39 protein-coding genes and 2 pseudogenes are annotated in these 43,755 nt (G+C 60.5%); 27 read left to right on the forward strand and 14 right to left on the reverse strand.

Annotated features, from left to right (window positions below; all coding sequences use genetic code 11):
• Nucleotides 1-214: 214 nt before the first annotated feature.
• Nucleotides 215-478: pseudogene (locus tag AC5E6N_RS05440) on the reverse strand (transposase); the annotation flags it as partial.
• 300 nt (nt 479-778) lie between these two features.
• Here AC5E6N_RS05440 and AC5E6N_RS05445 point away from each other — a divergent pair.
• From AC5E6N_RS05445 to AC5E6N_RS05540, 20 genes are all read left to right on the forward strand, one after another.
• A complete protein-coding gene (locus AC5E6N_RS05445) occupies nt 779-1,144 on the forward strand; it encodes an NADH-quinone oxidoreductase subunit A (RefSeq protein WP_491746868.1) in 366 nt (121 codons plus the stop codon).
• Complete coding sequence (locus AC5E6N_RS05450) at nt 1,135-1,716, forward strand: NuoB/complex I 20 kDa subunit family protein (protein WP_491746869.1); 582 nt, start codon at nt 1,135-1,137, stop codon at nt 1,714-1,716. The genes AC5E6N_RS05445 and AC5E6N_RS05450 overlap by 10 nt, the downstream gene beginning before the upstream one ends.
• A 13-nt stretch (nt 1,717-1,729) precedes the next feature.
• The gene (locus AC5E6N_RS05455; protein WP_491746870.1) at nt 1,730-2,332 is read left to right on the forward strand and encodes an NADH-quinone oxidoreductase subunit C; all 603 of its coding nucleotides are present in this window, start codon (nt 1,730-1,732) and stop codon (nt 2,330-2,332) included.
• A gap of 23 nt (nt 2,333-2,355) precedes the next feature.
• Nucleotides 2,356-2,814 carry a GFA family protein gene (locus AC5E6N_RS05460; RefSeq protein ID WP_491746871.1) on the forward strand — a complete coding sequence of 153 codons (459 nt, stop codon included), beginning with the start codon at nt 2,356-2,358 and terminating at the stop codon, nt 2,812-2,814.
• Entirely contained in the window at nt 2,807-3,997 is a 1,191-nt protein-coding gene (locus tag AC5E6N_RS05465; protein WP_491746872.1) for an NADH-quinone oxidoreductase subunit D, read from the forward strand. Before AC5E6N_RS05460 ends, AC5E6N_RS05465 begins: the two co-directional genes overlap by 8 nt.
• Entirely contained in the window at nt 3,994-4,254 is a 261-nt protein-coding gene (locus AC5E6N_RS05470; protein ID WP_491746873.1) for a hypothetical protein, read from the forward strand. Before AC5E6N_RS05465 ends, AC5E6N_RS05470 begins: the two co-directional genes overlap by 4 nt.
• A 2-nt stretch (nt 4,255-4,256) precedes the next feature.
• Nucleotides 4,257-5,222 (forward strand): NADH-quinone oxidoreductase subunit NuoE, encoded by a 966-nt coding sequence (gene nuoE, locus AC5E6N_RS05475; RefSeq protein ID WP_491746874.1) that lies wholly within the window; start codon nt 4,257-4,259, stop codon nt 5,220-5,222.
• A gap of 11 nt (nt 5,223-5,233) precedes the next feature.
• Complete coding sequence (nuoF, locus tag AC5E6N_RS05480) at nt 5,234-6,535, forward strand: NADH-quinone oxidoreductase subunit NuoF (protein WP_491746875.1); 1,302 nt, start codon at nt 5,234-5,236, stop codon at nt 6,533-6,535.
• 53 nt (nt 6,536-6,588) lie between these two features.
• A complete protein-coding gene (gene nuoG, locus AC5E6N_RS05485) occupies nt 6,589-8,670 on the forward strand; it encodes an NADH-quinone oxidoreductase subunit NuoG (RefSeq protein WP_491746876.1) in 2,082 nt (693 codons plus the stop codon).
• A gap of 13 nt (nt 8,671-8,683) precedes the next feature.
• Nucleotides 8,684-9,736 carry an NADH-quinone oxidoreductase subunit NuoH gene (nuoH, locus tag AC5E6N_RS05490; RefSeq protein ID WP_491690234.1) on the forward strand — a complete coding sequence of 351 codons (1,053 nt, stop codon included), beginning with the start codon at nt 8,684-8,686 and terminating at the stop codon, nt 9,734-9,736.
• A 17-nt stretch (nt 9,737-9,753) separates the two neighbouring features.
• Nucleotides 9,754-10,242, forward strand: coding sequence for an NADH-quinone oxidoreductase subunit NuoI (nuoI, locus tag AC5E6N_RS05495; protein WP_491746877.1), 489 nt, complete (start codon nt 9,754-9,756; stop codon nt 10,240-10,242).
• Nucleotides 10,243-10,362: 120 nt separating this feature from the next.
• Nucleotides 10,363-10,977, forward strand: a complete 615-nt coding sequence (locus AC5E6N_RS05500) for an NADH-quinone oxidoreductase subunit J (RefSeq protein WP_491690236.1) — start codon at nt 10,363-10,365, stop codon at nt 10,975-10,977.
• Between the two features lie 16 nt (nt 10,978-10,993).
• Complete coding sequence (nuoK, locus tag AC5E6N_RS05505) at nt 10,994-11,302, forward strand: NADH-quinone oxidoreductase subunit NuoK (RefSeq protein ID WP_491690237.1); 309 nt, start codon at nt 10,994-10,996, stop codon at nt 11,300-11,302.
• 7 nt (nt 11,303-11,309) lie between these two features.
• Entirely contained in the window at nt 11,310-13,295 is a 1,986-nt protein-coding gene (gene nuoL, locus AC5E6N_RS05510; RefSeq protein ID WP_491746878.1) for an NADH-quinone oxidoreductase subunit L, read from the forward strand.
• A complete protein-coding gene (locus AC5E6N_RS05515) occupies nt 13,295-14,803 on the forward strand; it encodes an NADH-quinone oxidoreductase subunit M (protein WP_491746879.1) in 1,509 nt (502 codons plus the stop codon). The genes nuoL and AC5E6N_RS05515 overlap by 1 nt, the downstream gene beginning before the upstream one ends.
• 17 nt (nt 14,804-14,820) lie before the next feature.
• A complete protein-coding gene (gene nuoN / locus AC5E6N_RS05520) occupies nt 14,821-16,272 on the forward strand; it encodes an NADH-quinone oxidoreductase subunit NuoN (protein ID WP_491746880.1) in 1,452 nt (483 codons plus the stop codon).
• 4 nt (nt 16,273-16,276) lie between these two features.
• On the forward strand, nt 16,277-17,044 hold the full coding sequence (locus AC5E6N_RS05525) for a biotin--[acetyl-CoA-carboxylase] ligase (protein ID WP_491746881.1): 768 nt from the start codon (nt 16,277-16,279) through the stop codon (nt 17,042-17,044).
• A 5-nt stretch (nt 17,045-17,049) separates the two neighbouring features.
• A complete protein-coding gene (locus AC5E6N_RS05530; RefSeq protein ID WP_491746882.1) occupies nt 17,050-18,717 on the forward strand; it encodes a ribonuclease J in 1,668 nt (555 codons plus the stop codon).
• Between the two features lie 24 nt (nt 18,718-18,741).
• Nucleotides 18,742-19,146: a methylmalonyl-CoA epimerase gene (gene mce / locus AC5E6N_RS05535; protein WP_491746883.1), complete on the forward strand. Its 405-nt coding sequence runs from the start codon at nt 18,742-18,744 to the stop codon at nt 19,144-19,146.
• Nucleotides 19,147-19,151: 5 nt separating this feature from the next.
• Nucleotides 19,152-19,427, forward strand: coding sequence for a DUF1467 family protein (locus AC5E6N_RS05540; protein ID WP_491690244.1), 276 nt, complete (start codon nt 19,152-19,154; stop codon nt 19,425-19,427).
• Here the strand turns inward: AC5E6N_RS05540 and AC5E6N_RS05545 are convergent.
• Nucleotides 19,424-19,876, reverse strand: coding sequence for a GNAT family N-acetyltransferase (locus AC5E6N_RS05545; RefSeq protein WP_491746884.1), 453 nt, complete (start codon nt 19,874-19,876; stop codon nt 19,424-19,426). The genes AC5E6N_RS05540 and AC5E6N_RS05545 overlap by 4 nt on opposite strands.
• Before the next feature lie 507 nt (nt 19,877-20,383).
• On the opposite strand from AC5E6N_RS05545, the gene proS reads away from it, so the two are divergent.
• From proS to dnaE, 4 genes are all read left to right on the forward strand, one after another.
• Complete coding sequence (gene proS / locus AC5E6N_RS05550) at nt 20,384-21,712, forward strand: proline--tRNA ligase (protein WP_491746885.1); 1,329 nt, start codon at nt 20,384-20,386, stop codon at nt 21,710-21,712.
• 5 nt (nt 21,713-21,717) lie between these two features.
• Complete coding sequence (locus tag AC5E6N_RS05555; protein ID WP_491746886.1) at nt 21,718-23,031, forward strand: lipoprotein-releasing ABC transporter permease subunit; 1,314 nt, start codon at nt 21,718-21,720, stop codon at nt 23,029-23,031.
• Between the two features lie 9 nt (nt 23,032-23,040).
• Nucleotides 23,041-23,724 (forward strand): ABC transporter ATP-binding protein, encoded by a 684-nt coding sequence (locus tag AC5E6N_RS05560; protein WP_491690248.1) that lies wholly within the window; start codon nt 23,041-23,043, stop codon nt 23,722-23,724.
• Nucleotides 23,725-24,297: 573 nt separating this feature from the next.
• On the forward strand, nt 24,298-27,789 hold the full coding sequence (gene dnaE, locus AC5E6N_RS05565; RefSeq protein WP_491746887.1) for a DNA polymerase III subunit alpha: 3,492 nt from the start codon (nt 24,298-24,300) through the stop codon (nt 27,787-27,789).
• Nucleotides 27,790-27,802: 13 nt separating this feature from the next.
• On the opposite strand, the gene AC5E6N_RS05570 is transcribed toward dnaE, so the two are convergent.
• The 3 genes from AC5E6N_RS05570 to AC5E6N_RS05580 form a co-directional block, all read right to left on the reverse strand.
• On the reverse strand, nt 27,803-29,152 hold the full coding sequence (locus tag AC5E6N_RS05570) for a DNA polymerase IV (protein WP_491746888.1): 1,350 nt from the start codon (nt 29,150-29,152) through the stop codon (nt 27,803-27,805).
• 61 nt (nt 29,153-29,213) lie between these two features.
• Nucleotides 29,214-29,864, reverse strand: a complete 651-nt coding sequence (locus tag AC5E6N_RS05575; protein WP_491746889.1) for a hypothetical protein — start codon at nt 29,862-29,864, stop codon at nt 29,214-29,216.
• On the reverse strand, nt 29,861-30,121 hold the full coding sequence (locus AC5E6N_RS05580; protein WP_491746890.1) for a DUF3572 domain-containing protein: 261 nt from the start codon (nt 30,119-30,121) through the stop codon (nt 29,861-29,863). Before AC5E6N_RS05580 ends, AC5E6N_RS05575 begins: the two co-directional genes overlap by 4 nt.
• Nucleotides 30,122-30,289: 168 nt before the next feature.
• Here AC5E6N_RS05580 and AC5E6N_RS05585 point away from each other — a divergent pair, with 168 nt between their 5' ends.
• Nucleotides 30,290-30,661, forward strand: coding sequence for a response regulator (locus AC5E6N_RS05585; RefSeq protein WP_491690253.1), 372 nt, complete (start codon nt 30,290-30,292; stop codon nt 30,659-30,661).
• Nucleotides 30,662-30,681: 20 nt separating this feature from the next.
• Entirely contained in the window at nt 30,682-32,052 is a 1,371-nt protein-coding gene (locus AC5E6N_RS05590) for a PleD family two-component system response regulator (protein WP_491746891.1), read from the forward strand.
• 408 nt (nt 32,053-32,460) lie between these two features.
• Here the strand turns inward: AC5E6N_RS05590 and rpmG are convergent, their stop codons facing one another.
• The 9 genes from rpmG to AC5E6N_RS05635 all read right to left on the reverse strand — a co-directional run bounded on the left by rpmG (nt 32,461) and on the right by AC5E6N_RS05635 (nt 43,193).
• On the reverse strand, nt 32,461-32,628 hold the full coding sequence (gene rpmG, locus AC5E6N_RS05595) for a 50S ribosomal protein L33 (RefSeq protein ID WP_267989714.1): 168 nt from the start codon (nt 32,626-32,628) through the stop codon (nt 32,461-32,463).
• 133 nt (nt 32,629-32,761) lie between these two features.
• Nucleotides 32,762-33,532, reverse strand: coding sequence for an NUDIX hydrolase (locus tag AC5E6N_RS05600; RefSeq protein ID WP_491746892.1), 771 nt, complete (start codon nt 33,530-33,532; stop codon nt 32,762-32,764).
• A complete protein-coding gene (locus AC5E6N_RS05605) occupies nt 33,504-33,944 on the reverse strand; it encodes a DUF983 domain-containing protein (protein ID WP_491746893.1) in 441 nt (146 codons plus the stop codon). Before AC5E6N_RS05605 ends, AC5E6N_RS05600 begins: the two co-directional genes overlap by 29 nt.
• A 1-nt stretch (nt 33,945) precedes the next feature.
• Nucleotides 33,946-36,237, reverse strand: coding sequence for a ribonuclease R (gene rnr, locus AC5E6N_RS05610; protein ID WP_491746894.1), 2,292 nt, complete (start codon nt 36,235-36,237; stop codon nt 33,946-33,948).
• Nucleotides 36,234-38,840, reverse strand: a complete 2,607-nt coding sequence (gene topA, locus AC5E6N_RS05615) for a type I DNA topoisomerase (RefSeq protein WP_491746895.1) — start codon at nt 38,838-38,840, stop codon at nt 36,234-36,236. The genes rnr and topA overlap by 4 nt, the downstream gene beginning before the upstream one ends.
• A gap of 256 nt (nt 38,841-39,096) precedes the next feature.
• A complete protein-coding gene (dprA, locus tag AC5E6N_RS05620; RefSeq protein ID WP_491746896.1) occupies nt 39,097-40,251 on the reverse strand; it encodes a DNA-processing protein DprA in 1,155 nt (384 codons plus the stop codon).
• Entirely contained in the window at nt 40,251-40,865 is a 615-nt protein-coding gene (gene plsY, locus AC5E6N_RS05625; protein WP_491746897.1) for a glycerol-3-phosphate 1-O-acyltransferase PlsY, read from the reverse strand. The genes dprA and plsY overlap by 1 nt, the downstream gene beginning before the upstream one ends.
• Nucleotides 40,866-40,980: 115 nt before the next feature.
• On the reverse strand, nt 40,981-42,258 hold the full coding sequence (locus AC5E6N_RS05630) for a dihydroorotase (RefSeq protein WP_491746898.1): 1,278 nt from the start codon (nt 42,256-42,258) through the stop codon (nt 40,981-40,983).
• Nucleotides 42,255-43,193, reverse strand: a complete 939-nt coding sequence (locus AC5E6N_RS05635; protein WP_491746899.1) for an aspartate carbamoyltransferase catalytic subunit — start codon at nt 43,191-43,193, stop codon at nt 42,255-42,257. Before AC5E6N_RS05635 ends, AC5E6N_RS05630 begins: the two co-directional genes overlap by 4 nt.
• Nucleotides 43,194-43,342: 149 nt before the next feature.
• Here AC5E6N_RS05635 and AC5E6N_RS05640 point away from each other — a divergent pair.
• Nucleotides 43,343-43,755: pseudogene (locus tag AC5E6N_RS05640) on the forward strand (acyl-CoA dehydrogenase family protein); the annotation flags it as partial.

Consider the following 43,755-nt stretch of genomic DNA (forward strand, 5'->3'; position numbering starts at 1 on the left):
ACAAGCCATGATCGCCCACTACAAGAAAAGAGAACACATACAACTGTAGTACTAACCCTTCTGCAAAAGCAGGGGTGAAAAAGGACATGCAGCCCGCTATCAGGGTGGCGGATTTAGAAATTCTATCCAGAGTTTATATTTCTAGAAATACACTAATAGATTGCAGTCAGAAAATCAGGAATGTCAAGTGGTTTTCCACATGCAATGCCATCGGTCATTTGGTTTGACCGACATGTGCCCACTTTCTCATCCCGATTGATGTGATCGTTTGCGGCTCTGCCATGAGCCGGGTCCAGGCGTTGCACGCTGCATCGATGATGGCGTCGTAGTCGTCGAAGAGACTGTTGGAGGGCCAGTTGGAGTGCAGGTACTGCCGGACGTTCTCAACCGGATTGAGTTCCGGCGAGCGGGACGGCAGGAAGATCAGTGTGAGGTTTTTCGGCACCTTGAGCTTATCGGCCGTGTGCCATCCGGCACGGGCAGGGGCATTCCCGGTCGTGCAATTGCGCGCAGCCTCTCATAGATGAAAACGATCAGGCAGTTCAGGTCAGTTTGGCGGCGCGCGCGCTATCTGGATTCAGGTATATGGCTGGATTGCGGTTCGCCAGGAGATGGCGGCCCGGACAACATGCTTTCCGGTGCTGTGCGGCAATGGTCAATTCGTCGCATTTATATGGTCCCGAACCGCCAATTACGTTGACTGCACCTGCTTAATGTGTAAATCCGCACATTGGAATTATTCGCAAACACGCGGCTGCGAAAACGCAAGGAAACCAAGATGACTGAACTGCTCAGTTCATATCTTCCCATTGTGGTTTTTCTCGGAATTTCGCTGGTTATCGGTCTGGCGCTGCTGATCGCGCCCTTCGCAGTCGCCTACAAGGCGCCCGATGCGGAAAAGCTCTCGGCCTATGAGTGCGGCTTCAATGCGTTCGACGACGCCAGAATGAAGTTCGATGTCCGTTTCTATCTCGTCGCGATCCTGTTCATCATATTCGATCTGGAGGTCGCGTTTCTGTTCCCGTGGGCCGTCTCCTTCCACGATGTGGGCTGGTTCGGTTTCTGGTCCATGATGGTGTTCCTGGCGATCCTGACGGTCGGTTTCATCTATGAGTGGAAGAAAGGAGCGCTGGAATGGCAGTAGGCGACAGGCAGACAACGCTGGTGACCCCGCAGCCCCGCGGCGTCATCGACCCCGCCACGGGCAAGCCCGCCGGATCGGGCGATCCGTTTTACGGCGAGATCAACAATGAACTGGCCGACAAGGGTTTCCTCGTCACGTCCACCGACGAATTGATCAACTGGGCGCGCACCGGCTCGCTCATGTGGATGACCTTCGGCCTTGCCTGCTGCGCGGTGGAAATGATGCAGATGTCGATGCCGCGCTATGACGCGGAGCGTTTCGGCTTTGCGCCGCGGGCATCGCCGCGCCAGTCTGACGTCATGATCGTCGCGGGCACGCTGACGAACAAGATGGCGCCTGCGCTTCGCAAGGTTTACGACCAGATGCCGGAGCCGCGCTATGTCATCTCCATGGGGTCGTGCGCAAACGGCGGCGGTTATTATCACTATTCCTATTCGGTCGTGAGGGGTTGCGACCGGGTTGTGCCGGTTGACATCTATGTGCCCGGCTGTCCGCCGACCGCCGAAGCCCTTTTATACGGCGTTTTGCTCTTGCAAAAGAAGATCCGCCGTACGGGAACCATCGAAAGATAGGAAAGGACAGGTCATGAGCGAAGCGCTGCAGGAACTGGTTTCCTATCTGGAAGAGCGCAAGGGCGAGTGCATCACCGGCTCCAATCTGGCTTTCGGCGAACTGACGGTCGGCACAACCCCGCAGAGTGTCGTTTCACTGCTGACTTTCCTGCGTGACGATGCGCAGTGCCAGTTTGTCAATATCACCGATTTGTGCGGCGTCGACTGGCCATCGCGGGTCAGGCGTTTCGATGTCGTTTATCATCTGCTTTCGCCGCGTCAGAACCTGCGCATCCGCGTCAAGCTGGAAGTCGGCGAGGAGGAAACCGTTCCCTCCGTCACGCCGGTTTTTCCGGGCGCGGACTGGTTCGAGCGTGAAGCCTACGATCTGTACGGCATTCTTTTTACCGGTCATCCCGACCTGCGGCGCATCCTGACCGATTACGGTTTTGAGGGACATCCGCTGCGCAAGGATTTTCCGACGACCGGTTTTGTCGAGGTCCGCTATGATGATGAGGTCAAACGAGTCGTTTACGAACCGGTTCAGTTGAAACAGGAGTTCCGTGATTTTGATTTTCTGTCGCCGTGGGAGAGCGCTGAATATGTGCTTCCTGGTGATGAAAAGGCAAGTGAATAGAACGGATTGAGCGGAACCAGGTGATGAACAGCACACAGTCTTCCACCGACGGTCAACGCATCGGCGCGCAATGTCTTTGCGGCAGCGTGCGCTTCTCCGCCGTGCCGGTGAAGGCGCAGACCGATGTGTGCCACTGCGGCATGTGCCGGCGCTGGGCGGCCGGACCGTTCTTTGCCGTCGATTGCGGCGACAGCGTCGTCATCGATTCGGGCGACGGTCTCGAGCGCTACGGATCTTCCGATTGGGGAGAGCGCGGGTTTTGCAGGAAATGCGGAACCTCGCTGTTCTGGAACCTGAAAGGCCAGCAGGCCTGTCATGTGTCGCTTTCGGCTTTCGAGGCGCTGCCGCAGGTCCGGTTTGCGACCGAGATCCTTATCGACGAGAAGCCGGATTGCCACGCGTTTGCCAACGATACGAAGAAGCTGGCCGGAGAGCAGGTGCTCGCGATCTTCGCCGCGGGGCAGGACGAATCCCATGACTGAGCACAGCGTTCGCAATTTCAACATCAATTTCGGGCCGCAGCACCCGGCGGCGCATGGCGTTTTGCGGCTGGTCCTGGAACTGGACGGGGAGATCGTCGAGCGCGTTGACCCGCATGTGGGTCTGCTTCACCGCGGTACGGAAAAACTGATCGAGACGAAAACCTATCTTCAGGCGATTCCTTATTTCGACCGGCTCGACTATGTGGCGCCGATGAACCAGGAGCACGCCTTTGCGCTCGCGGTGGAAAAACTTGCCGGTGTCGAAGTGCCGCAGCGCGGCCAGCTCGTGCGTGTCCTCTATTCCGAGATCGGACGAATCCTTTCCCATCTCCTGAATGTCACCACGCAAGCGCTTGATGTCGGCGCGCTGACGCCGCCGCTGTGGGGATTCGAGGAACGCGAGAAGCTGATGGTGTTTTACGAAAGGGCCTGTGGCGCGCGCATGCACTCGGCCTATATCCGTCCAGGCGGCGTGCATCAGGACCTTCCGGACGAGCTGGTTGAGGATATCGGCAAATGGTGCGATCCGTTCCTCAAGGTCGTTGACGATATTGAAGACCTGTTGACCGGCAATCGCATTTTCAAACAGCGCAATGTCGATATCGGCGTCGTCAAACTCGATGACTGCTGGGCCTGGGGTTTTTCCGGTGTCATGGTCAGGGGGTCGGGGGCTGCCTGGGATCTGCGCCGTTCGCAGCCCTATGAGTGCTACAGCGAACTGGCGTTCGATATTCCGATCGGCAAGAACGGCGACTGCTACGATCGCTACCTGATCCGCATGCAGGAGATGCGCCAGTCGGTCAGGATCATGAAGCAGTGTGTCGAGCGGCTTCTGGGGCACGAGAAAACGGGGCCCGTCTCGTCCATGGATGGAAAGATCGTGCCGCCCAAAAGAAGTGAGATGAAGCGGTCCATGGAAGCCCTGATCCACCACTTCAAACTCTACACCGAGGGCTACCATGTGCCGGAGGGCGAGGTCTATGCGGCGGTCGAGGCGCCGAAAGGCGAGTTCGGCGTTTATCTCGTTTCCGACGGCAGCAACAAGCCCTATCGATGCAAGATCAAGGCGCCGGGTTATGCGCATCTGCAAGCCATGGATTTCATTTGCCGCAACCACATGCTGGCCGATGTCTCCGCAATTCTGGGCTCGCTCGACATCGTATTTGGAGAGGTGGACCGATGATGACCAGATCGTTTTTTGTGGCAGCTTTGAGCACGGTTTCCCTGTTCGGTGTGGCGCAGATCGCCGCGGCGCAGTCGTCCAGCGGTTCCGGTCAATCGATGAAATCACTGCTGCAGCGCGGATTTGAGATCCGGGCGGCTGTTCCCAATGGCAGCCAGTATGTGGTCTTCCTGCAAAAGGGCAAAGCGGCGTATGCTTGTGAATTCAAGACATTGACGTCTTCGCGTTGTGGTGCGATCAATAGCGAGAGCGATTAGGAATGTCCGTACGCCGTCTTGCCGAGGACTCAGTCCAACCCGGGCAATTCCGCTTCAGCCGGGAAAATGCCGCCTGGGTCAAGGCAACGATCAAGAAATACCCGAAGGGCCGCCAGCAATCGGCGGTCATTCCCTTGCTGATGCGTGCGCAGGAGCAGGATGGCTGGGTGACAAAGGCCGCCATCGAATCCGTCGCCGATATGCTGCAGATGCCCTATATTCGTGCCCTGGAAGTGGCGACGTTCTATACGCAGTTCCAGTTGAAGCCCGTCGGCACGCGCGCCCATGTTCAGGTCTGCGGAACGACCCCGTGCATGCTTCGCGGTTCAGAAGATCTCATAAGGGTCTGCAAGCAGAAAATCAGCGAGCGCCCCTTCCATACCAACGAGACCGGGACGCTGTCATGGGAGGAGGTGGAATGTCAGGGCGCATGTGTGAACGCGCCGATGGTGATGATTTTCAAGGACGCCTATGAAGACCTGACACCGGAACAACTGGCTGATATTATTGACAGGTTCGAGGCAGGAGAGGGGCACAACGTCACGCCCGGGCCGCAAAACGGCCGGCACCTGTCGGCACCCGTTGGCGGTCTGACGACCTTGACCGACGAGGCGACGGCGCCGGGCTCCAAAGCCAACGGCAAAGGTGCCGCGAAAGCGCGGAAAAAGCAGGCGGACGCCGCTGTATCGGATGCAGACCGGCCGGCGGCGATGGATGAGCCGGACGAGAAGGACGATCTGAAGATGCTTTCAGGCGTCGGGCCGAAGATCGAGGGGCTGTTGAACTCGATCGGTATCTTCAAATTCGAGCAGGTTGCCGCCTGGCGCCAAGCGGAATGTGCGTGGGTCGACGGTTTCCTGAAGTTCAAGGGCCGCATCGAACGCGAGCAATGGGTCAAGCAGGCCGAGGCGCTCGCTCGGGGCGGTGTCGAGGAATATGTCCGCGTGTTCGGCAGGAAGCCGGGGTAAAAGGGATCGTCATGCTGCAGGACAAGGATCGGATCTTTACCAATATATACGGTCTCAAGGACAAGAGCCTCAAGGGTGCCATGTCGCGCGGACACTGGGACGGCACGAAGGCGCTGATCGAAAAGGGCCGCGACTGGATCATCGACGAGATGAAGACGTCGGGGCTTCGCGGACGCGGCGGGGCGGGTTTCCCGACCGGCCTGAAATGGTCCTTCATGCCGAAGGAATCCGACGGGCGGCCTCACTATCTCGTGATCAATGCGGATGAATCGGAGCCCGGGACCTGCAAGGACCGGGATATCATGCGCAACGATCCGCATACGCTGATCGAGGGGTGTGTGCTTGCCGGTTTCGCCATGGGCGCGCATACGGCCTACATCTATATTCGCGGCGAGTATATGCGCGAGCGCGAAGCGCTTCAGGCGGCCATCGACGCGTGTTACGATGCCGGCCTTCTGGGCAGGAACAATAAATGCGGCTGGGACTTTGACGTCCATGTCCACCACGGAGCGGGCGCCTATATCTGCGGTGAGGAAACGGCTCTGCTTGAAAGCCTCGAGGGCAAGAAGGGCCAGCCGCGCCTGAAGCCGCCGTTTCCGGCCAATGTCGGCCTCTACGGCTGCCCGACCACGGTGAACAATGTCGAATCCATTGCCGTTGCGCCGACGATCCTGCGACGCGGCGGAGCATGGTTCGCGGGCTTCGGCCGGCAGAACAATCACGGCACCAAGCTCTTCTGCGTATCAGGACACGTCAACCAGCCGGCGACCTTCGAAGAGGAAATGTCGATCCCGTTCCGCGAGATGATCGATCGCCATTGCGGCGGCATCCGCGGCGGTTGGGACAACCTGCTTGCCGTCATTCCGGGGGGGTCTTCGGTTGCGTGCGTGCCGGCGGACCAGATCATAGACTGTCCGATGGATTTCGACAGCCTGCGGGATCTGAAATCAGGTCTCGGAACCGCGGCGGTCATCGTCATGGACCGGTCGACGGACATCATCAAGGCCATCGCGCGGCTTGCCTATTTCTACAAGCATGAAAGCTGCGGCCAGTGCACGCCTTGCCGGGAGGGCACGGGCTGGATGTGGCGGGTCATGGAGCGCATGGCCACCGGCAATGCCCGGAAAAAGGAAATCGACATGCTGCTTGATGTCACCAAACAGGTGGAGGGACACACGATCTGTGCGCTTGGGGACGCCGCGGCATGGCCGATCCAGGGCTTGATCCGGCATTTCCGGCCGGAGATCGAGAAACGCATCGACGACTATACGCACAATGCCGGTAAGGCACCGGCGCTTGAGGCGGCCGAATAGGCGGTTGCCGACGGAGCAAGGGGCAGGCGGGAAAACGCGGAACTGGACGAGAAATGGCGAAAATCAAGGTCGACGGAAACGAGATTGAGGTGCCGGACCATTACACGCTTCTGCAGGCGTGTGAGGAAGCCGGTTCGCAGGTGCCGCGTTTCTGTTTTCACGAGCGGCTGTCGATTGCCGGCAATTGCCGCATGTGCCTTGTCGAGGTCAAGGGCGGACCGCCGAAACCGGCCGCGTCCTGCGCGATGGGCGTGCGCGACCTGCGTCCGGGCCCCGATGGCGAGCCGCCGGAGGTCTTCACCAACACGCCGATGGTGAAAAAGGCGCGCGAAGGCGTGATGGAGTTCCTGCTGATCAACCACCCGCTCGACTGCCCGATCTGCGATCAGGGCGGCGAGTGCGATCTGCAGGACCAGGCGATGGCCTTCGGTGTCGATTCCTCGCGCTTCCAGGAGAACAAGCGCGCCGTCGAGGACAAATATATCGGGCCGCTGGTCAAGACCATCATGACGCGCTGCATCCACTGCACGCGCTGCGTCCGCTTCGCCACGGAAGTGGCCGGCATATCCGAGCTTGGTCTTATCGGCCGGGGCGAGGATGCCGAAATCACCACCTATCTGGAACAGGCCATGACGTCCGAGCTGCAGGGCAATGTCATTGACCTTTGCCCGGTCGGGGCGTTGACATCGAAGCCATATGCGTTCCAGGCGCGGCCCTGGGAGCTCAACAAGACCGAGACCATCGACGTGATGGACGCCTGCGGCTCGGCGATCCGTGTCGACACCCGGGGCCGCGAGGTCATGCGCATCATGCCGCGTGTCAATGAGGCCATCAATGAGGAGTGGATATCCGACAAGACGCGCTTTGTCTGGGACGGATTGAAGACGCAGCGGCTCGACCGGCCCTTCGTCAAGCGTGACGGACGCCTGCAGCCGGCAAGCTGGCAGGAGGCCTTCGCCGCGGTCAAACAGGCCGTTGACGGGGCATCCGGTGAGAATATCGGGGCGATCGCGGGAGATCTCGCCAGCGTCGAGGAGATGTTTGCGCTGAAAGCACTGTTGTCCGCGCTGGGTTCGCAGAGTTTTGACTGCCGTCAGGACGGCGTGGCCATCGACCCCGCAAACGGCCGCGCAGGCTACATCTTCAATCCGACGATCGAGGGCATTGAGGAGGCCGACGCGCTGCTGATCATCGGGGCGAACCCGCGGTTCGAGGCATCGGTGCTCAATGCCCGGATCCGCAAGCGCTGGCGCATGGGCGATTTCCCGGTCGCGTTGATCGGTGAGCAGGTCGACCTGCGTTATGCCTATGAGTATCTGGGCGCCGGCCCGGAGACACTGTCCGAGACCATCGCGGGCGGCAACAGGTTCGCGGCCAAGCTGAAACGGGCAAAAAAACCGATGATCATCATCGGGCAGGGCGCCCTGGCGCGTGCCGATGGTGCGGCGGTCCTTTCGCATGCCGCCAGGCTTGCAATGGACGTCAAGGCGGTTTCCGGCGATTGGAACGGCTTTGCCGTGCTTCATACGGCCGCCGGCCGCGTCGGCGGGCTCGATGTCGGTTTTGTTCCCGGCGAGGGCGGTAAGGACGCCGCGACCATGCTGAGGGATGCGGACGTGCTTTTCCTGCTCGGCGCGGATGAGCTCGACATGAGGAAGCGAACATCGGGCTTCACGATCTATATCGGCAGTCATGGCGATGTCGGCGCCCATCATGCCGATGTGATCCTGCCCGGTTCGGCCTATCCTGAAAAATCCGGCATCTACGTGAATACCGAAGGGCGCGTTCAATACAGCCTGCGTGCCGCCTTTGCTCCGGGAGAGGCAAAGGAAGAATGGGCCATCCTGAGGGCGCTCTCCGATGTTCTCGGCAAAAAGCTGCCCTTCGATTCCCTGGCGCAACTGCGGGCCGCACTCATCGAGGCCCATCCGCATTTCGCCGATGCGGATCAGGTTGCCCCGGCGCAGGGCGCGGACATAGAGAAACTTGCAGCCGTCGGCGGCAAGATGGGTGCGGCCGGTTTCAAATCGACCGTTTCCGATTTCTATCTGACAAACCCGATTGCCCGTGCTTCGGCGGTGATGGCCGAGTGCTCGTCACTTGCCCGCGATGCCGGCAAGGTCGCGGCCGAATAGGGGCACGGACAGGATGACCTTTGACGCATTTGTCACAAACTATGTCTGGCCCGCGCTGATCATGATCGGCCAGTCGCTGCTCCTGCTGGTGGCGCTGCTGATATTCATCGCCTATGTCCTTTATGCCGACCGCAAGATCTGGGCGGCCGTGCAGATCCGGCGCGGACCCAATGTTGTCGGTCCCTTCGGCCTGTTCCAGTCTTTCGCCGATCTTCTCAAATTCGTTTTCAAGGAGCCGATTATCCCGGCCGGCGCCAATAAGGGCGTATTCCTGCTCGCGCCCTTGGTTTCGGTCACGCTCGCGCTTGCCGCCTGGGCCGTTATTCCGGTGGCGGAGGGATGGGCGGTCGCGTCCATCAATGTCGGGATTCTCTACGTCTTCGCGATCTCCTCGCTTGAGGTCTACGGCGTTATCATGGGCGGCTGGGCATCCAACTCCAAATATGCCTTTCTGGGCGCGCTGCGGTCCGCGGCGCAGATGGTCTCCTATGAGGTGTCCATCGGTTTTGTCATCATCACAGTCCTGTTGTGTGTGGGTTCATTGAACCTGACCGATATCGTGCTCTCGCAGCAGACCGGCCTTGGCACGATGCTCGGGCTGCCGAACAGTTTCCTCGACTGGCACTGGCTGGCGCTGTTCCCGATGTTCATCGTCTTCTTCATTTCCGCGCTCGCGGAAACCAACCGCCCCCCCTTCGACCTGCCGGAGGCGGAGTCCGAACTCGTCGCCGGCTTCATGGTGGAATACGGCTCCACGCCGTACATGATGTTCATGCTCGGCGAGTATGCGGCCATCGTGCTCATGTGCGCGCTGACGACCATCCTTTTCCTCGGCGGCTGGCTGCCGCCGGTTGACTTCTGGCTGCTGAACTGGGTTCCGGGCATTGTCTGGTTTGTCCTCAAAGTCTGCTTCGTCTTCTTCATGTTCTCGATGGTGAAGGCGTTTGTTCCGCGCTACCGCTACGATCAGCTGATGCGGCTTGGCTGGAAGGTCTTCCTTCCAATCTCGCTTGCAATGGTCGTTATCGTGGCATTCGTGATCAAACTGACCGGCTGGTCGGCCTGAACGGAGGGATAGGAACAATGTCACTTGCACAAGCCGCCAAGTCGGTTTTCCTGAAGGAGTTCGCTGAAGCGTTCGTCCTGTCGATGCGTTATTTCTTCGCGCCGAAGGCGACGGTGAACTACCCTTACGAGAAAGGACCGATCAGCCCGCGTTTCAGGGGCGAACACGCCTTGCGGCGCTATCCCAACGGCGAAGAGCGCTGCATCGCCTGCAAGCTGTGCGAAGCGATCTGCCCGGCGCAGGCCATTACGATTGAAGCCGGGCCGCGCCGCAACGACGGAACACGCCGGGCGGTGCGCTACGACATCGACATGGTCAAATGCATCTATTGCGGTTTCTGCCAGGAGGCCTGTCCGGTGGATGCGATTGTCGAGGGGCCGAATTTCGAATTTGCGACTGAAACCCGTGAGGAACTGTATTACGACAAGGACAAGCTCCTTGAGAACGGGGATCGGTGGGAGCGGGAAATCGCTCGCAATATGGAATTGGACGCTCCCTATCGGTGAGCGCCCGGTCGCGCTGCCGGGGGGCGGCGCGGCACGTCAAGTCTGACGCCGGCCATCCGGCGTTCAATTCGGAAGCCGGTGTACCCGAACCGGTTTCGGGGGAAATAAAAGGCACGGATCATGGGTCTCCAGGCTCTGTTTTTCTACCTGTTTTCAGCGATCGCCATCGCGGCGGCGTTCATGGTCATATCGGCGCGCAACCCGGTGCATTCGGTGTTGTTCCTGATATTGACCTTCTTCAATGCCGCGGCGCTGTTCCTGCTGGCCGGCGCGGAGTTCCTGGCGTTGATCCTGGTGGTTGTCTATGTGGGCGCCGTTGCGGTGCTGTTCCTGTTCGTCGTCATGATGCTGGATATCGATTTTGCCGAACTTCGCTCGGGCGTCATGGAATATGCTCCGGTCGGCGCGCTGATCGGCTTCATTCTGGCCGCCGAGCTGGTTCTGGTGCTTGCGAGCAATGCCTTCACCGTGGAGCCGGTGGCCGATGCGACGCAGCCCATTCCCGATCTTAATGAGGTCTCCAACACCCAGGCGCTGGGGAACATTCTCTACACGGATTACGTCCATTTCTTCCAGGCGGCGGGCATGATCCTCCTGGTCGCGATGATCGGCGCCATCGTGCTGACGCTGCGGCACAAGGAAAACGTGAAACGGCAGGATATCACGGCACAGGTGGCGCGCACGCCTGAAACGGCGATTGAGGTTGTCGACGTGAAGCCCGGGCAGGGCATTTAGGCGATTGGGAACAAGTATGGAAATCGGACTTGCCCATTATCTGACGGTCGGTGCCATCCTGTTCACGCTCGGCGTGTTCGGCATTTTCCTGAACCGTAAGAACGTCATTGTCATACTGATGTCGATCGAGCTGATCCTGCTGGCGGTGAACCTTAACTTTGTGGCGTTCGCGCAGCATCTCAACGATCTGGTCGGGCAGGTCTTCGCGCTGTTCGTGCTGACCGTCGCCGCGGCCGAGGCGGCCATAGGGCTGGCGATCCTTGTTGTCTTCTACCGCAATCGCGGCTCGATTGCCGTGGAAGACGTAAACATGATGAAGGGCTGAGCGGACGATGTATCACGTCATTGTATTCTTCCCTCTGCTGGGCGCCATCATTGCCGGGTTCTTCGGCCGCTCCATCGGGGCACGTGCCTCCGAATACCTGACCTGCGGCATCATGGTTATTGTCGCGTTCCTGTCGTGGATCGCCTTCTTCCGGGTGGCGCTCGGCCATGGCGACCTGATCCGGATCGATGTTCTGCCGTGGATCGTCGCAGGAACGCTGGACATCGACTGGGCGTTTCGCATCGACACGCTGACCGCCGTCATGCTGGTGGTGGTCAATACGGTCTCCTGCCTGGTGCATATCTATTCGATCGGATACATGCACCACGATCCGCATCGCCCGCGCTTCTTTTCCTATCTGTCGCTGTTCACCTTCGCCATGCTGATGCTGGTGACGTCGGACAATCTTGTCCAGATGTTCTTCGGCTGGGAGGGCGTCGGTCTGGCCTCATATCTCCTGATCGGTTTCTGGTACAAAAAACCCTCGGCCAATGCGGCGGCGATAAAGGCGTTCATCGTCAACCGCGTCGGCGACTTCGGCTTCTCGCTTGGCATATTCGGCGTCTTTGTCCTGTTCGGCTCGGTGTCCTTGGATGTCATCTTCGCCGGCACGGCGGATTTCTTTCCGACCGCGGAAGCGCGAAATGCGGACGCACTCTTCGAGTTCTTCGGCATTCAAATGAACAAGGGCGATGCCCTGACGACCGTCTGCATTCTGCTCTTCATCGGTGCGATGGGCAAATCCGCGCAGTTCCTGCTGCACACCTGGCTGCCGGATGCGATGGAAGGTCCGACGCCTGTCTCCGCGCTTATCCATGCGGCCACCATGGTGACCGCGGGTGTCTTCATGGTGGCGCGCATGTCGCCGATCTTCGAGCTCTCGACCGATGCGCTGACCGTGGTGGTGATCATCGGTTCCGTTACCGCGTTCTTCGCCGCGACCGTGGGTCTCGTCCAGAACGACATCAAGCGGGTGATTGCCTATTCGACCTGTTCGCAGCTTGGCTACATGTTTGTCGCGCTCGGTATCGGCGCCTATGGCGCCGGCATCTTCCACCTGTTCACGCACGCTTTCTTCAAGGCGCTTTTGTTCCTGGGCGCCGGCTCGGTGATCCATGCGGTGTCCGATGAACAGGACATGCGCCGTATGGGCGGTCTGAGGAAGCATATTCCGACGACCTACTGGATGATGATCATCGGAACGCTGGCGCTGACCGGGGTCGGTATCCCGTTTACGGCGCTTGGAACGGCCGGGTTTTTCTCCAAGGACGCGATTATCGAATCGGCCTTTGTCGCGCACAATCCGGCGGCCGGCTTTGCCTTTGTGATGCTTGTCGTCGCAGCGGCCTTTACCAGCTTCTATTCCTGGCGGCTGATCTTCATGACCTTCCACGGCAAGCCGAGAGCTTCGTCGGATGTCATGCATCATGTGCACGAGTCGCCGATGGTCATGCTCGCGCCGCTCTTCATCCTGGCGGCCGGCGCGCTGTTTGCCGGCGTGATTTTCATCGGCGATTTCTTCGGCTACCATTACGAGACCTTCTGGAACGGGGCACTGTTCACGCTGCCCGACAACCATATCGTCCATGAATTCCACAATGTCCCGGCGTGGGTGAAGATGAGCCCGGTCGCGGCGATGCTGGTCGGCCTCGCGGTTGCCTGGCTCTTTTATATCCGTTCGCCGCAGATACCGAAGGAACTGGCGGTCCAGCACCGCGGCCTCTACCAGTTCCTGCTCAACAAATGGTACTTCGATGAGCTTTACGACATCCTGTTCGTGCGCTCCTCCAAGTGGCTTGGCCACTTCCTGTGGACAAAAGGCGACGGTTGGCTCATTGACGGCTTTGGGCCCGACGGAATCGCAAGGCGCGTTCAACAGATTACCGGCCGCGTCGTGCGATTGCAGACCGGATATCTTTATCACTATGCCTTCGCGATGCTGATCGGTCTTGCCGCGCTGATCACGTGGATGATGCTCGGGAGTGCCGTGTAATGATTGACTGGCCGATCCTTTCAACGGTCACATTTATTCCGCTTGTCGGCGTACTCCTGATCCTGCTGATCCGCGACGACAACGAAACGGGACGCCGCAACATTCGCAATGTGGCGCTGATCGTTACCTCGTTCAACTTCCTGCTCTCGCTGGTCGTCTGGGCGGCCTTCGACGATTCGGACGTCGGCTTCCAGATGGTCGAGAAGGCGCAATGGCTGGATTCGGGCATTGCCTATCACATGGGTGTCGACGGCATCTCGGTGCTGTTCGTGGTGCTGACCGCCTTCCTCATGCCGCTGTGCGTGCTGGCAAGCTGGGAAACGATTGAGCAGCGGCTGAAGGCGTACATGATCGCCTTCCTTATCCTGGAAACGCTGGTGATCGGCGCCTTCTGCGCGCTCGATATCGTGCTGTTCTACGTCTTCTTCGAAGGCGGCCTTATTCCGATGTTCATCATCATCGGCGTATGGGGCGGGCAGCGCCGCATCTATGCGGCCTTCAAGTTCTTCCTCTACACGCTTGTCGGCTCCGTGCTGATGCTGCTGGCCATCATGGCCATGTACTGGAATGCCGGCACCACCTCGATACCGGAGATGCTGGCGCACAATTTCCCGGTCGGCATGCAGCACTGGCTGTGGCTGGCGTTCTTTGCGTCCTTCGCGGTCAAGCTTCCGCTCTGGCCGGTTCATACCTGGCTGCCGGATGCCCACGTGGAGGCGCCGACGGCGGGATCGGTCGTGCTTGCCGGGATTCTGTTGAAACTCGGCGGATACGGCTTCATCCGCTTCTCGCTGCCGATGTTTCCCGTCGCCTCCGTCGATCTGTGGCCGCTCATCTTCACCCTGTCGGTTGTCGCCATCATCTGGGCTTCGCTGGTTGCGATGATGCAGCAGGATGTGAAGAAGCTGATCGCCTACTCCTCCGTCGCCCACATGGGCTATGTGAAGATGGGTATCTTTTCCGCGAACGCGCAGGGCGTTACGGGAGCGATATACACAATGCTCTCGCACGGTCTGGTCTCCGCCGCGCTCTTCCTTTGTGTCGGCGTTATCTATGACCGCGCCCATACGCGCGAAATCGCCGCCTATGGCGGGCTCGTCAACAATATGCCGAAATATGCCGTGGTGTTCATGGTCTTTTCCATGGCGAATGTCGGATTGCCGGGAACCTCCGGCTTCGTCGGCGAGTTCCTTGTTCTGATCGGTGCGTTCCAGGTCAGCAGCTGGATCGCCATCTTCGCGACCCTCGGCGTCATCCTGTCGGCAGCCTATATGCTGTGGCTGTACCGGCGGGTGATCTTCGGCGCGCTGGAAAAGGAGAACCTCAAGTCTTTGCTCGACTTGTCGACCCGCGAGAAGGTGATCCTCTATCCGCTTGCGGTCCTTATCATTTTCTTCGGCGTCTATCCGCTGCCGGTCTTCGATGTGACGGGCGTGACGGTCGATGCGCTGATCAACAATTACAACGCCGCGCTTGAGGCCGCCGACGGCCTGGCGCTCGCGGACTGACGAAGGATACCCGCGACATGACGCCTGAACTCCTCGTAGCAAGCCTGCAGCTGACCATTCCGGAACTGATGCTTGCCGTCGGTTCGATGGCGCTGCTGATGATCGGGGTCTTTTCCGGCAACCGTTCCTCGACCATGGTGACCGGGCTTGCGGTGGCCCTGCTGATCATTTCGGGACTGTGGCTGGTGCTCGTTTCGGACGAAGGCCTGGCCTTTGGCGGTTCGTTCATCCAGGATCCGTTTGCCCGTTTCATGAAAGTGCTGACCCTGATCGGGTCCATCACCGCGATGGTGATGGCCGTCGGCCATGCGCAGGAGGAGCAGATCGACCGGTTCGAGTTCCCGGTCCTTATCGTGCTTGCGACACTCGGCATGATGATGATGATCTCGGCCAACGACCTGATTGCGCTCTATCTCGGCATCGAACTGCAGTCGCTGGCGCTTTACGTGATTGCCGCGATCAACCGCGACAGCGCCCGTTCGACGGAGGCGGGGCTGAAATATTTTGTTCTCGGTGCGCTGTCATCGGGCATGCTGCTTTACGGCGCGTCGCTGATTTACGGCTTCACCGGACATATCGGATTTGAAGAGATCGCCGAAACCCTGGCGAGCGGCGATCGCTCGCTCGGCGTCATCTTCGGCCTCGTCTTCCTGCTTGCCGGTATTGCCTTCAAGATATCGGCGGTGCCCTTCCACATGTGGACGCCGGACGTCTATGAGGGCGCACCGACGCCGGTCACGGCTTTCTTTGCCGCCGCGCCCAAGATCGCCGCCATGGCCATGCTCGTGCGCATTGTGATCGAAGCCTTCGAACCGGTTGCGCCGGACTGGCAGCAGATCATCGTCTTTGTCGCGATTGCCTCCATGGTGCTTGGGGCCTTCGCCGCGATCGGTCAGCGCAATATCAAGCGGCTGATGGCCTATTCGTCCATCGGACATATGGGATACGCGCTTGTCGGGCTGGCGGCCGGATCCCAGGTCGGCGTGCGCGGCGTCGCGATCTACATGCTGATCTACATGGTGACGACCCTTGGAACCTTCGCCTGCATCCTCGCCATGCGGCGAAAGGAAGAGGGCAATGTCGAGCAGATCGACGACCTGTCGGGGCTGGCTTCGACGAATCCCCTGATGGCAACGCTGCTCACCGTTTTCATGTTCTCCCTTGCCGGAATTCCGCCGCTGGCCGGGTTCTTCGCCAAGTATTTCGTTTTCCTCGCGGCGATCGAATCCGGGCTCTACGCGCTGGCGGTTATCGGTGTCCTGGCCTCGGTCGTGGGCGCCTATTACTACCTGCGGGTCGTCAAGATCATGTGGTTCGACGAAGCAGGCGGCAGTTTTGTTCCCGTTTCCGGCGAATTGCGGCTGGTCATGAGCGTGTCGGGTCTGTTCGTGCTCGGCTATGTCCTGGTCGGCGGGCCGATCGGACAGGCCGCCGGCGTTGCGGCCAAGACGCTGTTTATCGCCGGGTGACCGATTGAACGGCCCGGCTTTGGAATTCAGGCATATCGCGCTCGGGGACGTCGACTCGACAAATCTGGAATGTCTGCGCCGCGCGCGTGAGGGCGATCAGGGCGGCTTGTGGGTCACGGCCAACCGGCAAATCAAGGGCCGCGCGCGACGCGGCCGCGGATGGGTTTCCGAGCCCGGCAACCTCTATTCCTCTCTTCTGCTGATCGACCCCGCCGAACCCGCCGCGCTTGCCAGCCTTCCGCTCGCCGTCGCGGTCGCCGTGCACGGGGCTGTCCGGAGGGTTTTGCCGCAAGGCGCGGCAAAACCGACGATCAAGTGGCCGAACGATGTTCTGATAGGCGGCGCGAAGGTATCCGGCATCCTCCTGGAAGGCGAGAGTCTCGCCAATGGACACAGGGCGGTGGTGATTGGCTGCGGCATCAATGTGCAACACGCGCCGCAGGGCGTTATATACCCGACAACGACCCTTCAGGCGCAAGGCGCCGCCGCTTCGGCCGAAGAGCTTTTTGCAAGGCTTTACCAGTCGATGGGTGAAACGCTTGCGGCCTGGAACCGCGGGCGCGGCATCTCGTCCATAAGACAGGCTTGGCTTGAGAATGCCGAAGGGTTAGGAAAGACGATCACGGTCAACCTGCCTGCGGAGTCCATTACGGGCACATTCAGGGACATTGATCAGTCCGGTTGCCTGGTGCTTGTCGACAAGGACAAACGGATCAAAACGATTGCGGCCGGAGATGTGTTCTTCGGTCAGTCGAACTCAAACGCGCTGTAGATAACATGTCATCCAAGGACGAACTCGTATTCCTGCCGCTCGGCGGCGTCGGCGAAATCGGCATGAACCTGGCGCTCTACGGCTTCGGGCCGAAGGGGCGGCGCGAATGGCTGATGGTGGATTGCGGCGTCACATTTCCCGGGCCGGAACTGCCGGGTGTCGATCTTGTACTGCCCGATATCCGCTATATCGAAGACGAGAAAATCGACCTCAAGGCCATCGTCATCACCCATGCGCATGAGGATCATTACGGCGCGCTCGCCGAGCTCTGGCCCTATCTTGGCGCGCCGGTCCATGTGACGCCGTTCACGGCCGGAATGCTGGAAGCCAAGCGGGCCTATGAGGGTGACGTGGAGGCCGTTCCCGTCACGATATTCAACGCCGGCGACACGTTTCACGTCGGGCCGTTTTCCATTGAAGCGATTGCGGTCAGCCATTCCATCCCGGAACCGGTTTCGCTCGTCATCTCGACACCGGCGGGCCGTGTTATCCATACGGGAGACTGGAAGGTCGATGAAGCGCCGTCCCTCGGGCCGCTTGCCGACGAGGAGCGGTTCCGGGCCGTGGGCGACGAGGGCGTTCTGGCGCTTGTCTGCGATTCAACCAATTCTCTGCGTGACGGCGTATCGCCGTCGGAAGAGGATGTCGGGCGCAGCCTTCAAAGCATCATCAGCGCCGCGCGGGGCCGGGTCGCCATAACCACCTTTTCATCGAATGTCGGCCGCATCCGCTCCGTCGCCGAGGCCGCGCGGGATGCGGGCCGGAGGGTCATGCTGCTGGGCAGTTCGATCAAACGCGTGGTCGATGTCGCGACGGATCTCGGCTATATGGACGGGCTTCCACCCTTTGCCGACGAAGACGAGTTCGGCCTGATCGAGCGTGACAAGATCGTTATCATACTGACCGGCAGTCAGGGCGAGGCGCGTGCGGCGCTGGCCAAGATCGCCCGCGATGAAATGCGGCGGGTCATGCTCAATGCCGGCGACACCGTCGTCTTTTCATCACGCACAATTCCGGGCAACGAAAAGCCCATTCTCGATATCAAGAACGCCTTGATCGATCAGGGTATCGATATCGTCACCGATGACGACGCCCTGGTGCATGTCTCCGGTCACCCGAGACGCAACGAACTGCGGCAGATGTATGAATGGACGCGTCCGCAGATCGTCGTTCCGGTCCACGGGGAGGCGGCGCATCTCGTCGGGCAGGCGCAGTTTGCCGGTGAGTGCGGCATCGGGACCGTTCCGCCCGTGCGCAATGGCGATGTGCTTCGTCTCGCGCCTGGACCTGCCGAAATCATCGATGAAGTGCCGCACGGGCGGATTTTCAAGGACGGCGATCTGATCGGCGACTTCGATGAGATGGGGATTGGTGAGCGGCGCAAGCTGTCCTATGTCGGACATATCGCCGTGAATGTGATCCTCAGCGGCAAATATGAGATTATCGGCAATCCTTCCGTGAAACCCAACGGTTTGCCCGAGGCCGATGAAAACGGCGACCTGCTCTCTGACCGGCTTGAGGAGGCGGCGGTCAGTGCGGTTGAGAGTATCCCGCGGGTTCGCAGGCGCGATCTCGATGTGGTGCGTGAATCCGTGCGTCGCGCCGTTCGGGCGGCGGCGCGGGACATCTGGGGCAAGAAGCCGGTCATGACCGTCTTTGTCACAAAGGTATAGGACGATGGATGGGAGGCAGTCAGAATGATCGGCAGGTTGAACCATGTGGCGATTGCCGTTCCGGACCTTGAAAAGGCGGCAACCGTTTATCGCTCTGCGTTGGGAGCGGCGGTCTCCGAGGCACAGGCGCTGCCCGAGCACGGCGTCACCGTCGTGTTCGTCGAGCTCGACAACACCAAGGTCGAACTGCTTGAACCGCTCGGCGACAATTCGCCGATTGCGTCCTACCTGGAAAAAAACCCGGCCGGCGGCATGCATCATATCTGCTATGAGGTGCCCGACATCATTGCCGCGCGTGACCGTCTGACGACCGGCGGCGCGCGAATTCTCGGCGACGGCGAACCGAAGATCGGTGCGCACGGAAAGCCTGTCCTGTTCCTGCATCCCAAGGATTTTTGCGGAACGCTCGTCGAACTGGAGCAGATCTGAAAAAGATGGCCATTCTGAACGCGATCGCAATCTATTTCATAATCTGGTGGATCACGCTTTTCGCGGTGCTGCCGATCGGTGTGCGCACCCAGGCCGACGAGCGCGATGTGACACTGGGGACAACCGAAAGCGCGCCGTTGCGATTGCGGATGCGCAGGAAGCTCCTCATGACGAGCATTGTCGCGGCGATCATATTCGCCGTCTATTTCATAGTGACCGAAGCGATCGGCTTCTCGGTCGATTCCATTCCGCGCATCGTGCCCGATTTCTCTGAGCGCTAGCGCTTCATGACGGGTTTTTCAAAGTAGACACGATCGAAACCCGCCTCGGTTTTCCTGCCGGTTTCCCGGTATCCCAATGCCGGATAAAGCGCCATGTTCGCCGTCATCTTCTCATGGGTGAAAAGGCGGACGGCCCTGACGCCCGCGTCCGCGGCCCGCGCCTCGACGAAATCGATCAATTGCCGGCCGTAGCCATGACCATGATGCGCCGGGTCGACGGCGACACTCCAAAGAAGCATGCAGTCGTCCTGCGGGTAGAAGACAACATGCCCCCGCGGATCCGGATCGCAGATGAGATACACGTTTTCCCTGGCTACGAGCTCGGCATAATCGGCGATCATGGGTTTTGGCTCGCGGCCAATCACCTCGATGTAGGGCTGGTAGGCCGCACGCGCGCACTCCACAACAGATGCCACGTCGGATGGGAGGGCGCAGCGGAATTCAGCCATATTGCAATACCTCTTTTGAAATCAAACCGTTGGATGTGTGCAATGAGCCAATTGCTTGGCGGTTGAGTGTCACAATACTGATCCGGCAGTATTTTCCGCAGATCATCTTCTTCTTCTGACAGCAAAAAAAAACAAGGCACGGAGCCTTGTATTTTAAGTATCGCGTCGATCATTCGCCGACTACTCGGCGGCTGCAGGTCAACCCGCGCCCTAGATCCATCCTCCCAAGACTTTGACCGCGAAACGGACCGGGATCATTTGTCCCTGCCTCATTGGAGGTGAAAACTAGCCCATTGTTTCCTTGCTGTCACCTGAAAAGTGACATTTTTATCGCGGTCGAGATTTTTTTTTGATCTACATTCAAAATAGACCTCGCCGCCGGCGGAAGCACTCATTCGCAAACGCGGCGGGTTTCCTTCTATTCGCCGAGCCGCTAATACAACTATCGTCTTACCGCTATTTCGCCTGATTCCCCGGTCAGGCGGATTTCCTGACCCGGATTTAGAGATGCGCCTGTCCCGCTTTTTCCTGCCCATTCTCAAAGAGAACCCCAAAGAGGCCGAGATCGTTTCGCACCGGCTGATGCTGCGCGCCGGAATGATCCGTCAGCAATCGGCCGGGATTTATTCGTGGCTGCCGCTTGGCAAGAGGGTGCTTGAAAAGGTCAACGACATTGTGCGTGACGAGCAGAACCGGGCCGGCGCCATTGAAATCCTCATGCCGACGATCCAGTCCGCGGAGCTGTGGCAGGAAAGCGGGCGGTATGACGACTACGGACGCGAGATGCTGCGCATTTCGGACCGTCAGGACCGGCCGATGCTTTACGGCCCCACCAATGAAGAGATGGTGACGGATATCTTCCGCGGCTATGTGCGCTCCTACAAGGACCTGCCGCTCAATCTCTATCATATCCAGCTCAAGTTCCGCGACGAGATCCGGCCGCGCTTCGGCACCATGCGTTCGCGCGAATTCCTCATGAAGGATGCCTATTCCTTCGACATCGATCAGGATGCGGCGCGTCATGCCTATAACCGGATGTTCGTCGCCTATCTGCGGACTTTCGCGCGCATGGGCCTTTCCGCGGTCCCGATGCGCGCGGACACCGGGCCGATCGGCGGAGATCTCAGTCATGAGTTCATTATCCTCGCCGATACCGGAGAATCGGAGGTTTTCTGTCACCGGGACTATCTCGGCTTCGAGGTGCCTGGCGAAGACACCGATTTTGACGATGTCTCCGGGCTGCAGGAGATTGTCGACAAGTGGACGTCGCTTTACGCTGCGACATCCGAAATGCATGATGAAGCGGAGTTCGCAAAGGTCGAGGACGGTGCGCGATTGTCGGCCCGGGGCATCGAGGTCGGTCATATCTTCTATTTCGGGACAAAATACTCCGAACCGATGGGCGCCAGGGTCATGGGCCCGGACGGAAAGGAACATCCGGTCCACATGGGGTCCTACGGTATCGGTCCGACGCGTCTGGTGCCCGCGATCATCGAGGCGTCGCATGACGAGGCGGGCATCATCTGGCCCGAGAACGTCGCGCCGTTCGATCTCTCGATCATCAACATGAAGGCCGGAGACGAGGCCTGCGAGGCGGCAGGCAACCGGCTCTACGGCGAACTGGCGCGGGCAGGCCGCGATGTGCTCTACGATGACCGCGATGAACGGGCAGGCGCGAAATTCGCGACAGCCGATCTGATCGGCGTTCCGTGGCAAATCGTCGTCGGTCCGCGGTCAATCGCAAACGGCGAGGTCGAGGTCAAAGACAGGCGGACCGGAGACCGGGAAAACCTTTCTGTGGAAGCGGCGATCAACCGCTTCTCTTCCGGCGGCTGACAAGGATGAGCGGCGACATAGCACAGACGGCACAAGCAACGGCAAAAAGCGCCGGCAAACCGGCGTCGGGGCCGTTTTGCGCCTACGAACGCATGATCGCCTGGCGTTATCTCCGATCGCGCCGCCGCGAGGCCTTTATCTCGGTCATCGCCGGTTTCTCGTTCCTGGGTATCATGCTGGGCGTGGCAACGCTGATCATCGTCATGGCGGTGATGAACGGTTTCCGCGGCGAACTGATCGACCGCATTCTCGGCGTCAACGGCCATATCACGGTTCAGCCCATTGACGAGCCTTTCAACGACTACAATACGCTGGCGCAGAAGCTTGCCGCCGTCGATGGCGTGCGTGCCGCCATTCCGATGATTGACGGTCAGGCGCTGGTGACGGGTTACCGCGATGCGGGAACCGGCGCGCTGGTCAGGGGCATCCGCGCCGATGACCTGACAAAGCTGGGCGGCGTGGCGGACAATATCCTGTCCGGAGACCTCGTCGGTTTCGCGGCGGGCGAGGGGTTGCTTGTCGGCTCGCGTCTGGCATCGAACCTTGGCCTTGGCGTCGGCGATACGATCAAGCTCATATCCCCGGAAGGCGACGTGACGCTCTTGGGCGTGACGCCGCGCATCAAGTCCTATCCCGTCACCGGCATCTTCGAGATCGGCATGTCGGAATACGATGCATCGATGATCTTCATGCCGCTCGAGGAGTCGCAGCTTTATTTCAATTCGGACGGGCTGGTGCAGTCGATCGAATTGTTCATCGATGATCCGGACAGGGTGGACGAGGTCCGGCCGCTTCTGGAGGCCGCCGCCGGACGGCAGGTCTATATCAGCGACTGGCGGCAGCAGAACCGAACGTTCTTTTCCGCGCTCGAGGTCGAGCGCAATGTGATGTTCATGATTTTGACCCTGATCGTGCTGGTTGCCGCGCTCAACATCATCTCCGGCCTGATCATGCTGGTGAAGGACAAGGGGCACGATATCGCCATCCTTCGCACGATGGGTGCCACGTCGGGCGCGATCCTGCGGATATTCTTCATGACCGGAGCCGCCATCGGCGTGACGGGGACCGTGGCGGGTTTTGTTCTCGGCGTTATTGTCTGCTGGAACATTGAATCGATCCGGCAGTTCTTCTCGTGGCTTTCCGGTACGACCATCTTCGATCCCGAGCTTTATTTTCTCAGCCAGTTGCCGGCGGATATGAATGCGGGCGAGACCGTGGCGGTGCTGATCATGGCGCTCGTGCTTTCATTCCTGGCAACCTTGTTTCCTGCCTGGCGCGCCTCGCGGCTCGATCCGGTCGAGGCACTGCGGTACGAGTAGGATGTACGAATGAGCGGCGATGCGGTCCTTCGGATTGAGGGCGTTGAGAAAAACTACGAGCAGGGCGGCAATATCCTGTCGATCCTGCAGGGGGCGGATTTCAGCCTGAACCGGGGCGAGACGGTCGCTCTCGTCGCGCCGTCGGGCGCCGGCAAATCGACCCTTCTGCATGTCGCCGGGCTGCTGGAACATCCGACCGCGGGCGAAGTCTACGTGGCGGGAAGGGCTTCAAGCGGGCTGGGGGACGACGCGCGAACGGCCATGCGCCGTTCCGACATCGGCTTTGTCTATCAGTTCCACCATCTGTTGCCGGAATTTACAGCGCTTGAAAATGTCATGATGCCCCAGATGATCGCGGGGCTTTCCCACAAGGATGCATCCGACCGGGCACGTCAGCTGCTCGACTATATGCGGATCGGCCACCGCGCGGATCACCGGCCGGCGGAACTGTCCGGCGGCGAGCAGCAAAGGGTCGCGATCGCGCGGTCCGTGTCCAATGCGCCGCTGATCCTCCTGGCAGACGAGCCGACGGGCAATCTCGACCCGGTGACGGCGGGCTATGTGTTCGAAGCCCTCAATGCGCTGGTGCGCCAGTCGGGTCTTGCCGCGCTCATCGCGACCCACAATCACGATATCGCTGCGATGATGGACCGGCGTGTGACGCTGCAGGAAGGCAGGGTCGTTGAATCCTGAGCGTGCGGCTGGGCGGTACGGTGTGACATTCTCCTTAAAAACCGGAATGCGCTTTGCTCTAACGTCACGGCGGTTGTCCGGGCGCGTGTTTACCTGTCCTTAATCACGATGCACTATTCGCTTGACTACGGAACAAGAAAAGAACAAAATACAAACATAGGCGGAATAAGGAGGAACATATGTTCGATTTTGCCAAAGACTGTGCTGCTTTTGCCTCCATGCTGATGTTTGTGACCAGCCTGACAATCGTATTCATGTCGCTCTGACGGGAGCGACTTTGACGCGGCCGAAAATCTGCTGCGCCATCCGCCGGTACACCCGGTCCACACCATGAATGAGAAGGCCTGCCGCCGGTCCCCAGAAGGCCGAACCTATGCCGAAGGCCGAAAGGCCCGAGGCGGTGACGGCGAATGTGGCACAGCGCCAGCGCCCGTCCGGGCGGTCGTTTTACACGGTTCGGGATCGGCTTTTGTGTGGATTGAGGCGTTCCTTGCGGTATGCGATTGCGATTGCTGCTAGATTGTCCTTTGGGCAGGAATCGGCTCGATGACAGCGATACTGAGGCGGCAAGCTATGGACGGCAAAGAACAAGAGGCGCATTCGAATGGTGCGAGGGGCCCCGGCTTCGTGCATCTGCGGGTCCATTCGGCCTATTCGCTTCTTGAGGGGGCCCTGCCTCTCAAGACCATCATCTCAAAGGCCGTTCAGGACCGCCAGCCGGCGCTCGGCATAAGCGACAGCAACAACCTCTTTGGCGCATTGGAGTTCTCCGTCAAGGCCGCCGAGCAGGGGCTCCAACCCATATTGGGCTGCAAGCTCGACATCGATATGGAGGACGAGGAGGCCGGGGGGCGCAGTCAGCGTGACCGTCTGGCGGAGCGGCCATCGATCATTCTGATCGCCATGAACGCGGCCGGCTATACCGGGCTCGTCGAACTGGTCAGCCGGGCCTATCTGGAGGGCTCAGGCACCGATACCGCGCATATTGCCCTGTCCTGGCTTTCACAGGCCGGCACGGACGGCCTTGTGTGTTTGACCGGCGGCACGGATGGCCCGGTGGACAGTGCTGTTTCAAACGAGGCGGGCGCGCAGGCGGCGGAACGTCTCGACCGGCTGAAGGCGCTTTTCGGCGACCGGCTTTACATGGAACTCCAGCGGCCGACCGGTTTCGATCGCGCGCATGAAAACCGCATGCTCGCGCTGGCCTATGACGGATCGGTTCCGATTGTCGCAACCAACGAGGCCTTCTTCCCGTCGCCCGGCGATTTTGACGCCCATGACGCGCTGATGGCGGTCGCACACAATGCCGTGGTTTCCGACGACAGCCGCTTCCGGCTGACGCCCGACCACTATTTGAAGACCCGCGGCGAAATGCAGGCCCTCTTTGCGGACCTTCCCGAGGCGCTCGACAACTCGGTCGAGATCGCGCGGCGCTGTTCCCATATTCTCGACACGCGCGCGCCCATCCTGCCGAGGTTTACCGGCGTTTCCGATGACGCGGAGGAAGCCGAGCGCGCCGAGGCGGCCGAGCTGCGCAGTCAGGCCGAGGAAGGGCTGGACCAGCGGCTGGAGGAGCTCGGTTGCGCGCAAGGCTTCGAGGAGAGCGACTATCGCGAGCGGCTGGATGTGGAACTCGGCATCATCGAGCGCATGCGCTTTCCGGGCTACTTCCTGATCGTTGCCGACTTCATCAAATGGGCGAAAGCACATGACATTCCGGTCGGTCCGGGCCGCGGTTCGGGTGCCGGCTCGCTGGTTGCCTATGCGCTGACGGTGACCGATGTCGATCCGCTGCGCTTCTCGCTGCTGTTCGAGCGGTTTCTTAATCCGGAGCGCGTGTCGATGCCGGATTTCGATATCGATTTCTGCCAGGACCGGCGCGACGAGGTGATCCGCTACGTGCAGGAGAAATACGGCCGCGAGCAGGTCGCGCAGATCATCACGTTCGGATCGCTGCAGGCCCGCGCGGCGCTGCGCGATGTCGGGCGCGTGCTTGAAATGCCCTACGGGCAGGTGGACCGGATCTGCAAACTGGTCCCGAACAATCCGGCCAATCCGACGCCGCTGCACAAGGCGATCGAGGAGGAGCCGAAACTGAGGGAGGAGGCCGACAAGGAGCCGGTTGTGGCGCAACTCCTCGATATCGCCCAGAAGATCGAGGGTCTCTACCGCCACGCGTCCACCCATGCGGCGGGGATCGTGATCGGCGACCGGCCGCTGTCAAAGCTCGTCCCGATGTATCGCGATCCGCGTTCCGACATGCCGGTGACCCAGTTCAACATGAAGTGGGTGGAGCAGGCGGGGCTGGTGAAGTTCGACTTCCTCGGCCTGAAGACATTGACCGTCCTGCAAACGGCGGTGGATTTCATTCAGGAGCGCGGCATCGAGATCAATCTCGGTGCCTTGCCGCTGGATGACCAGGAAACCTACAACATGCTCGCACGGGGCGAGACGGTCGGCGTCTTCCAGGTGGAAAGCGCCGGCATGCGCAAGGCGCTGATCGGCATGCGGCCGGACCGTATTGAAGACATCATTGCGCTGGTCGCCCTTTACCGGCCGGGTCCGATGGAAAACATCCCGGTCTACAATGCCCGCAAGCATGGTGAGGAGGAGGTGGCCGGGATCCATCCGAAGATCGATTATCTGCTCGAAGAGACCCAGGGCGTGATCGTCTATCAGGAACAGGTGATGCAGATCGCGCAGGTGCTGTCCGGCTATTCGCTCGGCGAGGCCGACATGCTGCGCCGCGCGATGGGCAAGAAGATCAAGGAGGAGATGGACAAGCAGCGCAGCCGCTTCGTCAGCGGAGCGGTGGAAAACGGCGTCACCAAACCCCAGGCCGACCTGATCTTCGATCTGCTGGCGAAATTCGCCAATTACGGCTTCAACAAGTCGCATGCGGCTGCCTACGGCATCGTTTCCTATCAGACCGCATATCTGAAGGCGCATTATCCGGTTGAGTTCCTGGCCGCGTCGATGACGCTCGACATGTCGAACACCGATAAGATCAACGATTTCAGACAGGATGCCTCGCGGCTTGGCATCGACGTCGTGCCTCCGTCGGTGCAGACCTCGCACAGGATATTCAAGACCGGGGAGAACCGGATTTACTACTCGCTCGCCGCGATCAAGGGTGTCGGCGAGGCGGCTGTGGATCACATTGTCGAGGTGCGCGGCGAGAGACCGTTCGACAGTATCGAGGATTTTTTCCTGCGGGTCGATCCGAAGCTCATCAACCGCCGGGCGCTCGAGCACCTGATCTGCGCCGGCGCCTTTGACTGTTTCGGGCGCGACCGGGCTGAACTGGTGGGCGGCATCGACCGGCTTCTGGGGTTCAGCCAGCGGGCGATGGAGAACCGCATCAGCGGACAGTCCGATATGTTCGGCAGCGGCGCGGCAACGGGGCCGGAAACGATCCGGTTCAACGGCGCTACCCCTTGGGTTCCTTCGGAAAAGCTCCATCGTGAATACCAGTCGCTGGGGTTTTACCTGTCCGCGCATCCGCTCGACACCTACGCGCAGTTGCTTGAGAAGATGCGGGTGCAGACCTTTGCCGAATTTGCCAATGCGGTGCGCCAGGGGGCAACAGCCGGCCGGCTTGCCGGAACCGTCACATCGAAGCAGGAGCGCAAGACGCGGACCGGCAACAAGATGGGCATCATCGTCTTTTCCGATGCGTCCGGCCAATATGAGGCGGTTCTGTTTTCAGAGGGGCTTGCGCAGTATCGTGACCTGCTGGAGCCGGGCAAGTCGCTGGTGATAACCGTCGACGCCGAGGAGCGGCCGGAAGGGATCAGCCTGCGCATCCAGACGGTGCAATCGCTGGAGGAACGCGCGGTTCAGACGCAGAAGGCGCTGCGGATTTTCGTGCGCGACAGCGCATCTGTCCAGCAGATCGCCGGCCATCTGAACACCAAGGGTGACGGGCAGGTCTCATTCGTGGTGATCAAGGATGACGGGCGCAGGGAAGTGGAAGTGGAACTGTCGCAGCGTTACCGCATCTCGCCGCAAATCGCCTCCGCTCTCAAGACAGCCAGGGGCATTGTCGACGTAGAGCTGGTCTGACGGTCTGAGCGGCTCAGGTCGGTTCCGTGTCGGTCCCGTCGGGATCGGCGGCGTCCCTGTCGCGTTGCGGACGGGCGCTCGCGTGCCGTCCGAAAGTATACCCGGTCTCAACGGCGTTGCGTCCGAACCGGTCGCGAACCTGGTCGATCGCGCGTTCGGCGACCGCTCTTTTGGTTGCGCTGGTGTCCACCAGATCGGGCGGGTCGGCGAAATCGGCATTTGTCAGATCCGAGACACCGACGCCGAGCAGCCGGTATTTTGTGCCGTCGAGTTCGCGCTCAAGCAGGCTCAGTGCGGTATGGAAGATACGGTCGGCCAGGCATGTCGGGTCTTCGAGCCGGCGGTTACGCGTGCGGATCTTGAAGTCGGCGCTTTTGAGTTTCAGAACGACCGTATGGCCGGCGATTTCGCTCTTCTTCAGTCTTCGCGCGACCCTTTCCGACAGGGACCGCAAGACTGCCGCCAACGTCTCCCGATCGGCGTGATCGCTGTTGAAGGTGGTCTCGGCCGAGACGCTTTTGGCGCTGTCGCGGGTGTGGACCTCACGGGCGTCCTGACCGCGCGACAGGCGATGGAGCCGTTGACCGATAACGCCGTAGCGGCGCATCAGGTCGCTCTCCTCCATCTGCTGGAGCTGGCCGATCATGGTAATGCCGTCCCGTTCCAGGGTTGCGGCGAAGGCCTTGCCGACGCCCCAGATGGTGGTGACCGGCATGGTCTTTAGAAACCCGATTGCCTCGGCCTCGCCGATAACGGAAAAGCCGCGCGGTTTCTCCAGATCCGACGCGACCTTTGCAAGGAACTTGCAATAGGACAGTCCCACCGACACGGTGATGCCGATTTCGTCCTCCACGCGTTTCGCAAACATTGCCAGCGTGCGGGCAGGCGGGTTGCGGTGAAGCGCTTCGGTCCCGGCAAGTTCGAGAAATGCCTCGTCGATCGAAATCGGCTGCACCAGCGGCGTCAGTTCCTGCATCATCTCGCGGACCTGACGGCCGATGCGGCTGTATTTCTCCATATCGGGCTTGATGACAACGGCCTGGGGGCAGGCTCTCAGGGCCTTGAACATCGGCATCGCCGACCTGACGCCGTGGATGCGGGCGAGATAACAGGCGGTGGACACCACGCCGCGTCTTCCGCCGCCGATAATGACGGGTTTGTCGGCAAGCTCCGGATTGTCGCGCTTTTCGACCGTCGCATAAAACGCGTCGCAATCGATATGGGCGACGGTCAGAGCGTAGAGTTCGGGGTGCTGAAGAACGCGGGGGCTGCCGCATTGGGTGCAGCGGCCTTGCGGAGCGTCCTGATAGGCCAGGCAATCGCGGCAAAAACCGGTATTCGGATCCTGTTTTCTGACCCGCATAACAGCACCATGATGGAACAAAGGTCGAACGCTTAGGGTTTACGCTTCGACCGCGTTGCGATCAAGTGTTCAAATTGCCCAGTACGATCTCTTCGATATGCGGCCAGTCGCTTGCCGAAATGATGTCATCGCCGGGATCGGGCGCCATCGAGCGGAACGTCTCGTTGCTCATATACTGGATCGCGGTTGCGGCGGGCGCGTGCTTTTTGACGGAATGCAGATTGAAGATCATGTCATCGATGAAGATGAGAGGGTGATCGCGGCTGCCGTGAAGCTGGTTGAGAAGCGCTCCCTTATCGCCCTCTGTCGCAATGAGAGGGTATTCGAGGTCGTGACGATCGAGGAGCGAGCGGCGAACGTCATAGTGGCGTGTCGGCATGGCGGTCAAAAAGACGATGTCCGCATGGGCGGCGAGGCTGGAAAGGGCCTTGCCTGAACCGTCGGTCGGCGTTTGCCAGTTGATTTGATCGGCAAAGAAGCCGTCGAGGAGAAGACTGACCGTTTCGCCGGAGGCTTCCCGATGGTGGTCCAGCGTGACGATGTTGCCCGTCAGCCGGAAGGAGCGGGGCAGCAATTCATAACCGTTCGCCTGCAGGAAAGCCGAAAACGGATCGAGAAATTCAAGCGCCACTTCGTCGACATCGCAGACGATGAGCGGCCTTTCGCCCAACCTCACATCTTCATGTCCCAGAGCTTCAGCTTTGCCGGTCATATGCTTGTTTCATATTCTGAATCTCCACCCAGAGCACGCCATGCCGACGCCACCACATCGGGTTCGGCGTCGCGGGCATCGCAGTAGGCCAGCAGTGTGGGTTCGTGCGCCATCACAAAACCGACAACGCCGGCCAGGAAGCCGGGCTCGCCGGCCGCATCGCGCAGATTGTCGATACTGAGGCCGGACACCGCAAGAAAGCGGCTCATCAGGTCCGGATCGGCTGCTATCCACGACAAAATGTCCACCGCCAGCATCTGTGTTTTATCTTCTGTTTCGTATTTGCTTTGATTTGCGTTCACGAAATTTGCTTTTCTTCAACCAAATTGAACTAGTCTTGCCTTCAGGCAATGGGAGACTCGACCTGCGGCAAGCATAATCGCTGCCATCGGTAGGGCAAGTTAGAACGGGGCTGGGTACGGCAAATGCCGAAACGGGTTATGATCGTGGAAGACAACGAGCTGAATATGAAGCTCTTTCGTGATCTCATCGAGGCGTCAGGCTACGAGACGGTCCAGACCCGCAACGGGCTGGAGGCGCTGGAGCTTGCGCGTCAGCACAAGCCCGACCTTATTCTCATGGACATCCAGTTGCCCGAGGTTTCGGGACTGGAAATCACCAAACGGCTGAAGGCCGATGACGAACTGCATTCCATTCCCGTCATCGCGGTCACGGCATTTGCCATGAAGGGCGATGAAGAGCGCATACGGCAGGGTGGGTGTGAGGCTTATATGTCAAAGCCGATATCGGTCCCCAAATTTGTTGAAACCATAAAGAACTATCTGGGCGACGGATAGATCACCGAGGAAAAGACATTATGACTGCCCGCATACTGGTCGTGGATGACATTCCGGCAAATGTGAAACTTCTGGAAGCCCGGCTTCTCGCCGAGTATTTCGATGTTGTTTCGGCCACAAATGGAGAAGAAGCGCTCGCTATCTGTAATGAGGGCAATGTCGATCTCGTGCTTCTCGACATCATGATGCCGGGCATGGATGGTTTCGAAGTCTGCGAAAGGCTCAAATCCAACAGCGCGACCATGCATATACCGGTGGTTATCGTCACGGCGCTGGATCAGCCGTCGGACCGGGTCCGGGGGCTGCGGGCCGGCGCCGACGACTTCCTGACCAAACCGGTGAACGATCTGCAACTGCTTGCCAGAGTCAAGAGCCTGGTGCGTCTCAAGGCGCTGACCGACGAGTTGCGCATTCGTGCTCAGGCGGCTCAGGATATCGGCCTTGAAAATCTGCTCTGCAACAATGCGATGGAGGAAGCCCGGGGCAGGGCGCTTCTGGTCGATGAGCGAAAGAATTCGCAGGACCGTATTGCCCAAATCCTGCGTAAGTCAGCCGACCTGAAAGTCCTCGCCGATCCGCAGGCTGCATTGTTCGACGCGGCGGAGAACGGCTACGAGCTCATATTGGTGAGCACGAATTTCTCCAACTACGATCCGCTGCGCCTGTGCTCGCAATTGCGCTCGCTCGACCGGACACGGTTCATCCCGATCCTGCTTGTCAGCGACCAGGGTGAGGAGGCAATCGTCAACCGGGCGCTCGAACTCGGTGTCAACGACTACATCATCCGGCCGATCGACCCGAATGAGCTGATCGCCAGATGCAACACCCAGTTCCGCCGCAGGCGCTACAATGATTTTCTGCGTTCCAGCGTGCAGCATTCGATCGAACTGGCGGTCACCGATCCGTTGACCGGGCTTTACAACCGCCGTTATCTCGATGCCCACATGCACATACTGGTCGAGCGTTCGGTTGCGCGCGGGCGGGTATTGTCGGTGCTGGCGATCGATCTCGACCGTTTCAAGTCCGTCAACGACACCCATGGGCACGATGTCGGAGATGAGGTGCTGCGTGAGTTTTCGAACCGCGTCCGCAAGGCTATTCGCGGCATCGACCTTGCTTGCCGGCAGGGCGGAGAGGAATTCATCATCGTCCTGCCCGACACGGACGGGCCTGTCGCCGAATCGATCGCGGAAAGACTGCGCCGCGAGATTGCGGAGGTTCCCTTTGTCATCGGGTCGAGCGGATTGGAGTTGTCCATCACCGCATCGGTCGGCGTGGTTTCGCTGTCGAGTGCCGGCGAATCACCTGAAGTCCTTTTAAAACTGGCAGATAACGCCCTGTTCGAGGCCAAGGCGAGGGGCAGAAACCGGGTTGTAGCCACGGCAGCCTGATTGTTGAGCGTTCGCGTCCCGCGGACCTGTCTGTGCGACATCTTGATGACAAATCAGCGCTTTGCGCCACAAAAGTCTGATTCTTAACAAATATCGCAGATTCGAAGTCTTTCGCCGTTTACCATGACGTCAATTGCGTCGGCAAAACGGTTAAGAAATCGTTGATTTTTTTGTTACGATGAGCAAATGTTGTGGATAGGAGCAAGTCCGGACGGATTGCCGTTCTGACTTCCACCTATCGAATCGTCTACCCCATGGTGCTCAGGTCCGCCGCATCTCCTGGGTCGTGGGGTCGGCTGGTCGGCGCTAGGAAATGTGGCCTCCTCGTACCGCAACCTGTGCTGGCCAGCCCCCAATAAAAAAGGCCGCTTCGCAATGAAGCGGCCTTTTTGTTGCATTCGCGATCGGCTATTTGATCTTGGTTTCCTTGAATTCCACGTGCTTCTTGGCAACCGGATCGTATTTTGTCTTGACCATTTTTTCGGTCATGGTGCGGCTGTTCTTCTTGGTGACGTAGAAATAGCCGGTATCTGCAGTCGACTGCAGCTTTATCTTGATTGTCGTGGCTTTTGCCATTTTGTACCTGCCTTGCAAAAACGAAGCCGTGGACGGCCGGAAAGGCTCCACGGCGAAATTCTGGGCGGAACCTACAAATCGCCGCGAAAAAGTCAAGGCCGCGGGGCCGAAAAGCATCGGACGACAAGGCCGCTCAAAGCATCTCGCGTATGAAGCGGCCGTGACGTGCCTGATAAAACGGCACCGGCCGGCCGAAGGGCAGCGTCGGGTCACGGTCCAATTCGCTGACGAGCTCGGTTATGATTGCCTGGGTGATGCGCGGCATGTCGATCGACGCGACTTCGGACAGGCGCACCCATCTCAGGTCGAGCAGCTCATTGCTGGATTCGGCGTCGGCCGGTCCGATTTCGTCACGGAAACAGGCGAAAAAACGCGTGTCGAAGCGTCGGGTACGGCCGGGAGGCGTCACCGCGCGGGCAATGTAACGCAACGGCGAAAGGCGCGGGGCAAGCTGACGCTGAGCAAAGGCCCGCCAGTTTTCATGGGCGCTGGCCGGTCCCGGCCCGGCGACCAGAATGCCGACTTCCTCATGGGTCTCACGGATTGCGGCAACCGCCAGCGCGCGGGCCCGCGTTTCGCTTGCCGGCTTGGCCATCCTGCGCATCAGCCTGTTCTCGACCTCGGGGTGCAGATGATCGCTGACCGGTATGCGCCAGTCGTCGCGATCGCGCCGGCCGCCGGGAAAGACATAGGTATCAGGCATGAACGCATGCGCCGTGTGCCGCTTTCCCATCAGCAGGGCCGGTTCGTCACCGGAGCGATCTATCAGGATGAGCGTTGCGGCGTCCCTGGGCCGCAGGAGCGGCCCGACCGCCGGTCCGCGCCTGGCCTCCGCCGGCAGGTCAGGACCGCCGCGCGGCGTATCCGTCGGCGCCTTATCGGCCACCGTAAATCTCGACGGCATCTTCTTCCCCGCCGCCGAATCCGTGCATGTAATTGGCCCATTGGAGCCCGATGACCGCACCCTTGATCGGCTGGATCATGGTCAGCGCCATAACGAGTGTGATGGGGACCCACAGCGCCAGGTGCTGCCAGCTGTTCCAGTCGACAAACGGTTCCGACAACATGTATCCGGCAACCACGACATGGCCGACGATGAAGATCACAAGATAGGGCGGCAGGTCGTCCGCGCGGTGATGGTGCATCTCCTCGCCGCAGTTCGAACATGTGTGCACCGGTTTGAGAAACGCGCGGAAGAGCTTTCCCTCGCCGCAGTGCGGGCAGCGGCCCGACCAGCCTTTCACCATCGAGCGCCACAGGTCGCGCGGCGGGCGTACGGTCCGCGTGCGGACGGGAACTGTCTCGTGGTCAGCCATTTCAGTATCCTCTGCGTTTTCTTTTGCGGGCGCCGTTTTGACGGGGTGCGCCTCGTTTGGCTTTGTGAAACGATCGGGTGGCCGTCGGCAGTTTGCGACCGTCGCTCAGCATTTCGAACCGAAGCGCGCCCGCGACCGGCATGGCTTCGGCAAGCCGGATCTCGACATCGTCGCCAAGCCGATAGCCAAGGCCGGTTTTTTCGCCAACCAGCGCCTGATGTGTTTCGTCGTAAATATAATAGTCCAGTCCCAGCGTGGAAACCGGAATAAAACCGTCTGCGCCAAATTGCTGCAGGGAAACAAAGAGCCCGGCCTTCGTCACGCCGGAAACCCGCCCGTCGAATTCGTCCCCGATGCGATCGGCAAGATGGTGAGCGACCAGCCGGTCGACCGTCTCGCGCTCGGCGGCCATGGCGCGGCGCTCGAATGTCGAGATTTCAGCCGCAATCTCCTCGAGGGACTGTTCCTCGTCGGGCGTGATGCCGCCTTCACCGAGGCCGAGAGAGCCGATCAGGGCGCGGTGGACGATCAGGTCCGCATAGCGCCGGATCGGAGAGGTGAAGTGCGCGTATTTCATCAGATTGAGGCCGAAATGGCCGATATTGTCCGGGCTGTAATTCGCCTGGCTTTGCGAACGCAAGACCATTTCGCTGACCATGATCTCGTAGGGTTTGCCCTTTGCCTTCGTCAAAACCCCGTTGAAGCTGTTGGCTCTGAGGTGCCCGCCCTTGGCGAGCGGGATGTTCAGCGTTTTCAGGAAGTCGCGCAAGGTTTCCTGTTTGGCGAGCGAGGGCGCATCGTGGACCCGGTAGATGAGCGGCTGCCGCTTTTTCTCGAGCGTTTCCGCGGCAGCCACGTTTGCCTGGATCATGAACTCCTCGATCAGGCGGTGGGCGTCGAGCCGGTCGGGCACGATGACCTTGTCGACGGTCCCGTCCTTCTTCAACAGGAGTTTGCGCTCCGGAATGTCCAGGTCCAGCGGTTGACGCCTGTCACGCCCGCGCTTGAGAATCTCATAGGCATGCCACAGCGGCTTGAGCACCTCGTCCACAACCGGTCCGGTCGTGTCGTCCGGCGCTCCGTCAATGGCCGCCTGCGCCTGCCGGTAATTGAGCTTGACGAGGCTTCTCATCATCACCCGGTGGAAGGTGTGGCTGATCTTCCTGCCTTCCGCCGAAAACACCATGCGGACGGCAAGGGCAGGGCGGTCAATACCTTCCTTGAGGGAACACAGTTCGTTCGAGATGCGCTCGGGCAGCATGGGAACGACCCTGTCGGGGAAATAAACGGAGTTGCCCCGTTTCAGCGCTTCCCTGTCCACAGCCGATGCCGGCCGGACATAGTGCGAGACATCGGCAATCGCGACATAGGCGATGATGCCGCCCTTGTTGGCCGGATTGCCGTCGGGCTCGGCGAAGACGGCGTCGTCATGGTCCTTGGCATCAAACGGGTCGATCGTCACGAGCGGCAGTTTTCGCCAGTCCTCGCGTTTGGCCATCGGCGCGGCGCGGGCCTTTTCGGCCTCTTTCAAGGCGGCGGCGGGAAATACATGCGGGATTCCATGCGCGTGTATGGCGATCATGGACACGGCTTTTTCGCTGGCGACGGAGCCGATAACGCTCAGCACCTTGCCGCGCGCCATGCCGTAACGGTTGGACCGGCTGCTCTCGACTTCGACAAGATCGCCGTCCTGTGCCTTGCCGATGTCGTCGGCGTCGATAATGATCTCCTTGCCGCGCCGGTCGATCGGGTCCATCCGTCCGCCACCGCCGGGCATTGTCCGGAAAACACCCAGCTGTGCGCCGCGCTGGCGGTCGAGAATCTTCATCACACGCGCCGCATGGGCGGGACCGGTGTCGCTGTCGGACGGGAATATGCGGGCAAGAACACGGTCGCCGATACCGGGCGCAATCGTCCTGGCCTTGCCCTTTCGAGCCGGGCGGATCAGAACCGCGGGCGGCGGCGCGCCGTTGTCCGGCCATTCGGCGGGCCTTGCGATGAGGTCGCCGTCATCGTCCCTGGACGTCACATCGAGAACCGTTACCGGCGGAAGCGCGCCGGGACGTACAAGCGTCTTGCGCCGGCGCTCCAGCAGCCCGTCATTTTCCAGATCCCTCAGCAGCGCCTTGAGTTCAACACGGTCATGGCCGCGAACGGAGAATGCCTTGGCGATATCGCGTTTCGAGGCGCGCGAGGGATGCTCTGCGATGAAGCGGAGGATCGTTTCCCGATCGGGCACGCCGCCCGTTGCCTGCCTGAGCCCGCCGGGAGCAGATTTCTTCTTCAATCTCACTCCTCGGCTTTGACCGCCTTGGTCTTGCGGGTGGTGGCCTTTTTGGTGGTCTTCTTGCGCGTCGTACGCGCTTTGGTCTTACCGCCTTTGGCCGCCTTCTCGGCGATCAGTTCAAGTGCCTTTTCGACCGTGATCGACTGCGGGTCCGCGCCTTTCGGCAGCGTCGCGTTGATCTTGCCCCAATTGACATAGGGTCCGTAACGCCCGTCCCGGACGGTTATCGCGCCGCCATCGGGATGATCGCCCAGCTCTTTCAGTGCGGCGGGCTTGGAGCGTCTGCCCGGACCCTTGGCCAGTTTCTCCGCCAACACCGTTACGGCGCGGTTGAGGCCGATCGAGAACACGTCCTCGATCGATTCCAGATTCGCGTAGGTGCCGTCATGCAAAAGGAACGGGCCGTAACGGCCGAGACCTGCGGATATCATCTTGCCCGATTCCGGATGGGCGCCGACGTCGCGCGGCAGCGACAGAAGAGCCAGCGCCTTTTCGTGATCGACATCTTCCGGTTTCCATCCTTTCGGAATGCCTGAGCGCTTGGCGCCCTTGCCTTCACCTCTCTGGACGTAGGGGCCGAAGCGCCCGGTGCGCAGGGTGATCGGCTCGTCGGTGTGCGGATCCTTGCCGAGGTCCCGCGGGTCGTTCGAGACCGCGGCGTCATCGGCGGAGGCGTCGGCAGAGAGCTGACGCGTATAGCCGCAGTCGGGATAGTTGGAGCAACCGACAAACGCTCCGTAGCGGCTGAGCTTCAACGACAGTTTGCCGGTATTGCATTTCGGGCAGATGCGCGGATCGGATCCGTCCTCGCGGGCCGGAAAGACCAGCGGCGCGAGTTCTTCATTCAACGCGTCGAGCACATCGCTGATCCGCAGCTCCTTGGTGCCCTCGACATGGTTGAGAAAATCCCGCCAGAAATCGCGCAGGACATCCTTCCACTGCAACTCACCGGCCGAGATCCGGTCGAGCTTCTCCTCCAGATCGGCGGTAAAGTCATACTCCACATAGCGGTCGAAGAAGTTCTCGAGGAACGCGGTGACGAGACGGCCTTTGGCTTCCGGAATCAGTTTGCGATTGTCGATCGCCACATATTCACGGTCGCGCAGTGTGGCAAGGGTCGCCGCATAGGTGGACGGGCGGCCGATGCCGAGCTCTTCCATCTTCTTGATGAGCGATGCTTCGGAATAGCGCGGCGGCGGTTCGGTGAAGTGCTGGGTCGCGTCGATCTTCTCGCGCGCCAGATCCTCCTTCGCGTTTATGGCCGGCAGGCGGCGGCTGTCGTCGCCATCGTCACCATTGTCCGTATCGTCGCGCTGATCCGTATAGGCGGCGATGAAACCGTCAAACCGTATGACGGAGCCGGTCGCGCGCAGGCCGGCGCGCGCGCCGTTGTTGTCGGCGGTGATCTCCACGGTGGTCCGTTCGATCTCGGCCGGCGCCATCTGGCTGGCAATCGCCCGTTTCCACACAAGGTCGTAGAGACGGAACTGATCGCTATCGAGATGCTGCTTGACCGATTCGGGCGTGCGGCTGAAATCCGTCGGCCGGATGGCCTCGTGCGCTTCCTGGGCGTTTTTCGCCTTGGTCGCGTAATGACGCGGCTGATCGGGCCGGTAGCGCTCACCGAAACGGGAGGCGATAACGAGGCGGGCCCCGTCGATCGCCTCGGCGGCCATCTGAACGCCGTCGGTCCGCATATAGGTGATCAGGCCGACCGTCTCGCCGCCGGTATCCAGCCCTTCATAAAGGCGTTGCGCCACCTGCATGGTCCTTGAGGCATTGAAGCCGAGTTTCGAAGAGGCGGCCTGCTGCAGCGTCGACGTGGTGAAGGGCGGGGCCGGATTGCGGCGCGTCGGTTTTGCTTCGACACTGTCGGCAACGAAATGCGCCCCTTCCAGCAATGTCTTGAGCCGGGTCGCTTCTTCCTCGTTGCCGATGGACAGTTTGTGCAGTCTCTGCCCGTCAGCCGACACCAGCCGGGCTTCGAAACCCTCACCCCTCGGCGTTTTCAGGTGGGCGGCAAGCTGCCAGTATTCCTCCGAAACGAAGCGCTCGATCTCGCTTTCGCGATCGCAGACGAGGCGAAGCGCGACGGACTGGACGCGGCCGGCGGACCGTGCGCCGGGCAGCTTGCGCCACAGCACCGGCGAAAGGTTGAAGCCGACCAGATAGTCGAGCGCGCGCCGGGCGAGATAGGCGTCCACCAGCGAGGCATCGATGTCGCGCGGATGGGCCATCGCGTCGAGGACAGCCTGTTTGGTGATGGCGTTGAAGACGACGCGCTTGACCGGCTTGTCGCCGAGGACGCCGCGCTTGTTGCGCAACACCTCAAGCACATGCCACGAAATTGCCTCGCCCTCGCGATCCGGGTCGGTGGCGAGGATCAGGCCGTCGGACGACTTCACCGCGTCGGAGATTTCCTTCAGCCGCTTGTTGGATGCTGCATCGACCTGCCAGGTCATGTCGAAGTCTTCATCCGGATTGACCGAGCCATCCTTTGCCGGCAAATCACGGATATGTCCGAAGGATGCAAGCACCTTGTAATCCGAGCCAAGATACTTGTTTATCGTCTTGGCTTTGGCAGGGGACTCAACGACAACTACGTTCATAAATTCACTCTGATGTGGTGTCCAAAGGGCAGATTCTCATGCCCGATTCCCTTGAAAAACAGCAATTCCCGGCCCCGAAATGAACACCCAAACGCTGCGGGTCAAGTGCCGCAGGCGGAAAATTTGCCGTGATTACCCGTTTGCAACACCTTGGAAATCAAACGAATCCACCCATCCTGCTGCCCACGGGCCAGACTGAAATAGTACATATGAGTGCCGGTTTAAACCACCGACGGCAAACAATAAACGAACAGGATTAATGCTCGGGCGACGGCAGCAACGACACCAGCCCGCCGGGATGTCGCGCAAGGCGCCCGGCGAGATCGAGTTCAAGCAGAGCCAGGTAGATCTGTGCCGGCGGCACGTCGGTGTGCCGTGCGAGATCGTCGATTGAAACCGGTGCCGGGCCCATCGCGTCGCTTATGTTCGTGCGTTCCCTTGAACTCAGTTCAATCGCGGGGCTGGCGGCCGCTTCATCCTCCCAAAGCGCCTGTGGTGCAATCCTGGGCGGGCCTTTGCCGCCAAGTGGCCGAAGCCCGTTTATGACATCCTGCGGCTCGGTTGTAAGGATCGCGCCGTCCTTGATCAGATCGTTGGTTCCCCGTGCACGCGGATCGAGCGGCGATCCCGGCACGGCGAATACGAGGCGGCCGAGCTCCCCGGCGATTCGCGCCGAAATCAGCGATCCGGACTTCTTGGCCGCTTCGACGACGACAAGCCCGAGGCCCAGCCCGGCAATGATGCGGTTGCGGCGCGGAAAATCGCGCGCCCGTGGCTCCCACCCGAACGGCATCTCGCTGATTGCCGCGCTTGTGCCGCTGGCGCAGATATCCTCTAGAAGCGGAATGTTCTGTGGCGGGTAGGGGCGGTCCAGGCCACCTGCCAGAACCGCGATCGTGCCGGTTTCCAGGGATGCATCATGGGCAGCGGCATCAATGCCGCGTGCCAGGCCCGAAGCGACGGCGTATCCGGCTTTGCCGACGCCGCCCGCCAGGATACGGGTTATCTTGGTGCCGACGGCGGACGCATTGCGCGAGCCGACAATCGATACGCAGGATCGCTCAAGCGATGATACGGAGCCTCTCAGCGCGATAACGGGGGGAGCACCTTCCGCCGCCGCGAGTGCATCGGGATAGACAGGATCGTCCATGCAGATCAGCCGGCAACCGAGGCGCTGCGCCAGTTCCATTTCGCGCTCGGCGTCGTCAGGTGGGCAAACGCGCAGTGCCCGTGCCCGCCCGCCCTGACGGGACAGGTCGGGAAGCGCTTCCAGTGCCGCCTTGGCGGACCCGAACCGGGCGATCAGCTTGCGGAAGGTGACCGGACCGACATTTTCGCTTCGGATCAGCCGCAGCCAGGCAAGGCGCTCGTCTTGTTCGAGCGCCCGACCGCTGCCGTGTTCATATGGCATCAGCCGTTGTCTCCGATCCGGCTTTCTTCTCCCGACAGCAGGCGCGAAATGTTGGCGCGGTGTTTTATGATGGTGATTGCGCTCATGACCGTGAACAGCTCCGCCACCTGAATATAGCCAAGCAGGAAGAGCGCGACGGGCACGACGATCGCGGCGATCAATGCGGCGAGAGACGAGTAGCGGGTGATCGCCGCCGTCAGCAGCCAGACGACCGCGAAAATCGCCACACCAAGCGGCAGGAGCCCCAGAAGGACCCCGACATAGGTTGCGACGCCTTTTCCGCCCTTGAAACCGAGCCAGACCGGAAAGAGGTGCCCCATGAATGCGCCGAAGCCGGCAAGAACAGCCATATCCGGGCCCCACATGCCCGCAACGAGGACGGCGGCCGTTCCCTTGAGGCCATCAAGCAGGAGCGTGCCCGCAGCCAGAAATTTGTTGCCGGTGCGCAGCACATTTGTGGCTCCGATATTGCCGGAGCCGATCTTGCGTATATCGCCGAGGCCGGCCGCGCGGGTCAGAAGGAGGCCAAACGGGATCGAGCCCAGCAGGTAGCCGAACACGAGTGCCGAAGCAAAAAAAGGCAGGCTGAGTTGCCAGTTGATCGGATCCGGCATGAGGTCCTTCCCGTAAACTCTGTTCCGGTTTCAAATCGATTTCCGGATGACGGCAATCTAGCCGTTTTCGCTTCGGAGTTGAAGCGCGGTCATGGTCCGCGATCTGCTTGTCGAACTACTCCGCCTCAAAAACGAAGGAACCGGCCACCATGGTTGCCGTCACCCGGCCCTGGAAGCGGGCGTCCTCGAACGGTGTGTTCTTGGAACGTGACTTCAGTTCGTCCTTCGACACGACCCAGGGCTCGTCCGGGTCGACGATCGCCAGATCGGCGCGGCTGCCGGGCCTGAGGGTTCCGCAATCGAGGCCGAAGATGCAGGCCGGGCGCGTCGACAGGGCATCGATCAGCCGCGGCAGCGGGACATCGCCGCTGTGATGCAGGCGCAGGGCCGCGGCAAGCATGGTTTCCAGACCCACCGCTCCGTCGGCGGCATCGGAGAAGGGATGGCGTTTGGTGTCGACATCCTGCGGGTCGTGCGAAGACACGATGATGTCGATATCGCCGCTCGCAAGCGCCTCGACCATCGCGCGGCGGTCATCCTCGTCACGCAGCGGCGGCGACAGGCGGAAAAATGTCCGGTATTCGCCGATGTCGTTCTCGTTCAGCGACAGATGATTGATCGAGACACCGCATGTCACCGTTGCGCCGCGGGCGCGGGCGGCGCGGATGGCGTCGACTGAATCCGACGTGGAAATCCTGGCCGCGTGATAGTGGGCGCCGGTGAGGGCGGCCAGGCGCAGGTCGCGCTCAAGCGGTATCACCTCCGCTTCACGCGGGACGCCCTCAAGGCCGAGCCAGCTGGCGAAAAGGCCTTCATTCATCACGCCCTGCGCGGCCAGATGCTCGTCCTGCGTCTCGCAGGAAACCACGAGCCCGAAATCGCGGGCATAGGTCAGGGCACGGCGCAGGACCAGCGCGTTTCCGACAGGCCGCTTGCCGTTGGTCAGCATGACGGCGCCGGCATCGCGCAGGAGCCCGTATTCGCTCAATTCGCGCCCCTCAAGCCGCTTTGTGAGTCCGGCCGACGGGTAGATGTTCACGCAGGCCTGTTCTCGCGCGGTGCGCATGACAAACTCGACCAGCGCCACGTCGTCAATCGGCGGCGTGGTGTCGGGCATCATGATCAGGGATGTCACACCTCCGGCCGCCGCAGCGTGGCTGACCGAGGCGATCGTCTCGCGGTGTTCGGCGCCCGGCTCTCCGACGAAGACGCGGGCATCCACGAGGCCGGGGATGACGAGCCTGCCCGTGCAGTCGATCACGCGTGCGCCGGCCGGCACGCTGCCGGCGCCGCAGGACACGATCCTGCCATCGGTGACGACGACGTCGCCCTCACCATCGATATCCTGTGACGGATCGACGATGCGGGCATTCCTGAGGGCGATCGCGCTCACGGGGCGGTTTCCTCGTTTCCAGACAACAACAGTGTTTCCATGACGGCCATGCGGACGGCGACACCCATCTCGACCTGTTCTTCGATGACGCTCCTGGGCCCGTCGGCGATTTCCGAGGCGATCTCGACGCCGCGATTCATCGGGCCCGGATGCATCACCAGCGCGTCCGGTTTGGCGGCGGCGAGCTTTTGCGCATCGAGGCCGAAGTAGCGGAAATACTCCCGCACGGACGGCACGAAGGACCCGCTCATGCGCTCGCGCTGGAGACGCAGCATCATGACGACGTCGGCATCCCGGAGACCGGCGGCCATGTCATGAAACACCTCAACACCCATCCGTTCGATGCCGGCCGGCAGCAGCGTCGATGGCGCAACGACCCGGATGCGGGCGCCGAGCGCACTCAACAGGATGATGTTTGAACGCGCCACCCGGCTGTGCAGCACATCGCCGCAGATCACCACGGTGAGGCCCCCGATGCGCTGCTTCTTGCGGCGGATCGTCAGCGCATCCAGCAGGGCCTGAGTCGGATGTTCATGCGCTCCGTCACCGGCGTTGACGACCGAACATCCGACTTTCTGGGCCAGCAGCGCCGAGGCGCCGGCGGAAGCGTGACGGACAACCAGAATATCGGGATGCATGGCGTTGAGTGTCATCGCCGTGTCGATCAGGGTCTCGCCCTTCTTGACCGATGAATTGCCCACCGACATGTTCATGACATCGGCGCCGAGCCGTTTGCCGGCAAGTTCGAAGGATGCCTGGGTGCGGGTGGATGCTTCGAAAAACAGGTTGATCTGGGTCAGCCCGCGAAGGGTCGATGTTTTCTTCTCGCGCTGCCGGCTGAGCTTGACAGCCTGATCGGCCTTGTCGAGAAGAAACGAGATATCCGGTTCCGTCAGCCCGTTGATGCCAAGCAGGTGGCGATGGGTAAAAACCATGGATAGTGCTCGCAATATTTGTCGATTGGCGCTTCTATAGGCGTCATATTCGAAATGGGCAAGAAATCGACACCTCAGCAGTGGATGATCCCCATCCAATTGCCGGCGTTCAGTCCAACACCGGGGAAGCCCAACAGGAACAAGACCCTATGTCCAAAATGACCGTGAACCGCATGACGCATGAGGTTCTCAACCAGCCGAAGCCCTTCTCGGGCATCAATGCGTACCAGTCCGACCCCATGTTGTGCGAGGCTGCCGGTCAGATGCCGAAGAAAGTGCGCGACGAATTGTCCGCCATCGGCCGGTTTGTCACCAGTCCCGAGGCGCAGGATCTTGCCCGGATCGCAAACCAGTCCACGCCGGAACTCAAGACCTTCGATCAGTCCGGCAACAGGATCGATCAGGTGGAGTTCCATCCGGCCTATCATGCGCTGATGCGGCGTTCGTGCGCCAACGGGCTGCATTCATCCATATGGGAGGGGCTGGCGGAGGAAAAGGGGATTGCCCAGCAGGCCCGCGGCATCCGGTTTTTCCTCACCGCCGGTCTGGAATGCGGACATCT

This window comes from Hoeflea sp. (assembly GCF_984452065.1).

Excerpts from the sequence above, each read along its gene's own strand:
- AC5E6N_RS05445 (WP_491746868.1), top strand. The coding sequence starts at position 779 with ATGACTGAACTGCTCAGTTCATATCTTCCCATTGTGGTTTTTCTCGGA.
- AC5E6N_RS05450 (WP_491746869.1), top strand. The coding sequence starts at position 1,135 with ATGGCAGTAGGCGACAGGCAGACAACGCTGGTGACCCCGCAGCCCCGC.
- AC5E6N_RS05455 (WP_491746870.1), top strand. The coding sequence starts at position 1,730 with ATGAGCGAAGCGCTGCAGGAACTGGTTTCCTATCTGGAAGAGCGCAAG.
- AC5E6N_RS05460 (WP_491746871.1), top strand. The coding sequence starts at position 2,356 with ATGAACAGCACACAGTCTTCCACCGACGGTCAACGCATCGGCGCGCAA.
- AC5E6N_RS05465 (WP_491746872.1), top strand. The coding sequence starts at position 2,807 with ATGACTGAGCACAGCGTTCGCAATTTCAACATCAATTTCGGGCCGCAG.
- AC5E6N_RS05470 (WP_491746873.1), top strand. The coding sequence starts at position 3,994 with ATGATGACCAGATCGTTTTTTGTGGCAGCTTTGAGCACGGTTTCCCTG.
- nuoE (WP_491746874.1), top strand. The coding sequence starts at position 4,257 with ATGTCCGTACGCCGTCTTGCCGAGGACTCAGTCCAACCCGGGCAATTC.
- nuoF (WP_491746875.1), top strand. The coding sequence starts at position 5,234 with ATGCTGCAGGACAAGGATCGGATCTTTACCAATATATACGGTCTCAAG.
- nuoG (WP_491746876.1), top strand. The coding sequence starts at position 6,589 with ATGGCGAAAATCAAGGTCGACGGAAACGAGATTGAGGTGCCGGACCAT.
- nuoH (WP_491690234.1), top strand. The coding sequence starts at position 8,684 with ATGACCTTTGACGCATTTGTCACAAACTATGTCTGGCCCGCGCTGATC.
- nuoI (WP_491746877.1), top strand. The coding sequence starts at position 9,754 with ATGTCACTTGCACAAGCCGCCAAGTCGGTTTTCCTGAAGGAGTTCGCT.
- AC5E6N_RS05500 (WP_491690236.1), top strand. The coding sequence starts at position 10,363 with ATGGGTCTCCAGGCTCTGTTTTTCTACCTGTTTTCAGCGATCGCCATC.
- nuoK (WP_491690237.1), top strand. The coding sequence starts at position 10,994 with ATGGAAATCGGACTTGCCCATTATCTGACGGTCGGTGCCATCCTGTTC.
- nuoL (WP_491746878.1), top strand. The coding sequence starts at position 11,310 with ATGTATCACGTCATTGTATTCTTCCCTCTGCTGGGCGCCATCATTGCC.
- AC5E6N_RS05515 (WP_491746879.1), top strand. The coding sequence starts at position 13,295 with ATGATTGACTGGCCGATCCTTTCAACGGTCACATTTATTCCGCTTGTC.
- nuoN (WP_491746880.1), top strand. The coding sequence starts at position 14,821 with ATGACGCCTGAACTCCTCGTAGCAAGCCTGCAGCTGACCATTCCGGAA.
- AC5E6N_RS05530 (WP_491746882.1), top strand. The coding sequence starts at position 17,050 with ATGTCATCCAAGGACGAACTCGTATTCCTGCCGCTCGGCGGCGTCGGC.
- mce (WP_491746883.1), top strand. The coding sequence starts at position 18,742 with ATGATCGGCAGGTTGAACCATGTGGCGATTGCCGTTCCGGACCTTGAA.
- AC5E6N_RS05540 (WP_491690244.1), top strand. The coding sequence starts at position 19,152 with ATGGCCATTCTGAACGCGATCGCAATCTATTTCATAATCTGGTGGATC.
- AC5E6N_RS05545 (WP_491746884.1), bottom strand. The coding sequence starts at position 19,876 with ATGGCTGAATTCCGCTGCGCCCTCCCATCCGACGTGGCATCTGTTGTG.
- proS (WP_491746885.1), top strand. The coding sequence starts at position 20,384 with ATGCGCCTGTCCCGCTTTTTCCTGCCCATTCTCAAAGAGAACCCCAAA.
- AC5E6N_RS05555 (WP_491746886.1), top strand. The coding sequence starts at position 21,718 with ATGAGCGGCGACATAGCACAGACGGCACAAGCAACGGCAAAAAGCGCC.
- AC5E6N_RS05560 (WP_491690248.1), top strand. The coding sequence starts at position 23,041 with ATGAGCGGCGATGCGGTCCTTCGGATTGAGGGCGTTGAGAAAAACTAC.
- dnaE (WP_491746887.1), top strand. The coding sequence starts at position 24,298 with ATGGACGGCAAAGAACAAGAGGCGCATTCGAATGGTGCGAGGGGCCCC.
- AC5E6N_RS05570 (WP_491746888.1), bottom strand. The coding sequence starts at position 29,152 with ATGCGGGTCAGAAAACAGGATCCGAATACCGGTTTTTGCCGCGATTGC.
- AC5E6N_RS05575 (WP_491746889.1), bottom strand. The coding sequence starts at position 29,864 with ATGACCGGCAAAGCTGAAGCTCTGGGACATGAAGATGTGAGGTTGGGC.
- AC5E6N_RS05580 (WP_491746890.1), bottom strand. The coding sequence starts at position 30,121 with ATGCTGGCGGTGGACATTTTGTCGTGGATAGCAGCCGATCCGGACCTG.
- AC5E6N_RS05585 (WP_491690253.1), top strand. The coding sequence starts at position 30,290 with ATGCCGAAACGGGTTATGATCGTGGAAGACAACGAGCTGAATATGAAG.
- AC5E6N_RS05590 (WP_491746891.1), top strand. The coding sequence starts at position 30,682 with ATGACTGCCCGCATACTGGTCGTGGATGACATTCCGGCAAATGTGAAA.
- rpmG (WP_267989714.1), bottom strand. The coding sequence starts at position 32,628 with ATGGCAAAAGCCACGACAATCAAGATAAAGCTGCAGTCGACTGCAGAT.
- AC5E6N_RS05600 (WP_491746892.1), bottom strand. The coding sequence starts at position 33,532 with ATGCCGTCGAGATTTACGGTGGCCGATAAGGCGCCGACGGATACGCCG.
- AC5E6N_RS05605 (WP_491746893.1), bottom strand. The coding sequence starts at position 33,944 with ATGGCTGACCACGAGACAGTTCCCGTCCGCACGCGGACCGTACGCCCG.
- topA (WP_491746895.1), bottom strand. The coding sequence starts at position 38,840 with ATGAACGTAGTTGTCGTTGAGTCCCCTGCCAAAGCCAAGACGATAAAC.
- dprA (WP_491746896.1), bottom strand. The coding sequence starts at position 40,251 with ATGCCATATGAACACGGCAGCGGTCGGGCGCTCGAACAAGACGAGCGC.
- plsY (WP_491746897.1), bottom strand. The coding sequence starts at position 40,865 with ATGCCGGATCCGATCAACTGGCAACTCAGCCTGCCTTTTTTTGCTTCG.
- AC5E6N_RS05635 (WP_491746899.1), bottom strand. The coding sequence starts at position 43,193 with ATGGTTTTTACCCATCGCCACCTGCTTGGCATCAACGGGCTGACGGAA.